Source organism: Calidifontimicrobium sp. SYSU G02091 (assembly GCF_022631395.1).
In the GTDB taxonomy this organism is placed as follows: domain Bacteria; phylum Pseudomonadota; class Gammaproteobacteria; order Burkholderiales; family Burkholderiaceae_C; genus Calidifontimicrobium; species Calidifontimicrobium sediminis.
The window spans coordinates 1-42,757 of record NZ_JALBGB010000029.1 but is presented as its reverse complement, the minus strand read 5'-3'; the positions used below and the strand labels follow the sequence as shown (position 1 = coordinate 42,757).

The following is a 42,757-nucleotide window of genomic DNA, read 5'->3' as shown; positions in this document are numbered from 1 at the left end:
CGCCGCGTGCGGCCCGCACCGAGCCGAGGGCCGACGCCGCCGCGCGTGCGCGCGCGGCCGCGCCGTCGCGCGACGCCCCAGCCGCAGCCGCACCGGCGGCCGCAGTGGCCACCGGTGTCGTGCAGCTGGCGATCAGCCCGTGGGGCGAGGTCGAGGTCGACGGCCGCAGCGTCGGCACGGCGCCGCCGCTGACGCGGCTGACGTTGACCGAAGGCAAGCACACGATCACGGTACGCAACGCCGACTTCGAGCCGCAGACCTTCACCGTCGACGTCCAGGCCGACAAGCCGGCGCAGGTCAAGCACCGCTTCGGACTCTGAACGACCCGCATGAAGCACCGCCTCGTCCCGATCGCTGCCGTCGTCGCCGCCGCGCTGCTGGCGGCCGGTTGCGCCGCGCCGACGCCGCCCGCCCCTTCGGGACTGGCCGAGCTGATGGAGCGCCCTGCCGAGCGCGCACTGTTCGAGGGCATCCGCCTGTACGACGACGCGCAGTACCCGCAGGCCGAAGCCGCGCTGCGCCGCGCGCTCGACGCGGGGCTGGCCAGCGGCCGCGACCGCGCGACGGCGCACAAGCTGCTGGCCTTCATCACCTGCACCAGCGAGCGCATCGCCGAGTGCGAAGCCGCGTTCGTCGCCGCGCGACAGGCCGACCCGGCGTTCGCGCTCAGCCGCTCCGAGCAGGGCCACCCGCTGTGGGGCCCGGTGTACCGGCGCGTGCTGCCCTGAGTGCCGGCGTCAGCGCGCGAGCGCGGCGCGCAGCGCGTCGCGGTACGCCGCGAAGGCCGGCAGGTCGTTGTGTCCGCCGCCGTGCACGCGCGCCAGCGTCGCGTGCGGCGCGACGCGCTGCAGCCGCTCGCTGTGCGCGAACGCGATCACGTCGTCGGCGTCGCCGTGGATCAGCCACACCGGTGCCGTGACGCGTGCGAGCGCTTCGTCGGTGCGCAGTGGGTAGCGCAACAGCGCCTGCGGTACCCACGGGTAGTACTCGGCGGCGAGCGCACGGCCGCTCTCGTACGGTGCGATCAGCACCAGCGCGTCGGGCTGCACCTCGGCGGCGAGCGAGGCGGCCAGCGCCGCCCCGAGCGACTGGCCGACGATCACGCGCGGGCGGCCCTCGTAGCGCGGCGCGACCGCGGCCCACGCGGCGCGCACGTCGGCGTGCAGCTGCGCCTCGCTGTCGATGCGGCCGCTGCTCTTGCCGTAGCCGCGGTAATCGGGCATGAACAGGTCGTGACCGGCGCGGCGGTAGAAGCCGACGTCGGCAAACCAGCCGTCGAGGTTGCCGGCGTTGCCGTGCAGGAAGAACACGAGGCCCGCCGGCGCCGGCAGCTGCAGGTGCAGCGCGTGCAGCCGCGCGCCGGGCACGTCGACCCAGGCCTCGTGCACGTCGGTGCCGAACGCGAAGCGGTGCGCGGCCGGCAGCGGCTGCGGCATGAAGATCAGCCGCTCCTGCGCCGCCCACAGCAGCGCAAGCACCGCGGCATAAGCGCCGGCGGCGACCGCCGCGAACCCGATCCACATCGCCGGCGGCCGCGGCTTCAAGCCGCGGCGCGCGCCGCCTGCAGCCGCGGGTGCATCACGCGGAACCACAGCGGCGGCACCGACGCGAGGAACAGGCAGCCGGCGTAGCCGGTGGGCAGTTGCGGGCCCGGCAGCGCGGCCAGCGTGGGGTATGGCTTCCACGCGTGCAGGTGGTGGTCGCTGTGGCGCTGCAGGTTGGCGATGAAGCAGTTGGTGAGCGCGTGGTCGGCGTTCCACGCGTGCTGCACGCCGAACGGCTCGCGCCGGCCGCCTTCGCCGATGCGCCGCTCGAGCCCGTAGTGCTCGACGTAGTTGATTGCCTCGAGCAGGAACACCGCGTAGGCCGCCTGCACGAGCCAGAACAGCAGCGCTGCGCCGCCGCCGAACGCGGCCAGCGCCGCGAGCAGCGCCAGCTGCGCCAGCGTGGCCCACGCGAGCGCGCTGCGGTGCCAGCCGCGCCGCAGGCGCGCGAGCTGCTGCGCCTCGAGCCGCCACGCGCTCGCAAAGCTGCCCACCAGCGTGCGCGGCAGGAAGCGCCAAAGGCTCTCGCCGTAGCGCGCAGTGGCCGGGTCGTCGCGCGTGGCCGCGCGCGGGTGGTGACCGCGGTAGTGCTCGACCATGAAGTGCGCATACAGCACGCTGCCCATCAGCAGCCAGCCGAGCGCGCGGTCGAGCCTGGACTTCGAGTGGCCGAGCTCGTGCGCGAACGTGATGCCCTGGCTGCCGGTGACCCCGCCCACGCCGAGCCCGAGCGCGACGACGGCCCACCACGAACCGCCGCCGTCGACGTGGCGCACCGCCAGCGCGACGCCGAGCGCGAGCAGCAGCGCCTGCCACAGCACGTGCGCGCGCAGCACGGCGACGAATCCGGGCGTGGCCGACGCCGCCGGCGGCGGCGACGTCCAGCGCGGCGCGGCGCGCTCGACCAGCGCGAGCACGACCTGGAAGCCGAGCGCGGCGGCCCACGCGGCCCAAGGCGTGCGCCACGCCGCCACGCCGACCGCCAGCGGCATCAGCCACGCGAGCATGAAGCGCGCGGGCGACGCGGGAGTCGAGGCCGTGGTCGTCACCGTACGATGATGCGCGCCGCGCGCGCCACGCGTCAATGCGGGCTCGCCGCGCACGGGGCGCGGCCGCCGCAGCGTCTTCGATAGCGTCTTCGATAATCGGCCGATGAATCCGCTGCTGCAGCGCCTGCACCCCTACCCGTTCGAGCGCCTGCGCGAGCTCACGCGCGACATCGTGCCGTCGCCGGCGCACCGGCCGATCAGCCTGGGCATCGGCGAGCCCAAGCACCCGACGCCGCCACTCGTCGAGTGCGCGCTGGTCGGCGCGCTGCAGGGGCTGTCGAGCTACCCGGCCACCGCCGGCACGCCGGCGCTGCGCGAAGCGATCGCCGGCTGGGTGCAGCGCCGCTACGGCGTCGCGCTCGACCCGGCGACGCAGGTGCTGCCGGTCAACGGCTCGCGCGAGGCGCTGTTCGCGTTCGCGCAGGCCGTCGTCGACGCGTCGCGGCCGGGGGCCACCGTCGTCGTGCCGAACCCGTTCTACCAGATCTACGAGGGCGCGGCGCTGCTCGCCGGCGCACAGGTGGCCTACGCGAACAGCGACCCGGCGCGCAACTTCGCCGTCGACTGGAGCGGCATCGACGAGGCGACCTGGGCGCGCACGCAACTGCTGTACGTCTGCTCGCCGGGCAACCCGACCGGCGCCGTGATGCCGCTGGTGGAATGGCAGCGGCTGTTCGAGCTGAGCGACCGCCACGGCTTCGTGATCGCCAGCGACGAGTGCTACTCGGAGATCTACTTCGGCGACGAGCCGCCGCTGGGGGCGCTGCAGGCCGCGAACGCGCTCGGGCGCGACCGCTTCGAGCGGCTGGTCGTGTTCACGAGCCTGTCCAAGCGCAGCAACGTGCCCGGGATGCGCTCGGGCTTCGTCGCCGGCGACGCCGCGCTGCTGAAGGACTTCCTGCTGTACCGCACCTACCACGGCAGCGCGATGAGCCTGCCGGTGCAGGCGGCCAGCATCGCCGCGTGGAACGACGAGGCGCACGTGCGCGACAACCGTGTGCAATACCGCCTCAAGTTCGAGCGCGTCACGCCGATGCTCGCCGACGTGCTCGACGTGAAACTGCCCGACGCCGGCTTCTACCTGTGGGCCGGCGTGCCGGGGGCCGACGACGTCGCGTTCGCCCGTGGACTGCTCGCTCAATACAATGTCGCCGTCCTTCCCGGCAGCCTGCTCGCGCGCAGCGCGCGTGGCGTCAACCCCGGCGCCGGGCGCATCCGCATGGCGCTGGTGGCGCCGCTCGACGAGTGCGTCGAAGCCGCCGAGCGCATCGTCGCCTACACCCGAGCCCATCTGACATGAGCCAAGACCTCCAGTCCGTCATCGACCGCGCCTGGGACGAGCGCGCCCACCTGCCCGCCGCCGCGACGCCCGAGCTGCGCGAGGCCGTCGAGCAGGCCATCGCCGACCTCAACGCCGGGCGGCGCCGCGTCGCCGAGCGCCAGGGCGTCGGCCGGTGGACCGTCAACCAGTGGCTGAAGAAGGCGGTGCTGCTGAGCTTTCGCCTCAACGACAACGTCGCGATGCACGCGGGCGACCTGGCCTTCTTCGACAAGGTGCCGACGAAGTTCTCGCACCTCGACGAGGCGCAGATGCGCGCCGCCGGCGTGCGCGTCGTGCCGCCGGCGGTCGCGCGCCGCGGCAGCTACCTGGCCAAGAACGTCGTGCTGATGCCCAGCTACGTCAACATCGGCGCCTACGTCGACGAGGGCACGATGGTCGACACCTGGGCCACCGTCGGCTCGTGCGCGCAGATCGGCAAGAACGTGCACCTGTCGGGCGGCGTGGGCATCGGCGGCGTGCTCGAGCCGCTGCAGGCCAACCCGACGATCATCGAGGACAACTGCTTCATCGGCGCGCGCAGCGAGATCGTCGAAGGCGTGATCGTCGAGGAGAACTCGGTGATCTCGATGGGCGTCTACATCGGCCAGAGCACCAAGATCTACGATCGCGCCACCGGCGAGGTGATCTACGGCCGCGTGCCGGCGGGCTCCGTCGTCGTCAGCGGCTCGCTGCCGTCGGCCGACGGCAAGTACAGCCTGTACTGCGCCGTCATCGTCAAGAAGGTCGACGCGCAGACGCGCGCGAAGACCAGCATCAACGAGCTGCTGCGCGCCTGAGACGCGCGACGGCCGCGAAAGGATCGCCATGAGCAGCGCCGGCAACATGGAACGCGTGCTCCGCCTGATGGCGGAGAAGAACGCGTCGGACGTGTACCTGTCGGCCAACACGCCGATCCTGATCAAGATCGCCGGCCAGATCCTGCCGGTGTCGGACCAGGTGCTGACGCCGTCGCAGCCGCGCCAGCTGCTCGCCGAGCTGCTGACGCCGCACCAGCTCGAGGAGCTCGACGACACCGGCGAGCTCAATTGCGCAATCGGCCTGCCCAAGGTCGGCAGCTTCCGGCTGTCGGCGTTCCGCCAGCGCGGCTCGATCGCCGCCGTGTTCCGCTGCATCCCGTTCCAGATCCCGTCGCTCGACTCGCTCGGCGTGCCCGAGATCCTGTCGCAGCTCGTGCTCGAGAAGCGCGGCCTGATCCTGATGGTCGGCGCCACCGGCACCGGCAAGAGCACGACGCTGGCCGCGATGCTCGAGAAGCGCAACCAGGAGATGACGGGCCACATCCTGACGATCGAGGACCCGATCGAGTTCCTGTTCACGAACAAGAAGAGCGTCGTCAACCAGCGCGAGGTCGGCCGCGACACGCAGAGCCTGCAGGTGGCGCTGAAGAACGCGCTGCGCCAGGCGCCCGACGTGATCCTGATCGGCGAGATCCGCGACCGCGAGACGATGACGTCGGCGATCTCGTACTCGCTGTCGGGCCACCTCGTGCTCGCGACGCTGCATGCGAACAACAGCTACCACGCACTCGGGCGCATCCTGTCGTTCTACCCGCCCGAGGCGCGCCCGTCGCTGCTGGCGGACCTCGCGTCGGGGCTGAAGGCCATCGTCTCGCAGCGGCTGATCCGTGCGGTGGCGGGCGGCCGCATCCCGGCCGTCGAGGTGCTGCTCAACACGCAGCTCGTCTCCGAGCTGATCGCGCAGGGCGACCTCGCCGGCGTCAAGGAAGCGATGGAGAAGTCGCTCGCCGAAGGCTCGCAGACCTTCGAGGAAGACCTCGCGAAGCTGATCGAGAAGGGCAAGATCACACGCGACGACGGGCTGGCGTTCTCCGACTCGCCGAGCAACCTGATGTGGCGGCTGCAGAACGACACCAGCGCGATCTCGCGCGTGGCACCGAAGGCCGCCGCCCCCGAGCCCGACGGGCCGTCGTTCACCGAGATCACGCTCGACGTGCGCCCCGAGGAGCCGCGCTCGATCGCCGGCATGAAGCTGCCGCCGCTGCCGCCCGAGCGGCGATGACGCACCCCGCCCGCGACCCGCACGCCGCGCTGCGGCTGGCCGAGGCGTTGATCGCGCGCCCGTCGGTCACGCCCGACGACGCCGGCTGCCAGACGCTGATCGGCGAGCGCCTGCGCGCGATTGGCTTCGTGTGCGAGACGCTGCTGCGCGGCCCCGACGACTTCCGCGTCACGAACCTGTGGGCGATCCGACGCGGTGCCCGGCCCGGCCCGACGCTCGCCTTCGCGGGGCACACCGACGTCGTGCCGCCGGGGCCGCTGGCGCAGTGGACGAGCGACCCGTTCACGCCGTCGCACCGCGGCGGCAGGCTGTACGGGCGCGGCGCCGCCGACATGAAGAGCTCGCTCGCGGCGATGGTCGTCGCCGTCGAGGACTTCGTCGCCGCGCACCCCGACCACGCCGGGCGCATCGCGTTCCTGATCACCAGCGACGAGGAGGGCCCGTCGGTCGACGGCACGGTGCGACTCGTCGAGTGGCTGCAGCAGCGCGGCGAGCGGCTCGACGCGTGCATCGTCGGCGAGCCGACCTCGGTCGAGCGGCTCGGCGACACGATCAAGAACGGCCGCCGCGGCTCGCTCAGCGGCCGGCTGCGCGTGATCGGCGTGCAGGGCCACGTCGCGTACCCGCAGCTCGCGCGCAACCCGATCCACCAGCTCGCGCCGGCGCTGGCCGAGCTGGTGGCGATCGAATGGGACCGCGGCAACGACCACTTCCCGCCGACGACGTTCCAGGTCAGCAACGTGCACGGCGGCACCGGCGCGACGAACGTCATTCCCGGCGACGTCGTCGTCGACTTCAACTTCCGCTTCAGCACCGAGTCGACGCCGCAGCAGCTGCGCGAGCGCGTGCACGGCGTGCTCGACCGCCACGGCCTGCAGTACGCGCTCGACTGGACGCTCGGCGGCGAGCCGTTCCTGACGCCGCCGGGCCCGCTCAGCGACGCGCTCACCGCGGCGATCCGCGCCGCCACCGGCGTGTCGCCCGAGCTGTCGACCACCGGCGGCACGTCCGACGGCCGCTTCATCGCGCGGATCTGCCCGCAGGTCGTCGAGTTCGGCCCCGTCAACGCGAGCATCCACAAGATCGACGAACACGTCGACGCCGCGAGCGTCGACACGCTGGCCGCGATCTACCGCGGCACGCTGGAGCGCCTGCTGGCATGACGCTGATCGACGCCGTGCGCGCCGCCAGCGCCCGCCTCGAGAAGGCGGGCGTTTGCTTTGGCCACGGCACGACCAACGCGTGGGACGAGGCCGTGTGGCTCGTGTTGTGGCGCCTGGGGCTGCCGCTCGACGACCTCGACGGCGTCGCGCAGCGCGAGCTGACGCCCGCCGAGCAGCGCGCCGTCGACGCGCTGATCGACGAGCGCATCGCCACCCGCAAGCCCGCGGCCTACCTCACCGGCGAGGCCTGGCTGCAGGGCGTGCCGTTCACGGTCGACGAGCGCGTCATCGTGCCGCGCTCGCTGATCGCCGAAGCGATCGCCGACGGCACGATCGACCCGTGGCTGAGCGCGCACACGCGCCGCGTGCTCGACCTGTGCACCGGCAACGGCAGCCTCGCGGTGCTGGCCGCGATGGCGTGGCCCGAGGTCACCGTCGACGCGGCCGACCTCAGCGCCGACGCACTCGCAGTGGCCAGGATCAACGTCGAGCGCCACGGCCTGGCCGACCGCATCGCGCTGTTCCATGGCGACGGGCTGGCCGCGGTCGGCGGCCGGCGCTACGACCTGATCCTGTGCAACCCGCCGTACGTCAACGCGCAATCGATGGCGACGCTGCCGCCCGAGTACCGCGCCGAGCCGGCACTGGCGCTGGCCGGCGGCGCCGACGGGATGGACTTCGTGCGCACGCTGCTGCGCGACGCGCCGGCGCACCTGAACGACGACGGCGTGCTCGTGCTCGAGATCGGGCACGAGCGCGCGCACTTCGAGCACGCGTTCCCGCATCTCGAACCGGTGTGGCTGCCGACCAGCGCCGGCGACGATCAGGTGCTGCTGCTCGAACGCGGCTCGCTCGTCGACGCATCGGCGTCCCACACGTAAACGCCGACCCCGCTGGTCTTCGCGTGGCGTTTGGCCTTGGCCGCGGCGTTGGCGACTTCCGCAGCCGCGCGGAACCGCCCCGGCGCGATCCGAAGCACCCCGAGCGCCAGCGTCGTGCAGGGGTGGAAGCGCACGACGCCATCGCGGTCTTCGGCCCGGATGCCCCCTGCCGCGAGGTCGTCGGGATCGAACAAATCGCGCGCGCGGGCGTTGAACTGATCGACGATCGTGCGGCAACGGGCCTGCCAGTCGCCGCTCTGGAACACGACGACGAAGTCGTCACCGCCCACGTGACCGACGAAGTCGCGGTCGGCCTCGACGTGGGTCAGCAGCACCTGGGCGAGCAGGCGGATCATCTCGTCGCCGCGCCAGTAGCCGTAGTGGTCGTTGTAGGGCTTGAAGTGGTTCAGGTCGGCGTAGGCGACGGCGAACGGTGCGCCACGCTCGAGCAGGCGTTCGACATGCTGCGTGATCGGGATGTTGCCGGGCAGGAAGGTCAGCGGGTTGGCGTGGCGCGCCGCCTCGATGCGCGCCTCGGTCACCGCACGCACGAGTTGCTCGCCGGTGCCCAGACCGCGGTAGCGCCCGCCCTCGGTCAGGATGAAGCCCTGCGACAGGTAGCGCTGGTCGGACGAGGTCAGCACCGCAATCAGGTCGTCGACCTGCGCGTGCACGTCCAGGCACAGCGGGTGCGTGTTCGCGTGCAGCATCGCCGGGCGGCGACCATACAGTTCCTTGAAGAAGGGGCGCGCATACTGCGCGATGAATTCGCTGCGCACCAGCAGTCCGCAGGGCCGGTCGGCGTCGACGATCGCCAGTGCGGGCAGGTCCGCGCGGCGTTCGAAGGCCGCGAACACCTCGTCGTGCGTCGCCGTCACGGGCAGCGCCGGGGCGTCGATCAGCAGCCGTGACGCCGACCAGCCGCGGTTGCCCACGCGCTGACGCTGCGGCAGCACGGCGATGGCGTGGTCGGCGAGCACCTGCGCCGCCTCGCATTCGATCGCCTCGCGCAGCTGCGCTGCCGGCCGTCCGAGGAAGTACCCCTGTACCAGCGGCACGCCCAGGTCGCGCACGGCGCGCAGCTCGGCAGCGGTCTCGACGCCTTCGGCCACGAGCTGCGCACCGAAAGTCTCGGCCAGCTGCTGCAGCGCGCGAAACGTCTGCACCTTGTCGCCGTTGCTGCCGACGTCGCGTGTGAAATAGCGGTCGATCTTGACGATCTCCGGCTTGATCTGCGACCACAGCCTCAGGCTGGATCGGCCGTCGCCGAAGTCGTCGAGCGCCACGCCGATGCGTGCCCGGCACAGTTGCTCGGTCGCCTCGACCAGCGCGTCGACGTCGCGCACGTGCTCGTGCTCGGTCAGCTCCACGACCAGCGCCTCGCTGGCCACGCCCTGCGTACGCAGCAGGTCGAGCATGCGGCGCAGCTGACCGTCAGCCAGCGCCGCCAGCAGCGCCGCCGCGCTGAGGTTGACCAGCAGACGCCCGCGCGCGCCCTGCGCGATCCAACCGGAAAGCGCCGCCCGCACACAGGCGAGCTCGAGCGCTTCGGTGACCCCTTCGGCGCGGGCCGCCTGGAAGAGCGCCTCGGGGCCTGGCCACCGGCATCCGGGTGGCGTGCGCACGAGCGCCTCGTGACCATAGACGCTGCCATCGCGGCTGAGCACGATCGGCTGGTAGTGCATCAGCAGAGCGCGGCGTTCGACCAGCTCGCGAACGCTGCGCACATCCTTCGTCGCCGCGGACCAGGTATTGGGGTCCATCGCCACCCTCTTTACACACCCACTTCGGATATCGATATCGGCACCCCCGAAGGCCGCTTGAGGACGCTGGGTGCGGTGCAGGCGGCGACAATCGCGCCCCGTGATCACCCTGCGCAACCTCACCCTGCGCCGCGGCACCAAGGTCGTGCTCGAGCGCGCGAACCTCGTGATCAACCCGGGCGAGAAGGTCGCGCTCGTCGGCCGCAACGGCGCGGGGAAGTCGAGCCTGTTCGCGCTGCTGGCCGGCCGGCTGCACGCCGACGCCGGCGAGTGCGAGATCCCGCCGAAGTGGCGCCTCGGCGAAGTCGCGCAGCAGATGCCCGACACCGACGACGGCGCGACCGACTTCGTGCTCGCCGGCGACCTGCCGCTCGTGCGGGCGCAGCAGCAGCTCGCCGCCGCCGAGGCCGCCGACGACGGCCACGCGATCGCACAGGCGCACCTCGCGCTCGAGGAAGCCGGTGCATTCGACGCGCGTGCCCGCGCGCAGGCGCTGCTGCTCGGGCTGGGCTTCAAGCCGGCCGAGCTCGACGCGCCGGTCGACAGTTTTTCGGGCGGCTGGCGCATGCGGCTGCAGCTCGCGCGCGCGCTGATGTGCCCGGCCGACCTGCTGCTGCTCGACGAGCCGACGAACCACCTCGACCTCGACGCGCTCGTGTGGCTCGAAAGCTGGTTGCAGCGCTTCGCCGGCACGCTCGTCGTGATCAGCCACGACCGCGAGTTCCTCGACGCCGTGACCACCGTCACCGTGCACTTGGACCACGCCGAACTGACCCGCTACGGCGGCAACTACACCGCGTTCGAGGAGATGCGCGCCGAGCGCCTCGCGCAGCAGCAGGCGGCCTATGCGAAGCAGCAGGAGCGCATCGCGCACCTGCAGCGCTTCATCGACCGCTTCAAGGCCAAGGCGACGAAGGCGCGCCAGGCGCAAAGCCGCGTGAAGGCGCTCGCGCGCATGGAGCGGCTCGCGCCGGTGCTGACCGCCAGCGACTTCGCGTTCGAGTTCCGCGAGCCGGCGAACCTGCCGAACCCGATGCTGGCGCTGAAGTCCGTCAGTTGCGGCTACGGCAGCACCGTGATCGTCAAGGACGTCGAGCGCACCGTGCTCGCCGGTCAGCGTATCGGCATCCTCGGTGCCAACGGCCAGGGCAAGTCGACGCTCGTGAAGACGATCGCGCGCGTGCTGCCGCCGCTGGCAGGCACGATCACCGAGGGCAAGGGGCTGGCGATCGGCTACTTCGCCCAGCAGGAGATGGACCTGCTGCACGCCGACGACACGCCGCTGCAGCAGATGGTGCGGCTGGCGCGCGAGGTCAGTCCGCAGGCGCGCGAGCAGGACCTGCGCAACTTCCTCGGCCAGTTCCAGTTCGGCGGCGAGATGGTCCACCAGCCGGTGGGCACGCTGTCGGGCGGCGAGAAGGCACGCCTGGTGCTGGCCACCATCGTCTGGCAGCGCCCCAACCTGCTGCTGCTCGACGAGCCGACGAACCACCTCGACCTGCAGACCCGCGAGGCGCTGAGCATCGCGCTCAACGAGTTCGACGGCACCGTGATGCTGGTCAGCCACGACCGCGCGCTGCTGCGCGAGGTGTGCGACGAGTTCTGGCTCGTCGCCGACGGCGCGGTGCAGCCGTTCGACGGCGATCTCGACGACTACCAGCGCTGGCTGCTCGAGCGCTCGCGTGCGCTGCTGCGCGGCGGCGCCGCGCCGGCGGTGCCGGCACCGGCATCGCCGCCGGCACCCGCCCCCGCCGCAGCGGCCCGTGCCCCCGCGCCCGCGCCTGCGAGCCGCCGCGACGACCGCAAGGCACAGGCGCAGGCGCGCGCGGCGCTGGCGCAGCGCACGCGGCCGCTGCGCATCGAGCTCGAGCGCATCGACCAGCGCCTCGCAGTGCTCGCGCGCGAGCGTGCCGAGGTCGAGGCGGCGCTGTCGCAGCCCGGCGTGGCCGCGGCCGACATCGCCGAGCTCGGCCGCCGGCTGAACCACGTCGCCGCCGAGGTCGCGATGCTCGAGGAGCGCTGGCTCGAGGTCGGCGCCGAGCTCGAGCAGATCACGGCCGGCGGCTGAGTCGCGCGCCCCGGCGCGCGCACGGCGCGGCATTCACGCGGCGCGCAACCGCTCGAGCAGCAGGTCGATGCGCATCTGCCACGGCGTGCGCGCATCGACCGCGCGCGTCGCCGCGTCGATCACCGGCCCGTAGGCGCAGCGCGTCGCGATCGCCACCGCGACGCCGCGCGCGCGTGCGCGCTCGAGCGCGGCCTCGACCTCGGCGTGTACGTCGCCGAAGCCGGTCGCGGCGACGACGAGGCCGTCGACGCCGTCGGTCACCAAGGCGTCGACGACGCGCCCCGACGCCCCGGCGTGGCTCGCGACGACTTCCACGCGCGGCCACGCGGCGACGTCGCGCGCGATCGCGCCCAGCCCCACCGGCGCGCAGGTCGGCACGTCGCGCCAGCGCTGCAGCGCGCCGGCGACGACGGCGCCGACGGGGCCGGCATCGCCGCTGTCGAACGCAGCGAGGCGCCAGCCGTGCACCTTGCGCACGTCGACCGCCGCGTGCACCGTGCCGGCCAGCACGGCCACGACGCCGCACCAGCCGAGCGCGGCGCCGCCGCGTGCCACCGTCACCGCGTCGAGCAGGTTCTGCGGCCCGTCGGCCTGCATCGACGTGGCCGGGCGCATCGCTGCCGTCAGCACCAGCGGCTTGGACGGCGCGAGCACGCGGTGCAGGAAGTACGCCGTTTCCTCGAGCGTGTCGGTGCCGTGCGTGACGACGACGCCGGCCACGTCGTCGCGCGCGAGGTGGTGCGCGCAGCGCTGCGCGAGGCACTGCCACACGGCGTGCGTCATGTCCTTGCTGTTGAGCTGCGCGACCTGCTCGCACTCGAGCGCGAGCCCGGCCAGCGGCGGCACCGCGGCGACGAGCCGCTCGACGCCCAGCTGCGCGGCCTGGTAGCCCACCGCCTCGTCGGCGCTCGCGGCGGTGCCGGCGATCGTGCCGCCGGTGCCCAGGATCACGACTTTTGCGGCATCACTTGGCATCGGAGCGATACATGGATAAAAATACAGTCACTGGATGGATCCACAGACCCGGTCGGCCCTGGCCGGCGCCACCACGATGATCGACGGACCCAAACTCACTGCGCGCCAGCAGCAGATCCTCGAACTGGTGCAAAGCGCGATCGAGCGCACTGGCGCGCCGCCGACGCGCGCCGAGATCGCCGCCGAGCTGGGCTTCCGCTCGGCCAACGCGGCCGAGGAACACCTGCAGGCGCTGGCCCGCAAGGGCGTCATCGAACTGGTGGGTGGCACCTCGCGGGGCATCCGCTTGAAGTCTGACACATTGCGCACGCTGGCCCAGTCGCGCGGTCGGCAGTTCGCGCTGCCGCTGCCGGGCATCGCGCAGCTGACGCTGCCGCTGGTGGGCCGCGTCGCCGCGGGCAGCCCGATCCTCGCGGCCGAGCACATCGACCGCACCTACGTCTTCGAGGCCGGGCTGTTCCCGCGCCGGCCCGACTACCTGCTGCGCGTGCGCGGCATGAGCATGCGCGACGCCGGCATCCTCGACGGCGACCTGCTCGCCGTGCAGAAGGCCAGCGAGGCCAAGAACGGCCAGATCGTCGTTGCGCGGCTCGGTGACGAGGTCACCGTCAAGCGCTTCCGCCGCACCAAGGCCGGCGTCGAGCTGATCCCCGAGAACCCCGAGTTCGAGACCCTCGTCGTGCCGGCGCGCGATGGCGACGTGCCGTTCGCGATCGAAGGCATCGCGGTGGGTCTGCTGCGCAACAACATGCTTACCTGAGCGGGCCCGCCGCAGCCGGGCGACCGAAGACCATGAGGGCGGCCCGTTCGCGCTGTACACGCCGCGCGACGGATGTCGCACTGCGAGCGGCGCGATACTCGTCGCACCCGTAAACGCGGCGCTGCCGTCACGGCCACGCATGGACGATCCGCCTTCGCCATCCCCGTCGACTGCCGTCGACCTGCCGACACTGCGCCGGTGGCTCGGCCGCTCGCGCGACGACGAGGACCTGCTCGCCGTGCGCCACGCGCGCCTGATGGCGGCCACGCTCGGCGAGCCGCCCGACGCGATCGTCGTCGGCGCGCCGTTGCCGCCGCTGTGGCACTGGCTGTACTTCCTCGAGGGGCGGCCGCCGTCCGAGCTCGGCCGCGACGGCCACCCGCGGCGCGGCGACTTCCTGCCGCCGGTGCCGCTGCCGCTGCGGATGTGGGCCGGCGGCGACGTCGAGTTCGTCGCGCCGCTGCCGCTGGGCACGACGGCGCGCAAGCGCTCGACGGTGCACGCCATCGAGCACAAGCGCGGGCGCAGCGGCGACCTCGTCTTCGTCACGGTGCGGCACGAGGTGGTCGCCGGCGAGGTGCTCGCGGTGCGCGAGCTGCACGACATCGTCTACCGGTCGCCCGCGCCGCCGGCCGCACTGCGCGCGCCGGCAGCCGCCCTGCCCGCGCCCGTGCACCGCGAGCCGTTCGCGCCCGACACGACGATGCTGTTCCGCTACTCGGCGCTGACGTTCAACGGTCACCGCATCCACTACGACGTCGACTACTGCCGCACCGTCGAGGGCTACCCGAACCTCGTCGTCCACGGCCCGCTGCTGGCCACCGTGCTCGCCGGCCTCGCGCAGCGGCTCGGGGCGCGTCCACTGCGGCGCTTTCGCTACCGCGCGCTCAACCCCGCGCTGCTCGGCGCGCCGCTCACGCTGTGCGCCGCACCCGTGGCCGACGGCCTCGCGGTGTGGGCCACGCGCGGCGACGGTGCGGTCGCAATGCACGCCAACGCAGCCTTCTGAGCGCGCCGATGTCCGCCCGCAGGGCCCCGGCCGTCACACGGACCGCGCGATGCCTGTGGGCGCTGGCGTGCACCGCGCTGCCGGCTGGCGCCGCCGAAGCCCGCACGACGGTCGAGCTGAGGCTGGCCGGCCGCGCGATGGCGGTGGACGTCTACGCGCCGGCGGGTCGTTCGGCACGCCGGTCGAGCGCGTCGTGCGGATCGGCTTTTCGGCCGGCGCACTGTCGAGCCTGCTCGCGGCGGCCACAGCGGGCGTCGTCGGCTGCGTCGGGCTCGACCCGTTCGACGGCCACTCGGCGCTCGGACTCGGCTTCGCGCCGACGCTGCACACCGAGGCGATCCTGCTGCGGGCCGTCGCGCTGCAACGTGAACGCGGTCGCCGCGCCCGGCTCCATCCGAGATCCCATCCGAGCACGGCAAGCAGGTCTTCCGGCAACGGGGGCCGAGGCCGATCCGCCGGCGGCTTGAGTGCGATGTCACCGGCCGCGACGCACCGCCGGCGCATCGAGCATCGGTACGAGGCCGTCGACATGGACGCGCCCGCACGCTCGCCGCTGAAATGCGGCCAGTAGGAGTTCCGGAGCTCGGCCCGGAACACTCAGACCGCGACCGCCTGTGGCACCCGCACCGCCGGCAGTCCGCCGAGGAACAGGTCGGCGACGATCGGCGCCAGCGCGTCGTGGTCGAGTGGGCCGTCGGGGCGCACCCACGTGAACATCCAGTTGATCATGCCGAACAGCAGCATCGTCAGCGGCTTGGCCAGGTGCGCCTGCGCAAGCTCGGGGCGCACGGCGGCCACGGTGCGGGCGATGCCGGCCACCAGCGCGCGCTCGGTGCCGAGCACGCGCTCGCGGTCGGCCGCGTCGAGGAAGCGCACGTCCTCGGTGAGCACGCGGTGCGCGTGCTGCGCGCCGGCGTAGGCCTGCACGAAGCGGCGGATCAGTTCGCGCAGCCGCGCCTCGGGCGGCAGGTGCAGCGCGTCGACGTCGTCGACGAGCGCGCGCAGCGTCGTCACGTGGCCTTCGCAGATCGACGCCAGCAGCGCTGTCTTGTCGTCGTAGTAGTGGTACAGCGTCGCCTTCGACAGGCCGCACGCGTCGGCGATGTCGTTCATCGTCGTCGCGGCATAGCCGCGGTGCGCGAACAGCTCGGCCGCGCGCGCGAGGATGGCCTCGCGCTGGTCGTCGTAGGTGGCGGCGCGGCCGCGGGCCATCGTCGGCGGTTCAGCGTTCGTCGAAGCTGAGCACGACGCGCTCGGTCAGCGGGTGCGACTGGCAGGTCAGCACGAAGCCGGCAGCGACTTCGTTCTTCTCGAGCGCGAAGTTGCGGTCCATCCGCACCCGGCCTTCGAGCAGCTTCGCGCGGCACGTGCCGCACACACCCGACGTGCACGAGAACGGCACCTCGAGCCCGGCCGCAGCGGCCGCGTCGAGGATGCTCGGCTGCTCGCGCCGGAACTCGATCTCGCGCGTCATCCCGTCGCGGATGATCACGACGCGCGAGCGCTCGGCGTCGCCGGGCTTGGCCTCGTGGACGACGGCGTCGACCTTGCCGGCCTCGGTCGGCGCGACGCCGAAGCGCTCGATGTGGACGCGCGACTCGGGCACACCGGCCTCGACGAGCGCGGCCTGCGCCTCGTCGTTCATCTGGAACGGGCCGCAGACGTAGGCGTGGTCGATCTCGGCGGCGGGCACCAGCGTGCGCAGGAACTCGGCGATCTTCGCGCGGTCGAGCAGCCCGTGGTTGATCGGCGCGTCGGTCGGCTCGTCGGAGAACACGTGCTGCAGCACCAGGCGCGTCATGTAGGCGTTCTTCAGGTCCTCGAGCTCTTCCTTGAACATCGTCGAGGCGAGCGTGCGGTTGCCGTAGATCAGCGTGAAGCGCGACTTCGGCTCGCGCGCGAGCACCGTCTTCATGATCGACAGGATCGGCGTGATGCCGCTGCCGCCGGCAATGCCCAGGTGGTGGCGCTTCGACTCGGGCTCGATCGGCACGAAGAAGCGCCCCTGCGGCGCCATCACCTGCAGCGTGTCGCCAGGCTTCAGGTGCTCGTGGATCCAGTTCGAGAACACACCGCCCCTGACGCGGCGCACGCCCACGCGCAGCTCGGCGTCGTCGACGCCGGCGCAGATCGAGTACGACCGCCGCACGTCCTGCCCGCCGATCGTCGTGCGCAGCGTCAGGTACTGGCCCTGCGTGAAGCCGAACACCTCGCGCAGCTCGGGCGGCACGTCGAACGTGACGATGACCGACTCGGGCGTGTCGGCCTCGATGCGCTTGACGCGCAGCGGGTGGAACAGCGGCGTGCTCATATCGGTTTGAAGTGTTCGAAGGGTTCGCGGCAGGCCAGGCAGCGCCACAGCGCCTTGCACGCGGTGGAGCCGAAGGCCGACAGCCGCTCGGTGTGCGTGCTGCCGCAGCGCGGGCAGGCCACCACCTCGTCGGCGGTGTGCCGCACGATGCGGATCGGCGCTTCGCCGGCGCTCGCCACGGCGCCACCCGCAGGCGGCGCGATGCCGTACTCGCGCAGCTTGCGCCGCCCTTCGTCGCTGATCCAGTCGGTGGTCCACGCCGGCGCGCGCCGCGTCGTCGCGCGCACCGGCCCGAGACCGGCGGCGACCAGCGCGTCGACGACGTTCTTTTCGATCAGCTCGGTGGCCGGGCAGCCGCTGTAGGTCGGCGTCAGCACGACCTCGAGCGCATCGCCGTGGTCGATCACGTCGCGCACGATGCCCAGGTCGCGCACCGACAGCGCCGGCACCTCGGGGTCGAGCACGGCGTCGAGCGCGCGCCACGCGGCGTCGACGCGCGAGACGACCTCGGCGCCGCACATCACCAGGCCCCGCCGGGGTAGGCGCGCTGCAGGTACTGCATCTCGGCGAGGATGTAGCCCAGGTGCTCGCTGTGCACGCCGCGGCGGCCGGTGCTGACGAACCGGCCCTCGGGCGGCATCGCGAGCGTCGCGTCGTCGAGCAGCGCGCGCATCTCGGCGAGCCACGGCTCCTTCAGCGCCGCCACGCTCGGGCCCAGGCCGCTGGCCTGCGCCGCGGCGTCGACCTCGTCGGCGTCGAACAGCTCGGCGTGGTAGGGCCACAGCTTGCCGAGCGCGGCCTCGACGCGCCGACGCGACTCGTCGGTGCCGTCGCCCAGCCGCACGAGCCAGTCGCCGGCGTGCTGCTGGTGGTAGCGCGCCTCCTTGACGGCCTTGCCGGCGATCGCGGCGAGTTCGGGCTCGCTCGAGTCCGCCAGGCGCTCCCACCACAGTTTCAGGTACGTCGAGACCATGACGTTGCGCACGACGGTGAGCGCGAAGTCGCCCGGCTTGCCGGCACCGTTGGGCAGCTCGACCAGCGTCGGGTTCAGGTAGTCGCGCTCGTCGCGCAGGAACGCGAGCTGGTCTTCGTCGTAGGTGCGCGCGTGGCCGCGCCCCTCGACCTGGCCGGCGAGCGTCAGCAGCGCGCGCGACTGGCCGATCAGGTCGAGCGCCATGTTGGTCAGCGCGATGTCCTCCTCGAGGATCGGCGCGTGGCCGCACCACTCGCCCAGGCGCTGGCCCGAAATCAGGCAGGTGTCCGCGAGCCGCAGCAGGTAGCGCACGGCCGGGGTCCAGTGGATCGTGATCGACGCGCTCATCGCCGCCTCACATGTGGTTGACTTCGTCGGGCAGCTTGTAGAAGGTCGGGTGGCGGTAGACCTTGTCTTCCATCGGGTCGAAGAACATGTCCTTGTCGCCCGGGTCGCTGGCGACGATCTGGTCGCTGCGCACGACCCAGATGCTCGAGCCTTCCTGGCGGCGCGTGTAGACGTCGCGCGCCATCTGGATCGCCATCGCCGCGTCGGCCGCGTGCAGGCTGCCGCAGTGCTTGTGGTCCAGCCCGGCGCGCGTGCGCACGAAGACTTCCCACAGCGGCCATTCGGTATCGGTGCTCATTGCAGTGACTCCTTCACGACGACGCAGCGATCACAGCAGCTTTGCCGCCAAACGTCCGAAAGCGAAGAATCGAGCGGCCGCCGCGGATCCGGCTCGGCCGGTCCGCAGGCGGCGCCCCCTCGAGGGGGAGCGCCGCAGGCGCTTCGGGGGTGGTCCATGTCATGCCGCCTTGCGCTCGCGCGCGGCCTTCTTCGCGGCGTGGGCGAGTGCCGCCTCGCGCACCCACGCGCCCTCGTCCCAGGCCTTGACGCGCGCGGCCAGGCGCTCCTTGTTGCACGGGCCGTCGCCGCCGACGACGCGCCAGAACTCGGCCCAGTCGATGGGCCCGAAGTCCCAGTGGCCGCGTTCCTCGTTCCAGCGCAGGTCGGGGTCGGGCAGCGTGACGCCGAGCACCTGCGCCTGCGGCACGGTCGCGTCGACGAACTTCTGCCGCAGGTCGTCGTTGCTGATGCGCTTGATGCCCCAGCGCATGCTCTGCGCGCTGTGCACGCTCTCGGCATCCGGCGGGCCGAACATCATCAGGCTCGGCCACCACCAGCGGTTGACGGCGTCCTGCACCATCGCGCGCTGCGCCTCGGTGCCGTCGCGCATCATCACGAGCAGCGCGTCGTAGCCCTGGCGCTGGTGGAAGCTCTCCTCGCGGCAGATGCGGATCATCGCGCGCGCATACGGCGCGTAGCTGCAGCGGCACAGCGGCACCTGGTTCATGATCGCCGCGCCGTCGACGAGCCAGCCGATGACGCCCACATCCGCCCAGGTCAGCGTCGGGTAGTTGAAGATGCTGCTGTACTTCGCGCGGCCGCTGTGCAGCGCGTCGAGCATCTGGTCGCGGCTCGTGCCCAGCGTCTCGGCGGCGGCGTAGAGATACAGGCCGTGGCCGCCCTCGTCCTGGATCTTGGCGAGCAGGATCGCCTTGCGCTTGAGCGTCGGCGCGCGCGTGACCCAGTTGCCCTCGGGCAGCATGCCGACGATCTCGCTGTGCGCGTGCTGGCTGATCTGGCGCACCAGCGTCTTGCGGTAGTGCTCGGGCATCCAGTCCTTGGCCTCGATGAAGCCGCCGTCGTCGATACGCGCGTCGAAGCGCTTCATCAGTTCGGCCTCTTCGAGCGTCGTGACCGGCTTGGCCTTCTCGGCACCCTCGACGTCCATCGCCTGCGTGTACATGACGGCTCCTTACCGTGGTCTGTCGTCGCTGGCGACCCTACCGGGGTCGCTTGTCAATCACGCGGCGCGCCTTGCCGACGAGCGTGCGCTCGATCGACTCGGGGGCGCCGACGCTGACCGTCGTGCTGACGCCGATCAGGTTCTTGATGCGGTGCTGCAATTCGTGCGCGATCGCGTCGCGCTCGGCGTTGGCGTACTGCGGCAGCAGCTCGACGAGCACCTGCAGCTCGTCGAGGTGGCCGCTGCGCGTGACGACGAGCTGGTACTGCCCCGACAGCGCGCCGTGCTGCAGCACGATCTCCTCGATCTGCGTCGGGAACACGTTGACGCCGCGGATGATCAGCATGTCGTCGCTGCGGCCGACGATCTTGCCCATGCGGCGCATGCTGCGCGCGGTAGGCGGCAACAGGCGCGTGAGGTCGCGCGTGCGGTAGCGGATCACCGGCAGCGCCTCTTTCGTCAGCGTCGTGAAGACGAGTTCGCCCTCCTGCCCGTCGGGCAGCACCTCGCCGGTGTCGGGGTCGATGATCTCGGGGTAGAAGTGGTCTTCCCAGATCACCGGCCCGTCCTTGGCTTCGATGCACTCGTTGGCCACGCCCGGGCCCATCACTTCCGACAGGCCGTAGATGTCCACCGCGTCGATGCCGGCGCGCACCTCGATGTCGTGGCGCATTGCCTCGGTCCACGGCTCGGCGCCGAAGATGCCGACCTTGAGCGAACTGGCGCGCGGGTCCAGACCCTGGCGCTCCATCTCCTCGATGATCACCTGCATGTAGCTCGGCGTGACCATGATGATGTCGGGCCGGAAGTCGGTGATCAGCTGCACCTGCTTCTCGGTCTGACCGCCCGACATCGGGATCACGGTGCAGCCCAGCCGCTCGGCGCCGTAGTGCGCGCCGAGCCCGCCGGTGAACAGACCGTAGCCGTACGCGACGTGGACGATGTCGCCCGGCCGCCCGCCCGAGGCGCGGATGCTGCGCGCGACCAGATTCGCCCAGGTGTCGATGTCGGCCTGCGTGTAGCCCACCACGGTCGGCTTGCCGGTCGTGCCGCTGCTGGCGTGGATGCGCACGACGCGCTCGCGCGGCACCGCGAACATGCCGAACGGGTAGTTGTCGCGCAGGTCCTTCTTCGTCGTGAACGGGAACTTGGCCAGGTCGGCGAGCGACTTGCAGTCCGACGGGTGCACGCCCTTCGCGTCGAACGCGGCGCGGTAGTGCGGCACGTTTTCGTAGGCGTGCGCCAGCGTCTGCTGCAGGCGGCGCAGTTGCACGGCGGCCAGTTCGTCGCGGCTGGCGGTCTCGATCGGTTCGAGATCGCCGGGGGCGGGATGCTTGACGGGCATCGGGGGTGTCTCCTGCCTTCTTCGTGTTCGGTGTCGACGGCGGTCGGTCGACGGTGGATCAGCCGTGGGCGTCGGGCACCGCGGGGCGGCCCTTCGCGGTGTACGAGCGGCCGCGGAACACCGCGATGCGCTCGCCGCGCTGGTTGCGCACCTCGGTGTCGTAGACGCCGGTGCGGCCGGCCTTCGAGATCTCGACGCAGGTGGCGGTCAGCACGTCGCCCAGGCGCGCCGGTGCGATCAGGTCGATCGAGAACCCCGACGCCACCGTCAGCTCGTTGTACGAGTTGCACGCGAACGCGAACGCCGAGTCGGCCAGCGTCGCGATCAGCCCGCCGTGGCAGATGTCGTGCCCGTTGACCATGTCTTCGCGCACCGTCATCGTCAGCACCGCGCGCCCGGGCGTCACCTCGAGCACCTGCATCCCGAGCGCCTTGGACGCGCGGTCGTTGGCGAACATGCCTTCGCGCACGTGGTCGGCGATTTGCTGCGGGGTGCGGTGCGACATCGAAACCTCGGGCAATGAAGGAGCGATCGGCCAAGCTGGGACTGCCGCGGCGATCCGCGATCAGCTCTGCTATTTTCGACCAACCGGTCGGTCAATCTTAACGATCGCCGCCCCTTGACTCAAGTCACGCATACCCGTGAAAACCCTGAGCCGTCCACCACCGCGTCGCCGCCGCGGTCTGGAGCCGCGCCTCCACCCGAGGCTGGTGCCGCCGACTACGATGCCCGCATGAAGATGCCCGACGCCCCCACCGCCCTCGCGCAACGCCTCGAGGCCCAGCGCACCGCGTTCGCTGCCGAGCCCTATCCCGCGTGGGAGGTGCGTGCCGACCGCCTGCGCCGGCTGCAGAAACTGCTGACGGCGCACGAGCCCGAGATCGCGCAGGCCATCGACGCCGACTTCGGCGGCCGCCCGCGCTTCGAGACCGACCTCGCCGAGGTCTGGCCCAGCCTCGAGGAAGTCAAGGTCGCGCTGCGCGAGGGCCGCGGCTGGATGAAGCCGCAGCGCGCGCCGGTGGCCAAGTGGTTCCTGCCGGCCGGCGCGCAGGTGCTGCCGCAGCCGCTGGGGGTCGTCGGCATCATCGTGCCGTGGAACTACCCGCTGTTCCTCGCCGTCGCGCCGATGGCCGCCGCGATCGCCGCCGGCAACCGCGTGCTGGTCAAGATGAGCGAATACACGCCGCGCTTCAGCGCGCTGTTCGCCACGCTGTGCGCCAAGGCGTTCAAACCCGACGAGGTCGACGTCGTCACCGGCGACGCGCAGGTGGCCGCGCAGTTCGCCGCGCTGCCGTTCGACCACCTGCTGTTCACCGGCTCGACGTCGGTCGGGCGCAAGGTGATGGCCGCCGCCGCGGCCAACCTGACGCCGGTCACGCTCGAACTCGGCGGCAAGTCGCCCACCGTCGTCGCGCCCGGCTACCCGCTCGCGAAGGCCGTCGAGCGCATCCTGGTGGGCAAGCTGATCAACGCCGGCCAGACCTGCATCGCGCCCGACTACGTGCTGCTGCCGCGCGACGAGGTCGACGCCTTCGTCGACGCGGCGCGCGCGTGCGCGCGCAGGCTGTACCCGCAGGGCCTGGCCGATGTGCACTACTGCAGCGTCGTCGACGCGCGCCAGTACCGGCGGCTGACGGCGGCGCTCGACGACGCACTGGCGCGCGGCGCGCGCGCCGAGCCGCTGTTTGCCGGCGTGCAGCGCGACGACGCCGGCCACCGCCTCGCGCCGCAGCTCGTGTTCGACGTGCCGCCCGACAACGCGCTGGCCACCGACGAGATCTTCGGCCCGCTGCTGCCGGTGCTGCCGTACGACGGCGTCGACGACGCGATCGCGCACGTCAACGCCGGCCCGCGCCCGCTCGCGCTGTACTGGTTCGACGACGACCGCCAGCGCACGCAGCGCGCGCTCGAGCGCACGCACGCCGGCGGCGTCACCGTCAACGACACGCTGCTGCACGTCGCGCAGTACGGGCTGCCTTTCGGCGGCGTCGGCCACTCGGGCATGGGTCACTACCACGGCCGCTGGGGCTTCGAGACCTTCAGCAAGCTCAAGCCCGTCGTGTGGCAGGCCAAGGTCAACGCGATGTCGCTGTTCCTGCCGCCGTACCGGCCACTGGCGCACAAGATGCTCAAGCTGATGAAGCGCTCCTGAGGCACCCCGCCGGCGAGGCCCCTGCGTCGCGGGGCCTGTGGCCGTGGCCGGCCCCGCGCCGGCGCGCCGGGTGTTAACCTGCCGGGCTGTTGCCGACCTGCCCGCCACGGAGACCGCCATGCCCGGCCTGCTGCCCGACGTCGACCCCGACGGCCTGCTCGAATACTCGGTCGTCTACACCGACCGCGCGCTGAACCACATGTCGCGCAAGTTCGGCGGCGTGATGCGCGACATCGCCGCGATCCTCGAGGGGGTCTACGGCGCGCACGCCACCGCGGTGATCCCCGGCAGCGGCACCTTCGGCATGGAGGCGGTGGCACGCCAGTTCGCCACCGGCAAGACCTGCCTCGTGATCCGCAACGGCTGGTTCAGCTACCGCTGGACGCAGATCTTCGAGATGGGGCGCATCCCGTCGCGCGAGATCGTCCTCAAGGCGCACCGCACCGAGCCCGGCGCGCAGGCGCCGTGGGCGCCGGCGCCGCTCGACGAGGTGGTCGCCACGATCCGCCGCGAGCGTCCGGCGATGGTGTTCGCGCCGCACGTCGAGACCGCCGCCGGGATGATCCTGCCCGACGCCTACCTGCGCGCGGTGGCCGACGCCGTGCACGAGGTGGGCGGCCTGTTCGTGCTCGACTGCATCGCCTCGGGTGCGATGTGGGTCGACATGCGCGCCACCGGCGTCGACCTGCTCGTCAGCGCGCCGCAGAAGGGCTGGACCGGCTCGCCGGGCTGCGCGTTCGTGATGCTGTCGCAGCGCGCGCGCGCGGCCATCGAGGACACGACCAGCACCAGCTTCGCCTGCGACCTGAAGAAGTGGCTCGCGATGATGGACACCTACAAGGCCGGCAGCTTCGGCTATCACACGACGATGCCCACCGACGCGCTCGCGCGCACGCGCGACGCGATGGCCGAGACGAAGGCGCTGGGCTTCGAGCTGCTGCGCGCGCGGCAGCTCGAGCTCGGCCAGCGTGTGCGCGCGCTGCTCGAGGGGCACGGTTTGCGCAGCGTCGCCGCCGCCGGCTTCCAGGCACCGGGCGTCGTCGTCAGCTATACCGACGACCCCGACTTCGCCAGCGCGAAGGCCTTCATCGCGCTCGGCCTGCAGACCGCCGCCGGCGTGCCGTTGCAGTGCGACGAGGGGCCGGACTTCCGCACCTTCCGCATCGGCCTGTTCGGTCTCGACAAGCTGATGCACGTCGACCGCACGGTGGGCTACCTCGAAACAGCGCTGATGCAGGCGCTCGCGGCGCGCGCGCCGCGCAAGGCGGCCTGATCGGCCGGGCGACGACGCGCCGCCCCAAAGCAAACGGGCCGCACCTTCACCGGTGCGGCCCGTTCATCGTCTGGCGCGGCTGGCAGGATTCGAACCCACGACCCCTTGGTTCGTAGCCAAGTACTCTATCCAACTGAGCTACAGCCGCTGAAGCCTCACAGTATAGCACGCCGCAGCAGCGCGTTCAGTCGATGGCCGCCGCGGCGGCGTCGCACGCGGCCGCGCGGTCCTCGTCCCCCTGCGCGCGGGCCACGCGCGCGAGCGCGCGCCAAGCCCGCCGCCGCGCGACGGCGTCGAGCCCCAGCGCGCGCGCGGCCTGCTCGAGCGGCGCGCGCGCCTTGCCCCACAGCTGCCGCTCGGCGAACGCGACGCCCACGGCCGCGACGACAGCCGGCTCCTGCGCGTGCGCGCCCAGCGCCGCCTCCAGCCGCGGCAGCCAGTCGGTGCCGATGCCGTCGACGGCGTGCAGCAGCGCCAGCGCGACCTGCTCGCGCTCGTCGGCGCCGAGCTCGCCGAGCCGCTCCCACAGCGGGCGCAGCCAGCTGCGCGCGAGCGCCGCGTCGCCGAATGCCGCCGCGCGGCGTGCGGCGCGCGCGGCGACGTAGGCGTCTTGCTGGTCGGCGCTGTCGAGCTGCTGCCACACACGCTGCACCTGGTCGACGTCGTGCGTGTCGTCGAGCGCCATCAGCGCCAGCGAGCGCAGCAGCCCGCGCGCGGCCAGCGTCGAGAAGCCCTGGTGCTTGGCCAGCAGCCGCGCAGTGCGCAGCGCCTCAAGCGACTGCCCGGCCAGGCGCTGCGCCTGCAGCCGCAGCCGCAGCGCCTGCGTGCGCCGCGCGACGCCGGCGGGCAACTCGCCGAGCAGCTCGAGCGCGCGCGGCGCGTCGAGGTCCTCGACGGCCCACTCGGCAGCCAGCAGCTGCGCGCCGTCGTCGGCCGCGCGCGCGGCGCCGGCGCGGCGCAGCGCGCGCGCGCGCTGCATCTGTTCGTCGCGCTGGCGCCGGTCCTGCAGGCGGTGCAGGCTGATCGCCGACAGCAGGTGTGCGAGCACCTGCAGCTCGTGGTCGGGCTCGCCGCGCGGACGCGCGAGGTCGATCGCCAGCGCCTTCTGCGCGGCCTTGTGCGCGCGCGTGTAGCGCGCGGCGAACAGCTCGGCCAGCGCCTCGCGCAGCGCGGCCTGCGCGGCGCGCTCGTGGCGCAGCGCGCGCCACTCGCGCGCGCGCGCGGGCAGGCTCACGAGCGAGCTCACCGCCTGCAGCACCGTCACCAGCAGCACGACGAAGGCCAGCAGCGAGAACACGAACAGGTTCAGCGACATCTCGAGCCGCCAGCCGTCCCAGTACAGGCTCACCAGGCCGTCGTTGCGCCCGAGCAGCAGCGCGGCCACCACGGCCGCGGTGAACAGCAGCACCAGCCAGACGACGGCGCGCATCAGCGCAGCAGGGCCGCGAGTGCGGCCAGCGTCTCGTCGGGGCGCGGCAGCTCGACCTCGCGCGCCTGCTGCTCGGCCTGGCGCAGCGTGTCGCGCGCGACCTGCACGCGCCGCGACTGCGGGTCGAACTTCCGCTCGATCATCGCCGCGGCCGCGTGCAGGTCGGTCTGCGCGAGGTCGAACTGGCGCGCCAGCAGCGCCAGCCGTGCGCTGAGCAGGCGCAGCTTGAGCGTCTCGCGCACGAAGTAGGCCTGCTCGGGTGTCAGCAGCATCGCAGCGGGGTCTTCGATGCGCGTGATGCGCAGCACCGACTTGGCCTCGGCCCACACGCGCAGCGCGACGTCGCGCGTGACGGCCGGCACCCGCTCGAGCCAGCCGGCTGCGGAAGCCGGTGCGTCGGGCGCCGACGCGGCCGCTGCGGCGGGCGCGGCCGGCTCGGCACGCGGCGGCGTCGCCGCCGGCGCGCGGCGTGGCTCGACGAGCGCGACCAGCGGCAGCTCGTCGACCTGGCGCAGCACCTCGTCGACGCGTGCGGCCAGCGTCGCGATGTCGGGCGTGCGCACGGCGCCCAAGCGCTGCAGGTCGCGCGCCAGCGCCGTGCGCACGCGTTGCACGCGCGCCGAGTCGATCTGTGCGAGCCGCTCGTCGGCCTGGCGCAGTGCCACCACCACCGGCTCGGGGCTGCCGAGCAGCGTCGCGTGGCGCATCGCCAGCCGCAGCGCCGAGTCGACGTCGGCGACGACCTTGTCGTCGCGAGAGCGCGCCAGCGACTGCAGCAGCTGCTCGACCTGCGAGCGCTGCAGCGCCGCCTCCGACACGCGCGCGTCGAGCAGCGCGACGCGCGCGGCGGCATCGCGGGCGGCGTCCCGCGCCTCGTTGGCGAGCACCCGCGCTTCGGTCACCGCGGTCTCGGTGGCCTGCTGGCGGCGCACGAGCTCCTGCTCGAGCAGCCCGACACGCTGCTGCGCACTCCAGCCGAGGTAGGCCCCACTGGCACCGAGCAGCAGCACGGCGACCGCGGCGATCCATAGCGCGCGCGGCACGCCGGGAGCCGGCCGTGCGGACGCTGGCGCCGCCGCGGGCGACGCACCGGGCGGGTCGGCGGGCGGCACGGGCGCGGCCGGCTCGGGCGAGGCGTCGTTGGGACTCACGTTGCGGGCATTCTATGCAGCGCCCTTGGGGCGACCCCCTCAACGCTGCGCGGGCCGCGATGCACGTGCGCGGCGATGCTCAATCGGCGACGCGGCGGCGGAACACGAGGCGCTCGGGCGTCGAGGCCGCGGCGTCGAACGCGTAGCCGTCGCCGTCGAAACCCGCGAGCGCGGCCGGCGTGTCGATGCGGTGCGTGATCGCGTAGCGCGCCATCGCCCCGCGCGCACGCTTGGCGAAGAAGCTGATCACCTTGTAATGCCCGCCCTTCCAGTCCTCGAACACGCAGTCGACGACGCGCGCCTTCAGCGCCGGGCGCAGCGCGGCCTTCGCGTACTCCTGCGACGCCAGGTTGACGACCACCGGCGACTTCTCGCCCTTCAGGCGCGCGTTCAGATGCGCGGCCAGCGTGTCGCCCCAGAAGCCGTACAGGTCCTCGGCGGCGTCGGTGTGCAGCCTGGTGCCCATCTCGAGGCGGTACGGCTGCATCAGGTCGAGCGGGCGCAGTGCGCCGTACAGCCCCGACAGGATCACGAGGTGGTCCTGCGCCCATTCGAGGTCGGCGAGCGTCAGCGTCTTCGCGTCGAGCCCGTCGTAGACGTCGCCAGCGAACGCGAGCACCGCCGGCTTGCTGTTCTTCGGCGTGAAGGTCTTGCGCCACGCGGCGTAGCGCGCGACGTTGAGCTGCGCGAGCGCGTCCGACAGCGACATCAGCGACGCGATCTCGGCCGGCGTCTTCGTCTTCAGCACGTCGATCAGCGCCGCCGAGCGCGCGACGAACTGCGGCTTCGTCGCGCGCGCGAGCACCTCGGGCGGGGTGGGCGTGTCGTAGTCGAGCGTCTTCGCGGGGGACAGCAGGTACAGCATCGTCAGTCGGTCACTGAGTCGTCTTGGCGGCTGCCCGCCGCCGGCAGTGCGCCGAGCGCCTCGCGCCACGTGCGGTGCGGGATGTGGTGGGTCAGGCGGTGGATCGCGCAGTCGACGAGCGCCGGGTGCACCTCGTGGCCGACGCCGCGCGCGATGTCGAGCGTCGCGTCGCCGTGCAGCACGCCCAGGTGCTCGAGCGTGCGGCGCGCCTCGGCCACCGGGTGCCGCGCGTCGGCGTCGCCGTGCAGGAAGTGCAGCGTCGTCAGCGCCGGTGCCTGCGCCGGCAGCGCGGCGTAGCCGCCTCCGAACGCGATCACGCGCCCGGCGATGCCGTCGTCGGCGCTCGCGGCCTCGAGCGCCATCGTCGCGCCCTCGCCGAAGCCCACCAGCGCGGTGGACTGCGGCGTCGCGCCCAAGCGCTGCTGCGCGTCGCGCACCCAGCGCACCAGGCGCGGCAGCGCAGCGGCCACGCGCGCGACGAGGTCCTCGGCCGGCCCGTCGGCGGGCAGCAGGTCCTGCGGCAGCAGCAGCGCCGCGTACGCGAACTCGCGGCGCAGCGCGCGCGCCAGCGGCAGCATCGCCGCCGCGTCCTGGCCACGGCCGTGCAGCAGCACCATCAGCTGCTCGGGGCGGCCGGCGGGCAGGAACTCGATGTCGTCGGTCATGGCAGAGCGCCAGATTGTCGCCGAGCCCTTTTGGGCCCACGATCCCGGACGGCAGCTCAGCGGAAGTCGCGGCCCCTTGCCGCGAGCCAGTGCAGCAGCGCCGTGTGGTCGACGAGCTTCTTGGCCACCAAGTGTGTCACCTCGCCTTCCTTCTGGCACACGCCATAGACGGTGAGCAGCGGCTGGCCATGGCGGCGTTCACCACTCGATGACCACCGACACCGGCTTGTGGTCGCTCGGCCGGCTCTCGCGGCGTGACTGAGGGTTGCCCACGACGCCAAGCTGCCAGGCCTCATGCTCGACTCGGCAGCTGCCGGAGCGCACCGCGTAGGCGCCAACGCCGCTCCAGATGCCGGGCGAGACGACGATGTGGTCGATGAGTTCCTCGACGATGGCACCGCCTTCCAGCGGGTCGGCGAACACCGTCGTCGCCGCCTGGGCCAGCACCGGCGGGTCCATCGCGTGCTTGAAATAGGTATTGGGCTCGAGGAACGAGCCCACCAGCTCGTCGAGGATGTTGCGCACGAGGAACTCGCGCTCCATCAGGTCGTGGAATGGTCCATCGTTGAAGTCGCCCGCCACCACGACGTTGCCGAGCTCGGGGCCTGCCGCGACGATGCTCGCGAGCACCTTGCGCAGACGCGCCACTTCGGCTGAAAGCTTCTGCCGCGAGCCCAGCGCGTCCAGCACGGGCGCGGGGTTGCTTGCGCGGTTGTTCCACTGCCGGCGAGTCTTGAGCGTCGAGAACTTGGACTTCGTGTGCACACCCACGAGAACGAGCGCCTGACCGGCGGCCAGCTCACCGCGCAGCATCAGCGGGTGGCGGTCCATGTTGTGGGGGCGGCGTTCGCATTCGGCGACTGAGCCCCACGGGTAGTACGGGATGTCGCGCCACAGCTGCGCAGCGCTCGTCCCGGGCGGTAGCCACACCCGAAATCGGTCAGCGACGGAGCGCCTGACGAGTGCGTAGACGGCCTGGTTGCTGCGATTCGAGCGGTGAACGACGTAGGCGCCGTCGAGGAACGAGTCCACGAACAGTTGCATCTGCTCCGCAAGCGGCGGGCCTTCCTGCACGAAGAGCACATCGGCGTCGACGGCCCGAATCCCCTCGGCGATGCGCCGACACAGCGCGTGCACATCCCCTATCGGCGCCAGGCGGATACTGCCCCGCGCCGAACCGCCGAAGCACTTCGGAATCTGCGGTGCAGCGCGCCACTGTGCGTCGGGCAGCGCCCCGAACAGCGCCAGCATCCACTCGATGTTGTACGTGGCGACCTTGAGCTGACCCATCGACTCCCCCCTGGCAGAAGGCAAGTGCACAACATTGGGTCTGCGTCGTCAACAGGGCAAAGGGATGACCTGAAGACTGTGGTCAGCACTGACACGTTCACGTCACCGACACGCAACGGTTACGCAGCAGAAGGCACCGCGTTCTGCACAGGACCAGTGAGTTGCCCTGCCCATGACTGGAGGTGTGCCGGCCTCCTGCACGCACGCTCGTGTCGCACCGAGCGGCATGGGGCTGCACCGATGGCTGGCCAGATGCTGACGCCCGCGTGGCCGCTTGCAGCGCCTTGCGCCGGCGCAGCTCGGCCACGCGCAGCTCGAACTCGGTGACCTCGACGGCCAGCAAGACCTTCGCCTGCTCCACGCGGTCGGTGCCCAGCGACAGCCAGACCTGGCCGCCTTGCTGCTCGGGAAAGCCGTCGAGCACGTCCGCCGGCACCTTGCGCTTGAAGTAGAGCATGCGCCCGCGCCGGAACATGTATCGCGGCAACGGGCCGCTCGCACTGGAAAGGTGGCGCTTGGCCTCGGGTGCGGCGCCCGGGCTGCGGGGCGTGCCGGGTGTGGGCGCTGTGAGCGGCTCGTCCTGTGGTGATGGAGCGAGCGGCGGTTGCTCGCCGGGGCGGGAGTGTCGAAGGTCGTGTGCCATGAAGGTGTGCGCTGCCAAAGGGGTCGACAACGACCCTGCGGCGCAGCGCCTTCGGCGTGCGGGGGTGGTGCGGTGGAGCGCGGCCCCCTGCTACCCGAATTGCTACACCGAAGGGCCTTCGGGGTAGCACCGACGCATCACGGTATGGGTAGCAGAGAAACGAAAAAGCCGTTGCAAATCAGAGACTTGCAACGGCTTACCTTGACTTTGGCGGAGCGGACGGGGCTCGAACCCGCGACCCCCGGCGTGACAGGCCGGTATTCTAACCAACTGAACTACCGCTCCGCGCGGTGCCGGCGTTCCAGGTTGCCCTGCAAGTGCCGGCGAACTTGGCGTCCCCTAGGGGATTCGAACCCCTGTTACAACCGTGAAAGGGTCGTGTCCTAGGCCTCTAGACGAAGGGGACTTGTCCTTCACTGCCTGAACTGCGCGCCACCCCGAGCCTAGCTTTGGTGGAGGTAAGCGGGATCGAACCGCTGACCTCTTGCATGCCATGCAAGCGCTCTCCCAGCTGAGCTATACCCCCGGCGCTGTTCAAGCAAGACGCGCATTATAGGCAGAACTTCAGACGTGCTGCAAACGTGCGAGCACCTCTTCGCGCCGGAACAACGCGAGCACCGCATCGATCGACGGTGTCTGCGCGCGGCCGCACACCAGCAGGCGCAGCGGGATCGCGACTTGCGGCATCTTGAGCTTGAACTCGCTGAGCGTGGCCTTGATCGCGTCGCCGATGCCCGGCGCCGTCCACTCGGCGTCGGCCAGCCGGTCGCGCAGCGCCCGCAGCGCCGGACGCACGGCGTCGGTCAGGTGCTTCGCCAGTTCGTCGGCCGGTGGCGTCGGGTGCGCGAAGTACATGCCGAGCCACTCGGCGATCTCGACCGTCGTCGCGCAGCGGTCCTTGAACAGTCCGATCGCGCGCGGCAGGTCGAGTGGCGCCAGATTGCTGAAGCCCAGCCGCGCGAGCTGCTGCGCCACCAGCGGCGCGAGCGCGTCGTCGGCCATCATCTTGATGTGCTGCGCGTTGACCCAGCGCAGCTTGGCCTCGTCGAACTGGCCGGCGCTCTTGCCGAGGTGGTCGAGGTCGAACCAAGCGACGAGCTGCTCGCGCGTGAAGATCTCGTCGTCGCCGTGGCTCCAGCCCAGCCGCGCGAGGTAGTTGACGACGGCGTCGGCGAGGTAGCCCTCGTCGCGGTAGTGCGTCACCGGCTTGGCGCCGTGGCGCTTGCTCATCTTCTCGCCCTGCTCGTTGAGCACGGTGGGCAGATGCGCATACACCGGCGGCTCGTGGCCGAGCGCGCGGAAGATGTGGATCTGCCGCGGCGTGTTGTTGACGTGGTCGTCGCCGCGGATCACGTGCGTGATGCGCATGTCGATGTCGTCGACGACGACGCAGAAGTTGTAGGTCGGCGCTCCGATCGCGTCGGGCGCGCTGCCCTCGGGCGCGGGGCGGGCGATCACGAGGTCGTCGAGCTCGTCGTTGTGGAACGTCACGCGGCCCTTGACCTTGTCGTCCCATGAGACGACGCCGCCCTGCGGCGTCTTGAAGCGGATCACCGGACGCACGCCCGGCGGCACCGGCGGCAGCGTCTTGCCGGGCTCGGGGCGCCACGTGCCGTCGTAGCGCGGCTTGAGCTTGGCCGCCATCTGGCGCTCGCGCAGCGCGTCGAGCTCCTCGGGCGTCATGTAGCAGCGGTACGCGTGGCCGCTGGCGAGCAGCTGCGCGACGACCTCGCGGTAGCGGTCCATGCGCTGCATCTGGTAGTAGGGCCCCTCGTCGGGGTCGAGGCCGAGCCAGCGCATGCCTTCGAGGATGACGTCGACGGCCTGCTGTGTCGAGCGCTCGACGTCGGTGTCCTCGATGCGCAGGATGAAGGTGCCGCCGTTGGCGCGCGCGAACGCCCACGGGTACAGCGCCGAGCGGATGTTGCCGAGGTGGATGAAGCCGGTCGGGCTCGGTGCGAAGCGGGTGCGCACCGACGGGTTGCGGGTGGTCGTCATGTCGGAATCGTGGCCAGGCCGCGGGCGAGGTCGGCCTTCAGGTCGTCGACGTCTTCGAGCCCGACGGCCACGCGGATCATGCCCTGCCCGATGCCGGCAGCCTGTCGCTGCGCCTCGGTCAGCCGTCCGTGCGAGGTGCTCGCCGGGTGCGTGATCGTCGTCTTCGTGTCGCCGAGGTTGGCGGTGATCGAGCAGATGCGCGTCGCGTCGATGACGGCGAACGCGTGGCGGCGCGCGCTGGCTGCGTCGTCGCCGCGCACGACGAACGACAGCACCGGCCCGCCGACGCCGCCTTGCTGCACCATCGCGAGCGCGTGCTGCGGGTGCGACGGCAGCCCCGGGTGGTAGACGCGCTCGACCTGCGGCTGCTGCTGCAGCCACTTAGCGAGCTCGAGCGCGCGCGCGCTTTGCGCGTGCATGCGGATCGCAAGCGTCTCGAGGCCCTTGAGCACGACCCACGCGTTGAACGGGCTGAGGCTCATGCCGGCGCTGCGCATCACCGGCACGAACCTGTCGCGCACGACCGCCTCGCTCGCGCACACCGCGCCGGCGACGACGCGGCCCTGCCCGTCGAGGTACTTGGTGCCGCTGTGCACGATCAGGTCGGCGCCGAACTCGTGCGGGCGCTGCAGCGCCGGCGAGCAGAAGCAGTTGTCGACCGCGAGCAGCGCGCCGTGCGCGTGCGCGATCTCGGCCAGCGCGGCGATGTCGCACACCTCGGTCAGCGGGTTGCTCGGCGTCTCGGCGAACAGCAGCTTCGTGTTCGGCCGCATCGCCGCACGCCAGGCGGCCACGTCGGTCTGCGAGACGAACGTCGTCTCGACGCCGAACTTGCCGAAGTCCTGCAGCAGCCGGATCGTCGAGCCGAACACGCTTTGCGAGCAGACGACGTGGTCGCCGGCCTTCAGCAGCCCCATCACGAGCAGCAGGATCGCCGCCATGCCGCTGGCGGTACCGATGCACGCCTCGGTGCCTTCGAGCGCCGCGAGGCGCCGCTCCATCATCGCCACCGTCGGGTTGCCGAAGCGGCTGTAGACGAAGGCCTCCTCCTCGTTCGCGAAGCGCGCCGCCGCGGTGGCGGCATCGGGGTGCACGAACGAGCTGGTGAGGAACAGCGCCTCGCTGTTCTCGCCCCACGGCGTGCGCGGCAGGCCCTCGCGCACCGCGAGCGTGTCGCGGTGGACGTCGGGCGGCAGGTCGACGCGCGGAATACCCGGCTTCGTCATGCGCCCGACTCCACGCCGTTGTTCTGCAGCGCGAGCCGCGTTCGCCCGGGCGGGTCGTCGTCGTCGCCCTGCGCGAGGCGCTGCTCGCGCATCGCGGCGAAGTCGTCGGCCGAGACGTCGCCGGTGATGTAGTGGCCGTCGAAGCACGAGGCCTCGAAGCCGTCGAGCCTGGGGTTGAGCGCACGCACGACGCGCTGCATCGGCTCGAGGTCCTGGTAGATCAGCGCATCGGCGCCGATGAACTGGCGGATCTCCTCGACGCTGCGTCCGTGCGCAATCAGCTCCTCGGCGGTGGGCATGTCGATGCCGTAGACGTTCGGGTAGCGCACCGGCGGCGCGGCCGAGGCGAGGTAGACCTTCTTCGCGCCGGCCTCGCGCGCCATCTGCACGATTTCGCGGCTCGTCGTGCCGCGCACGATCGAGTCGTCGACGAGCAGCACGTTGCGGCCGCGGAACTCCATGCCGATCGCGTTGAGCTTCTGGCGCACGCTCTTCTTGCGCACCGCCTGCCCCGGCATGATGAAGGTGCGCCCGACGTAGCGGTTCTTCACGAAGCCTTCGCGGTACGGCTTGCCGATCTTCTGCGCCAGCTGCATCGCGCTCGGGCGGCTGCTCTCGGGGATCGGGATCACGACGTCGATCGCGCTCGGCGGCATCGTCGAGATCACGCGCTGCGCGAGCGTCTCGCCCATGTTCAGCCGCGCGTGGTAGACCGAGATGCCGTCGAGCACCGAGTCGGGCCGCGCGAGGTAGACGAACTCGAACAGGCACGGGTACAGCTGCGGACGCTCGGCGCACTGGCGCGCGTGCACGCGGCCCTCGAGGTCGACGAAGATCGCCTCGCCGGGCGCGACGTCGCGCACGAAGCGGTGGCCGGTGCCCTCGATCGCGACCGACTCGCTGGCCACCATCACCTCGCGCCCGTCGGGCGTCTCGCCCTCGCCGAACGCGAGCGGGCGGATGCCGAACGGGTCGCGGAACGCGAGCAGCCCGTGGCCGGCGATCAGTGCGACGACCGCATACGAGCCCTTGACGCGGCGGTGCACCGCCGCCACCGCATCGAACACGATGTCGGGCGTCAGCGGCCGGTCGCCCGCCGCGCGCCCGAGCTCGTGCGCGACGACGTTGATCAGCACCTCGGTGTCGCTCTCGGTGTTGATGTGGCGGCGGTCGACGGCGAACAGCTCGCGCTTGAGCGCCGCGGCGTTGGTCAGGTTGCCGTTGTGCACGAGCACGATGCCGAACGGCGCGTTGACGTAGAACGGCTGCGCCTCTTCCTCGCTGTAGGCGTTGCCGGCGGTCGGGTAGCGCACCTGGCCGAGACCCACGGTGCCCGGCAGCGCGCGCATGTTGCGCGTGCGGAACACGTCACGCACCATGCCGCGCGCCTTGTGCATGAAGCACTTCGTGCCCTGCATCGTGACGATGCCGGCGGCGTCCTGGCCGCGGTGCTGCAGCAGCAGCAGCGCGTCGTAGATCAGCTGGTTGACGGGCGAGCGCGAGATGACGCCGACGATGCCGCACATGGTCGATTCCTCGTTGCGATGATCGGCGCGCCTCAAACGCGCAGGTGTCCTGCGACTTCGCCGGGCAGCACCGGCTTGAGACCGCGCAGCACGGCCGTGAGCCACTGCGCGCCGACCGAGTCGCGCCAGTCGGGGGCCTCGCGCGCCGGCGTCAGCGTCACGACGGTGGCCAGCGCGAGCAGCACCAGCAGGCCGCGCAGCAGCCCGAAGCCGCCACCGAGCGTGCGGTCGGCCACACTCAGCGGCGTCGCATGGATCAGCAGCCGCACGAGCTGCGCCGCCAGCGCCCACACGACGAGCGCGGCGACGAAGACGACGACGAACGCCGCCGCGTGGTTGACGCCCGATCCCGCGACACCGACCGGCACGTGGGGTGCGACCTGCGGCGTGAACGCCTGCGCGGCGACGTAGGCCGCGACCCAGCCGAGCAGCGACAGCACCTCGAACACGAGACCCCGCCAGAGTCCGACCGCGACGGACAGCAGCACGACGGCGAGCAGCGCCCAGTCGACCCAGCCGATCGAAGCGAGCGTGGCGGCCATCACAGCGTCAGCACGGCGGCGGGCAGGCCCGCCGCCTTGAGCTTCGCCGCCGCCTTGTCGGCCTCGTCGCGTGTGGCGAGCGGGCCGACGCGCACCCGCGTGCGCGGGCCACCGGCGGTCTCGACGACCTGCGTGTAGGTCTTCAGTCCGAGCTGCTCGACGCGCTCGCGCGTCTTCTGCGCGGTGGCCCGGTCGGCGAAGGCACCGACCTGCACGACGTAGCGCGCCTCGGCCGCCGGCTTCGCCGCGGCGGCAGCGGTGGCCGCAGGCGCGGGTGCGGGCGGTGCCGCGGGGTTCGCCGCCGCGGCCGGTGCGGCGGCCACCGGCCGCGGCTCGGACGGCGAGCGAGCGCGCTGCGCATCGGCGCTCGACGGCGTCGAGGCGACGGGCGTCGGCACCGACGCAGCGGACTCGGCGACGGCCGCCGATGCGGCCGGGCGCTCGGCCGGCGGCGCAGCGGGCGCCGCCGCGGTCGGGGCCGCCTCGGGCGCTGCGGGCGCCACCTGCCCCGACGCCCGCGTGCCGCCCGTGGCGGCCGGCGGCATCGCCAGCGGCGGCACCGCGTCCTTGCGGGGAATGTCGATCTTGACGTCGACCGGAATCGGACGCGGCTGCGTCTCGAACAGCAGCGGAAAGCCGATGATGCCGATGCCCAGCAGCACGACGGCGCCGATCAGGCGCTGGCGCGCACGCGCCCGCGCGCGCTGCACCAGCTCGGCAGGGTTGGCGGACGCCTCGGCGGCGTCGTGGCGCTTGCGAAACGGGAACAGAGCCATGCAGGCGGCCGGTAGACGACGGACGGGCGACGACGCGCTCGGACGGCCGCCCTGGCCGGGGTGCCCCGCGGCGTCAGCCAAGGTGCTTGGCGCCCAGACGCGGCAAGCCTTGCTGCAGCACGCCGCCCACGGTGTAGAACGATCCGAACACCAAAATTCTATCAGCGGGGTCTGCCGCGGCGACCGCGGCGCCAAGCGCCTGCGCCGGGCTCGCATGCATCGCGACGGGCACGTCGCGGCCGGCGCTGGCGGCGCGCACGGCCGCGCCGAGTTCGGTGGCCGTCGCGGCACGCGGCGTCGGCAGGTCGGTGACGTGCCAGGCATCGATCAGGGGTGCGACGCGGGCGAGCAGCCCCGGCAGGTCCTTGTCGCGCATCGCGCCGAACACGGCGTGCGTGCGCGGGTAGAAGCCCATCTGGTCGAGGTTGACCACCAGCGCCGCGACCGACTGCGGGTTGTGTGCGACGTCGAGCACCAGCACCGGCTGCCCCGGCACGATCTGGAAGCGCCCGGACAGCTCGACGGTGGCCAGCCCCTGCCGCACTGCCTGCGCCGTGACCGGCAGCGCCGGCCGCAGCGCCTCCAGCACGGCGAGCACGCCAGCGGCGTTGATCAGCTGGTTCGCGCCGCGCAGCGCCGGGTAGGCGAGCGCGTTGTAGCGCATCGAGCGCCCGCGCCACGACCACTGCTGGCGGTCGGCCGCGTGCGCGAAGTCGCGTCCGACGAGCCACAGGTCGGCATCGATCTCGCGCGCATGGTCGACGACGCTTTGCGGCGGCAGCGGATCGCTGACGATGGCCGGCCGTCCGGTGCGCATCACGTGCGCCTTCTCGCGGCCGATGCTCTCGCGATCGGGGCCGAGGTATTCCATGTGGTCGAGGTCGATGCTGGTGATCAGCGCGCAGTCGGCGTCGATCGCGTTCACGGCGTCGAGCCGGCCGCCGAGGCCGACCTCGAGGATCACGAGGTCCAGCGGCTGCGCGGCGAGCAGGCGCAGGATCGCCAGCGTCGTGAACTCGAAGTACGTCAGCGGCACGCCGTCGCGCGCGGCCTCGACGGCTTCGAAGTGCGGCACGAGCGCGTCGGCGGCCACCGGCGCACCGCCCACGCGGCAGCGCTCCTCGAAGTGCACCAGGTGCGGCTTGACGTACAGGCCCACGCGGTAGCCAGCGGCCAGCGCGATCGACTCGAGCATCGCGCACGACGAGCCCTTGCCATTGGTGCCCGCCACCGTGACCACCGGGGCGCGGAAACGCAGGCCCAGCCGCTCGCGCACCGCGAGCACGCGGTCGAGCGTCATGTCGATCGTCTTCGGGTGCAGGCGCTCGCAGTGCGCCAGCCACTGGTCCAGCGTGGTCGGTGTCGTCACGTCGCGCATCCGCCGGCGTCAGCCGGCGGCCCAAGGAAAGGGCCGGCAACGCCGGCCCGCCGGGATCCCCGCGAAGCCTTCGGTTAGGCGACCGCGTCGGCGCTTTGCCGCTGCAGCAGCGCGAGCAGCCGTGCGACCGTCGGGCGCAGCTGGCGGCGGTCGACGATCATGTCGAGCGCGCCCTTCTCGAGCAGGAACTCGCTGCGCTGGAAGCCCTCGGGCAGCTTCTCGCGCACCGTGTTCTCGATGACGCGCGGGCCGGCGAAGCCGATCAGCGCCTTCGGCTCCGCGATCACGACATCGCCGACGAACGCGAAGCTCGCCGACACGCCGCCCATCGTCGGGTCGGTCAGCACCGCGATGTACGGCAGCTTCGCCTTCGCGAGCCGCGTCAGCGCGGCGTTGGTCTTGGCCATCTGCATGAGACTCAGCAGGCCCTCCTGCATGCGCGCGCCGCCGGTGGCGGTGAAGCAGACGAACGGCACCTTCTGTTCGATCGCGGTGTTGACGCCGCGCACGAAGCGCTCGCCGACGACCGAGCCCATCGAGCCGCCCATGAAGTCGAACTCGAAGCACGCCGCCACCAGCGGCACGCTCATCACCGCGCCGCCCATCACGACGAGGGCGTCGGTCTCGCCGGTGGCCTCGAGCGCGTCCTTCAGCCGGTCCGGGTACTTCTTGCTGTCCTTGAACTTCAGCGCGTCGACCGGCAGCACCTCCTGGCCGATCTCGTAACGCCCCTCGGCGTCGAGGAAAGCGTCGAGCCGCGCGCGCGCGCCGATGCGGTGGTGGTGGTTGCACTTCGGACAGACGTTGAGGTTGCGCTCGAGGTCCGTCTTGTAGAGCACCGACTCGCACGACGGGCACTTGATCCACAGCCCCTCGGGCACCGAGCGGCGCTCGGCCGGGTCGGTGGGCTGGATCTTCGGCGGCAACAGTTTCTCGAGCCAGCTCATGCGGGACGTCCTTTCACAGTGAGTCGAGCGCCGCGCGGATCTCGGCGACGAAGCCGCGCGCAGCGTCGGCGACCCGCTCGCGCGGCGCGGCTTCGAGGATCTGCACCAGACGCGAGCCGATGACGACCGCGTCGGCGACGGCGCCGACGGCGCGCGCCGATTGTGCATCGCGGATGCCGAAGCCCACCCCCACCGGCACGCTCACGTGCGCGCGGATACGCGGCAGCATCGCCGCCACCGATTCGGTGTCGAGGTGGCCGGCGCCGGTCACGCCCTTGAGCGACACGTAGTACACGTAGCCGCTGGCGATGCGGCCGACCTCGGCGATGCGCTCGTCGGTCGACGTCGGCGCGAGCAGGAAGATCGGGTCGAGCCCGTGCGCCTTGAGCGTCGCGGCGAAGGCCTGCGCCTCCTCGGGCGGGTAGTCGACGACGAGCACGCCGTCGACGCCGGCTGCCTTCGCGTCGGCGACGAAGCGGTCGATGCCGTAGCGCTCGATCGGGTTGGCGTAGCCCATCAGCACGAGGGGCGTGACCTGGTCGCGCTCGCGGAACGCGCGCACGTAGCCGAGGACCTGGCTCATGCCGATGCCGTGCGCGAGCGCGCGCTCGGCCGCCTTCTGGATCACCGGGCCGTCGGCCATCGGGTCGGAAAACGGCACGCCGAGCTCGATCACGTCGGCACCGGCGTCGGCGAGCGCGTGCAGCACGTCGACGGTCGCATCGGGGTACGGGTCGCCGGCGGTGACGAACGGGATCAGCGCCTTGCGGCGCTGCGCCTTGAGGCGCTCGAACGTGGCGGCGATGCGATGACTCATCGCGGCCTCCGCCGGGCCGCCCCAAGGAGGCCGCGCGCCCCCTCGGGGGGCAGCGAACGAAGTGAGCTTGGGGGCTTCATTGCTTGACCGCCTGGCCGCGGCACGACGGCCGGCAGTAGAACTCGGCGCCGGACAGGTCGGCGACGGTGCCGATGTCCTTGTCGCCGCGCCCCGACAGGTTCACGAGCAGCGCCTGGTCGGTGCGCATCTGCGGCGCGAGCTGCATCGCGTAGGCGACGGCGTGGCTCGACTCGAGCGCCGGGATGATGCCCTCGGTGCGGCACAGCCGGTGAAAGGCGGCGAGCGCCTCGGCGTCGGTGACGCCGACGTACTCGGCGCGGCCGATGTCCTTCAGGTACGCGTGCTCGGGGCCGACGCCGGGGTAGTCGAGGCCGGCGCTGATGCTGTGCGTCTCGGTGATCTGGCCATTGGCGTCCTGCAGCAGGTAGGTGCGGTTGCCGTGCAGCACGCCCGGCGTGCCGGCCGACAGGCTCGCCGCGTGCTTGCCGGTGGCCAGCCCCTGCCCCGCCGCCTCGACGCCGATCAGCCGCACGCCTTCGTGCGGGATGTACGGATAGAAGATGCCCATCGCATTGCTGCCGCCGCCGACGCAGGCGATCACGGCATCCGGCTGGCGGCCGATCAGTTCGGGCATCTGCTCGAGGCACTCGTCGCCGATGACGCGCTGGAAGTCGCGCACCATCATCGGGTACGGGTGCGGGCCGGCGACGGTGCCGATGATGTAGAAGGTGTTCTCGACGTTCGTGACCCAGTCGCGCAGCGCCTCGTTGAGCGCGTCCTTCAGCGTCTTCGAGCCCGATTCCACCGGCACGACCTTCGCGCCGAGCAGGTGCATGCGGTAGACGTTGGGGCTCTGGCGCTTGACGTCCTCGGCGCCCATGTAGACGACGCACTCCATGCCGTAGCGCGCGCAGACGGTGGCGGTGGCGACGCCGTGCTGGCCGGCGCCGGTCTCGGCGATCACGCGCGGCTTGCCCATGCGCCGGGCGAGCAGCGCCTGGCCGATCGTGTTGTTGACCTTGTGCGCGCCGGTGTGGTTGAGGTCCTCGCGCTTGAGGTAGATCTGCGCGCCGCCGAGCTCGCGGCTCAGGCGCGCGGCATGGTAGACGGGGCTCGGGCGGCCGACGAAGTGCTTCAGCTCGCTCTTGAACTCGGCGACGAACTCGGGGTCGGCGCGGTACTTCGCGTAGGCGGCCTTCAGCTCGGCGAGCGCGTGGATCAGCGTCTCGGCGACGAAGGTGCCGCCGTAGGGGCCGAAGTGCCCGCGCGCGTCGGGCTGGTCGTAACTCAACATGTCGGGTGTGCTCGGGTCGCGGCGGCGAGGCGTTCGTCGGCCTCGCGCACCGCCTGGCAGAACCGGCGCATCAGCGCGGCATCCTTGATGCCCTTGCCGCTCTCGACGCCGGAGCTCACGTCAACGGCCCAGGGCCGCACGCGCAGCACGCCATCGGTCACGTTGGCAGGATTCAACCCACCAGACAAAACGACCGGACAGGGCACGCCGGGGGGAATCGAGGACCAATCGAACACCTTTCCGCCGCCGCCGTAGCCGTCGACGTGGGCGTCGAGCAGCAGGCCGCTGGCGCTCGGGAAACGGGCCGCGAAGTCTAGCAAATCGAACCCCGGCGCCATGCGTGCCGCGCGCAGGTACGGCCGCGCGGGCGCCTCGCAGTCGGTGCGCGTCTCGTCGCCGTGGAACTGCAGCAGCGCGTGCGGCACGGCGGCCAGCGCCGCGGCGATCTCGCCCGCACTCGCGTTGACGAACAGCAGCACCGGCGTCACGAACGGGGGCAGCCGGCGCGCCAAGGCCCCGGCGCGCGCGGCGTCGACCGCGCGCGGGCTCTTCGGGTAGAACACGAAGCCGACGGCGTCGGCACCGGCGTCGACGGCGGCATCGACGTCGGCCTCGCGCGTCAGGCCGCAGATCTTGATGCGGGTGCGGCGCGGCGCTGCCGCCGCTTCAGGGGATCCAGTCGAACGCGGGCACGGCGGCGGGCAGTCCATGCCGCGCATCGTAGTACGGGCCGACGAAGTACAGCCCGTCGGGCGCGAAGGTCGGCGCGGCGACCTCGCGCCGGCGCGATGCGAGCACGTCGCCGATCCACGCCGGCGGGTGCCGCCCCTGCCCGACCGCGATGAGGCAGCCCATGATGTTGCGCACCATGTGGTGCAGGAACGCGCTGGCGTCGAAGTCGAAGCGCCAGTAGGCGCCGCGGCGGGTGATCGTGATCGCGCGCAACTCCTTGACCGGGCTCGCCGCCTGGCACGCTGCGGCACGGAACGCGCTGAAGTCGTGCGTGCCGACGAGCAGCGCCGCGGCAGCGCGCATCGCGTCGCCGTCGAGCGGGCGGAACACCCAGCCGGCGAGCCCCGCCTCGAGCGCCGGGCGCACCGGCGACTCGAGCACGAGGTAGGCGTAACGGCGGCCACGCGCGCTGTTGCGCGCGTGGAAGTCGGCGCCGACCGGCTGGCACCACTGCACCGCGATGTCGGGCGGCAGGAAGCGGTTGGTGCCACGCACCCACGAGAACGGCTCGCGCTCGACCGGCGCGTCGACGTGGACGACCTGGTTCAGCGCATGCACACCGGCATCGGTGCGCCCGGCGCACACGGTGGTGACGGGCGCGTCGGCGAACGCCGACAGCGCCTGTTCCAAATGGTCCTGCACGGTGCAGCCGTCGGGCTGGCTCTGCCAGCCGTGGTAGGCGCTGCCGCGGTACGAGATGCCGAGCGCGAGGCGCTGCGTCATGCTCGGCCTCCCCGTCGCGCCGCCATCGTCAAGCGCAAAGCCCTGCGCAGGCAGGGCTTGCGGTCCTGCCAGGCCCCGGCCCGGGCGCTTGCATGCGCCCGGGCGTTCGCCAGGCGCGAAGCCCTGCGCAGGCAGAGCTTCTGGTCCTGGCTGGCCCCGGCCCGGGCGCTTGCATGCGCCCGGGCGTTCGCCAGGCGCGAAGCCCTGCGCAGGCAGAGCTTCTGGTCCTGGCTGGCCCCGGCCCGGGCGCTTGCATGCGCCCGGGCGTTCGCCAGGCGCGAAGCCCTGCGCAGGCAG

Annotated in this window: 42 protein-coding genes and 4 tRNA genes; 13 read left to right on the top strand and 33 right to left on the bottom strand. The window is 72.1% G+C overall.

Annotated elements, in window-relative coordinates:
• Both MOJ79_RS15420 and MOJ79_RS15415 read left to right on the top strand, forming a co-directional pair.
• Positions 1-320 (top strand): PEGA domain-containing protein (locus tag MOJ79_RS15420; protein WP_241924954.1); only part of this gene is annotated, 320 nt, incomplete at its 5' end.
• Positions 321-329: 9 nt separating this feature from the next.
• Positions 330-728: a TssQ family T6SS-associated lipoprotein gene (locus MOJ79_RS15415; protein WP_241924953.1), complete on the top strand. Its 399-nt coding sequence runs from the start codon at positions 330-332 to the stop codon at positions 726-728.
• Positions 729-737: 9 nt separating this feature from the next.
• Here the strand turns inward: MOJ79_RS15415 and MOJ79_RS15410 are convergent, their stop codons facing one another.
• A complete protein-coding gene (locus tag MOJ79_RS15410; RefSeq protein WP_241924952.1) occupies positions 738-1,523 on the bottom strand; it encodes an alpha/beta hydrolase in 786 nt (261 codons plus the stop codon).
• 17 nt (positions 1,524-1,540) lie between these two features.
• A complete protein-coding gene (locus MOJ79_RS15405; protein ID WP_241924951.1) occupies positions 1,541-2,593 on the bottom strand; it encodes an alkane 1-monooxygenase in 1,053 nt (350 codons plus the stop codon).
• 103 nt (positions 2,594-2,696) lie between these two features.
• Between MOJ79_RS15405 and dapC the strand changes: the two genes are divergently transcribed.
• Genes dapC through prmB form a run of 5 tightly spaced genes read left to right on the top strand, consistent with a single transcriptional unit; the run spans position 2,697 to position 7,998 of the window.
• Positions 2,697-3,893 carry a succinyldiaminopimelate transaminase gene (gene dapC / locus MOJ79_RS15400; RefSeq protein ID WP_241924950.1) on the top strand — a complete coding sequence of 399 codons (1,197 nt, stop codon included), beginning with the start codon at positions 2,697-2,699 and terminating at the stop codon, positions 3,891-3,893.
• Complete coding sequence (gene dapD, locus MOJ79_RS15395) at positions 3,890-4,711, top strand: 2,3,4,5-tetrahydropyridine-2,6-dicarboxylate N-succinyltransferase (protein ID WP_119292251.1); 822 nt, start codon at positions 3,890-3,892, stop codon at positions 4,709-4,711. Before dapC ends, dapD begins: the two co-directional genes overlap by 4 nt.
• A 46-nt stretch (positions 4,712-4,757) precedes the next feature.
• Positions 4,758-5,954, top strand: coding sequence for a PilT/PilU family type 4a pilus ATPase (locus MOJ79_RS15390; protein WP_119292264.1), 1,197 nt, complete (start codon positions 4,758-4,760; stop codon positions 5,952-5,954).
• Positions 5,951-7,117 (top strand): succinyl-diaminopimelate desuccinylase, encoded by a 1,167-nt coding sequence (dapE, locus tag MOJ79_RS15385; protein WP_241924949.1) that lies wholly within the window; start codon positions 5,951-5,953, stop codon positions 7,115-7,117. Before MOJ79_RS15390 ends, dapE begins: the two co-directional genes overlap by 4 nt.
• Positions 7,114-7,998 (top strand): 50S ribosomal protein L3 N(5)-glutamine methyltransferase, encoded by an 885-nt coding sequence (prmB, locus tag MOJ79_RS15380; protein WP_241924948.1) that lies wholly within the window; start codon positions 7,114-7,116, stop codon positions 7,996-7,998. Before dapE ends, prmB begins: the two co-directional genes overlap by 4 nt.
• Here prmB and MOJ79_RS15375 read toward each other — a convergent pair.
• Complete coding sequence (locus tag MOJ79_RS15375; RefSeq protein WP_241924947.1) at positions 7,941-9,761, bottom strand: GGDEF domain-containing protein; 1,821 nt, start codon at positions 9,759-9,761, stop codon at positions 7,941-7,943. The genes prmB and MOJ79_RS15375 overlap by 58 nt on opposite strands.
• A 100-nt stretch (positions 9,762-9,861) precedes the next feature.
• On the opposite strand from MOJ79_RS15375, the gene MOJ79_RS15370 reads away from it, so the two are divergent.
• Positions 9,862-11,829 carry an ABC-F family ATP-binding cassette domain-containing protein gene (locus tag MOJ79_RS15370; protein WP_241924946.1) on the top strand — a complete coding sequence of 656 codons (1,968 nt, stop codon included), beginning with the start codon at positions 9,862-9,864 and terminating at the stop codon, positions 11,827-11,829.
• Positions 11,830-11,862: 33 nt separating this feature from the next.
• On the opposite strand, the gene MOJ79_RS15365 is transcribed toward MOJ79_RS15370, so the two are convergent.
• The gene (locus MOJ79_RS15365) at positions 11,863-12,804 is read right to left on the bottom strand and encodes an asparaginase (RefSeq protein WP_241924945.1); all 942 of its coding nucleotides are present in this window, start codon (positions 12,802-12,804) and stop codon (positions 11,863-11,865) included.
• 76 nt (positions 12,805-12,880) lie between these two features.
• Between MOJ79_RS15365 and lexA the strand changes: the two genes are divergently transcribed.
• The 3 genes from lexA (at position 12,881) to MOJ79_RS15350 (ending at position 15,144) form a co-directional block, all read left to right on the top strand.
• A complete protein-coding gene (gene lexA, locus MOJ79_RS15360) occupies positions 12,881-13,564 on the top strand; it encodes a transcriptional repressor LexA (protein WP_241924944.1) in 684 nt (227 codons plus the stop codon).
• Between the two features lie 139 nt (positions 13,565-13,703).
• Positions 13,704-14,573, top strand: coding sequence for an acyl-CoA dehydrogenase (locus tag MOJ79_RS15355; protein WP_241924943.1), 870 nt, complete (start codon positions 13,704-13,706; stop codon positions 14,571-14,573).
• Between the two features lie 67 nt (positions 14,574-14,640).
• On the top strand, positions 14,641-15,144 hold the full coding sequence (locus tag MOJ79_RS15350; protein WP_241924942.1) for a hypothetical protein: 504 nt from the start codon (positions 14,641-14,643) through the stop codon (positions 15,142-15,144).
• Between the two features lie 26 nt (positions 15,145-15,170).
• On the opposite strand, the gene MOJ79_RS15345 is transcribed toward MOJ79_RS15350, so the two are convergent.
• From MOJ79_RS15345 to paaI, 8 genes are all read right to left on the bottom strand, one after another.
• Entirely contained in the window at positions 15,171-15,785 is a 615-nt protein-coding gene (locus MOJ79_RS15345; protein WP_241924941.1) for a TetR/AcrR family transcriptional regulator, read from the bottom strand.
• A 10-nt stretch (positions 15,786-15,795) separates the two neighbouring features.
• Positions 15,796-16,884 (bottom strand): 1,2-phenylacetyl-CoA epoxidase subunit PaaE, encoded by a 1,089-nt coding sequence (gene paaE, locus MOJ79_RS15340; RefSeq protein ID WP_241924940.1) that lies wholly within the window; start codon positions 16,882-16,884, stop codon positions 15,796-15,798.
• Entirely contained in the window at positions 16,881-17,405 is a 525-nt protein-coding gene (gene paaD, locus MOJ79_RS15335; protein ID WP_241924939.1) for a 1,2-phenylacetyl-CoA epoxidase subunit PaaD, read from the bottom strand. The genes paaE and paaD overlap by 4 nt, the downstream gene beginning before the upstream one ends.
• Positions 17,405-18,205, bottom strand: coding sequence for a 1,2-phenylacetyl-CoA epoxidase subunit PaaC (paaC, locus tag MOJ79_RS15330; protein ID WP_241924938.1), 801 nt, complete (start codon positions 18,203-18,205; stop codon positions 17,405-17,407). Before paaC ends, paaD begins: the two co-directional genes overlap by 1 nt.
• A 7-nt stretch (positions 18,206-18,212) precedes the next feature.
• The gene (gene paaB / locus MOJ79_RS15325) at positions 18,213-18,503 is read right to left on the bottom strand and encodes a 1,2-phenylacetyl-CoA epoxidase subunit PaaB (RefSeq protein ID WP_119291147.1); all 291 of its coding nucleotides are present in this window, start codon (positions 18,501-18,503) and stop codon (positions 18,213-18,215) included.
• A gap of 159 nt (positions 18,504-18,662) precedes the next feature.
• Positions 18,663-19,667 carry a 1,2-phenylacetyl-CoA epoxidase subunit PaaA gene (gene paaA / locus MOJ79_RS15320; protein WP_241924937.1) on the bottom strand — a complete coding sequence of 335 codons (1,005 nt, stop codon included), beginning with the start codon at positions 19,665-19,667 and terminating at the stop codon, positions 18,663-18,665.
• Positions 19,668-19,704: 37 nt separating this feature from the next.
• Complete coding sequence (paaK, locus tag MOJ79_RS15315) at positions 19,705-21,012, bottom strand: phenylacetate--CoA ligase PaaK (protein ID WP_241924936.1); 1,308 nt, start codon at positions 21,010-21,012, stop codon at positions 19,705-19,707.
• 58 nt (positions 21,013-21,070) lie between these two features.
• Positions 21,071-21,517: a hydroxyphenylacetyl-CoA thioesterase PaaI gene (paaI, locus tag MOJ79_RS15310; RefSeq protein ID WP_241924935.1), complete on the bottom strand. Its 447-nt coding sequence runs from the start codon at positions 21,515-21,517 to the stop codon at positions 21,071-21,073.
• 234 nt (positions 21,518-21,751) lie between these two features.
• Between paaI and MOJ79_RS15305 the strand changes: the two genes are divergently transcribed.
• Positions 21,752-23,164 carry a coniferyl aldehyde dehydrogenase gene (locus MOJ79_RS15305; protein WP_442863133.1) on the top strand — a complete coding sequence of 471 codons (1,413 nt, stop codon included), beginning with the start codon at positions 21,752-21,754 and terminating at the stop codon, positions 23,162-23,164.
• 118 nt (positions 23,165-23,282) lie between these two features.
• Positions 23,283-24,437 (top strand): aminotransferase class V-fold PLP-dependent enzyme, encoded by a 1,155-nt coding sequence (locus MOJ79_RS15300; RefSeq protein ID WP_241924933.1) that lies wholly within the window; start codon positions 23,283-23,285, stop codon positions 24,435-24,437.
• 71 nt (positions 24,438-24,508) lie between these two features.
• Here MOJ79_RS15300 and MOJ79_RS15295 read toward each other — a convergent pair.
• From MOJ79_RS15295 to truA, 21 genes are all read right to left on the bottom strand, one after another.
• Positions 24,509-24,585 (bottom strand) — tRNA-Arg (locus tag MOJ79_RS15295).
• A gap of 36 nt (positions 24,586-24,621) precedes the next feature.
• Positions 24,622-25,866: a heme biosynthesis HemY N-terminal domain-containing protein gene (locus MOJ79_RS15290; RefSeq protein WP_241924932.1), complete on the bottom strand. Its 1,245-nt coding sequence runs from the start codon at positions 25,864-25,866 to the stop codon at positions 24,622-24,624.
• Positions 25,866-27,017, bottom strand: coding sequence for a uroporphyrinogen-III C-methyltransferase (locus MOJ79_RS19130; protein ID WP_241924931.1), 1,152 nt, complete (start codon positions 27,015-27,017; stop codon positions 25,866-25,868). The genes MOJ79_RS15290 and MOJ79_RS19130 overlap by 1 nt, the downstream gene beginning before the upstream one ends.
• A 79-nt stretch (positions 27,018-27,096) precedes the next feature.
• Positions 27,097-27,882, bottom strand: a complete 786-nt coding sequence (gene yaaA / locus MOJ79_RS15280; RefSeq protein ID WP_241924930.1) for a peroxide stress protein YaaA — start codon at positions 27,880-27,882, stop codon at positions 27,097-27,099.
• A gap of 2 nt (positions 27,883-27,884) precedes the next feature.
• Positions 27,885-28,547 carry an esterase gene (gene ypfH, locus MOJ79_RS15275; protein ID WP_241924929.1) on the bottom strand — a complete coding sequence of 221 codons (663 nt, stop codon included), beginning with the start codon at positions 28,545-28,547 and terminating at the stop codon, positions 27,885-27,887.
• Between the two features lie 198 nt (positions 28,548-28,745).
• Positions 28,746-29,837, bottom strand: coding sequence for an endonuclease/exonuclease/phosphatase family protein (locus MOJ79_RS15270; protein WP_241924928.1), 1,092 nt, complete (start codon positions 29,835-29,837; stop codon positions 28,746-28,748).
• A 97-nt stretch (positions 29,838-29,934) separates the two neighbouring features.
• Entirely contained in the window at positions 29,935-30,312 is a 378-nt protein-coding gene (locus tag MOJ79_RS15265; RefSeq protein ID WP_336606331.1) for a DUF6538 domain-containing protein, read from the bottom strand.
• Between the two features lie 376 nt (positions 30,313-30,688).
• A tRNA-Asp gene (locus MOJ79_RS15260) sits at positions 30,689-30,765 on the bottom strand.
• A gap of 45 nt (positions 30,766-30,810) precedes the next feature.
• Positions 30,811-30,886: transfer RNA gene (locus MOJ79_RS15255), tRNA-Glu, on the bottom strand.
• A 44-nt stretch (positions 30,887-30,930) separates the two neighbouring features.
• A tRNA-Ala gene (locus MOJ79_RS15250) sits at positions 30,931-31,006 on the bottom strand.
• Positions 31,007-31,044: 38 nt separating this feature from the next.
• Complete coding sequence (gene gltX, locus MOJ79_RS15245) at positions 31,045-32,478, bottom strand: glutamate--tRNA ligase (RefSeq protein ID WP_241924926.1); 1,434 nt, start codon at positions 32,476-32,478, stop codon at positions 31,045-31,047.
• A complete protein-coding gene (locus tag MOJ79_RS15240; RefSeq protein WP_241924925.1) occupies positions 32,475-33,704 on the bottom strand; it encodes an O-succinylhomoserine sulfhydrylase in 1,230 nt (409 codons plus the stop codon). The genes gltX and MOJ79_RS15240 overlap by 4 nt, the downstream gene beginning before the upstream one ends.
• Positions 33,701-35,230, bottom strand: coding sequence for an amidophosphoribosyltransferase (purF, locus tag MOJ79_RS15235; RefSeq protein WP_241924924.1), 1,530 nt, complete (start codon positions 35,228-35,230; stop codon positions 33,701-33,703). Before purF ends, MOJ79_RS15240 begins: the two co-directional genes overlap by 4 nt.
• A 32-nt stretch (positions 35,231-35,262) precedes the next feature.
• On the bottom strand, positions 35,263-35,772 hold the full coding sequence (locus tag MOJ79_RS15230; RefSeq protein ID WP_241924923.1) for a CvpA family protein: 510 nt from the start codon (positions 35,770-35,772) through the stop codon (positions 35,263-35,265).
• Entirely contained in the window at positions 35,772-36,548 is a 777-nt protein-coding gene (locus MOJ79_RS15225) for an SPOR domain-containing protein (protein ID WP_241924922.1), read from the bottom strand. The genes MOJ79_RS15230 and MOJ79_RS15225 overlap by 1 nt, the downstream gene beginning before the upstream one ends.
• Positions 36,549-36,621: 73 nt before the next feature.
• Positions 36,622-37,926, bottom strand: a complete 1,305-nt coding sequence (gene folC, locus MOJ79_RS15220) for a bifunctional tetrahydrofolate synthase/dihydrofolate synthase (protein WP_241924921.1) — start codon at positions 37,924-37,926, stop codon at positions 36,622-36,624.
• A gap of 74 nt (positions 37,927-38,000) precedes the next feature.
• Complete coding sequence (gene accD, locus MOJ79_RS15215) at positions 38,001-38,873, bottom strand: acetyl-CoA carboxylase, carboxyltransferase subunit beta (protein ID WP_119286774.1); 873 nt, start codon at positions 38,871-38,873, stop codon at positions 38,001-38,003.
• Between the two features lie 13 nt (positions 38,874-38,886).
• Positions 38,887-39,690, bottom strand: coding sequence for a tryptophan synthase subunit alpha (trpA, locus tag MOJ79_RS15210; protein WP_241924920.1), 804 nt, complete (start codon positions 39,688-39,690; stop codon positions 38,887-38,889).
• 76 nt (positions 39,691-39,766) lie between these two features.
• Complete coding sequence (gene trpB / locus MOJ79_RS15205) at positions 39,767-41,005, bottom strand: tryptophan synthase subunit beta (RefSeq protein WP_241924919.1); 1,239 nt, start codon at positions 41,003-41,005, stop codon at positions 39,767-39,769.
• Positions 40,999-41,715, bottom strand: a complete 717-nt coding sequence (locus MOJ79_RS15200) for a phosphoribosylanthranilate isomerase (protein WP_241924918.1) — start codon at positions 41,713-41,715, stop codon at positions 40,999-41,001. Before MOJ79_RS15200 ends, trpB begins: the two co-directional genes overlap by 7 nt.
• Positions 41,672-42,460, bottom strand: coding sequence for a tRNA pseudouridine(38-40) synthase TruA (gene truA, locus MOJ79_RS15195; RefSeq protein ID WP_241924917.1), 789 nt, complete (start codon positions 42,458-42,460; stop codon positions 41,672-41,674). Before truA ends, MOJ79_RS15200 begins: the two co-directional genes overlap by 44 nt.
• Positions 42,461-42,757 lie beyond the last annotated feature (297 nt).

Excerpts from the sequence above, each read along its gene's own strand:
- gltX (WP_241924926.1), bottom strand. The coding sequence starts at position 32,478 with ATGACGACCACCCGCAACCCGTCGGTGCGCACCCGCTTCGCACCGAGC.
- MOJ79_RS15270 (WP_241924928.1), bottom strand. The coding sequence starts at position 29,837 with ATGGGTCAGCTCAAGGTCGCCACGTACAACATCGAGTGGATGCTGGCG.
- ypfH (WP_241924929.1), bottom strand. The coding sequence starts at position 28,547 with ATGACCGACGACATCGAGTTCCTGCCCGCCGGCCGCCCCGAGCAGCTG.
- folC (WP_241924921.1), bottom strand. The coding sequence starts at position 37,926 with ATGCGCGACGTGACGACACCGACCACGCTGGACCAGTGGCTGGCGCAC.
- dapC (WP_241924950.1), top strand. The coding sequence starts at position 2,697 with ATGAATCCGCTGCTGCAGCGCCTGCACCCCTACCCGTTCGAGCGCCTG.
- MOJ79_RS15345 (WP_241924941.1), bottom strand. The coding sequence starts at position 15,785 with ATGGCCCGCGGCCGCGCCGCCACCTACGACGACCAGCGCGAGGCCATC.
- MOJ79_RS15305 (WP_442863133.1), top strand. The coding sequence starts at position 21,752 with ATGCCCGACGCCCCCACCGCCCTCGCGCAACGCCTCGAGGCCCAGCGC.
- MOJ79_RS15265 (WP_336606331.1), bottom strand. The coding sequence starts at position 30,312 with ATGTTCCGGCGCGGGCGCATGCTCTACTTCAAGCGCAAGGTGCCGGCG.
- trpA (WP_241924920.1), bottom strand. The coding sequence starts at position 39,690 with ATGAGTCATCGCATCGCCGCCACGTTCGAGCGCCTCAAGGCGCAGCGC.
- paaA (WP_241924937.1), bottom strand. The coding sequence starts at position 19,667 with ATGTACACGCAGGCGATGGACGTCGAGGGTGCCGAGAAGGCCAAGCCG.
- MOJ79_RS15415 (WP_241924953.1), top strand. The coding sequence starts at position 330 with ATGAAGCACCGCCTCGTCCCGATCGCTGCCGTCGTCGCCGCCGCGCTG.
- MOJ79_RS15200 (WP_241924918.1), bottom strand. The coding sequence starts at position 41,715 with ATGGACTGCCCGCCGCCGTGCCCGCGTTCGACTGGATCCCCTGAAGCG.
- MOJ79_RS15410 (WP_241924952.1), bottom strand. The coding sequence starts at position 1,523 with ATGTGGATCGGGTTCGCGGCGGTCGCCGCCGGCGCTTATGCCGCGGTG.
- truA (WP_241924917.1), bottom strand. The coding sequence starts at position 42,460 with ATGACGCAGCGCCTCGCGCTCGGCATCTCGTACCGCGGCAGCGCCTAC.
- MOJ79_RS15240 (WP_241924925.1), bottom strand. The coding sequence starts at position 33,704 with ATGACGAAGCCGGGTATTCCGCGCGTCGACCTGCCGCCCGACGTCCAC.
- paaC (WP_241924938.1), bottom strand. The coding sequence starts at position 18,205 with ATGAGCGCGTCGATCACGATCCACTGGACCCCGGCCGTGCGCTACCTG.
- paaI (WP_241924935.1), bottom strand. The coding sequence starts at position 21,517 with ATGTCGCACCGCACCCCGCAGCAAATCGCCGACCACGTGCGCGAAGGC.
- trpB (WP_241924919.1), bottom strand. The coding sequence starts at position 41,005 with ATGTTGAGTTACGACCAGCCCGACGCGCGCGGGCACTTCGGCCCCTAC.
- dapD (WP_119292251.1), top strand. The coding sequence starts at position 3,890 with ATGAGCCAAGACCTCCAGTCCGTCATCGACCGCGCCTGGGACGAGCGC.
- yaaA (WP_241924930.1), bottom strand. The coding sequence starts at position 27,882 with ATGCTGTACCTGCTGTCCCCCGCGAAGACGCTCGACTACGACACGCCC.
- paaB (WP_119291147.1), bottom strand. The coding sequence starts at position 18,503 with ATGAGCACCGATACCGAATGGCCGCTGTGGGAAGTCTTCGTGCGCACG.
- MOJ79_RS15300 (WP_241924933.1), top strand. The coding sequence starts at position 23,283 with ATGCCCGGCCTGCTGCCCGACGTCGACCCCGACGGCCTGCTCGAATAC.
- purF (WP_241924924.1), bottom strand. The coding sequence starts at position 35,230 with ATGTGCGGCATCGTCGGCGTCATCTCGCGCTCGCCCGTCAACCAGCTG.
- MOJ79_RS15225 (WP_241924922.1), bottom strand. The coding sequence starts at position 36,548 with ATGGCTCTGTTCCCGTTTCGCAAGCGCCACGACGCCGCCGAGGCGTCC.
- MOJ79_RS15375 (WP_241924947.1), bottom strand. The coding sequence starts at position 9,761 with ATGGACCCCAATACCTGGTCCGCGGCGACGAAGGATGTGCGCAGCGTT.
- accD (WP_119286774.1), bottom strand. The coding sequence starts at position 38,873 with ATGAGCTGGCTCGAGAAACTGTTGCCGCCGAAGATCCAGCCCACCGAC.
- MOJ79_RS15365 (WP_241924945.1), bottom strand. The coding sequence starts at position 12,804 with ATGCCAAGTGATGCCGCAAAAGTCGTGATCCTGGGCACCGGCGGCACG.
- MOJ79_RS15230 (WP_241924923.1), bottom strand. The coding sequence starts at position 35,772 with ATGGCCGCCACGCTCGCTTCGATCGGCTGGGTCGACTGGGCGCTGCTC.
- MOJ79_RS15290 (WP_241924932.1), bottom strand. The coding sequence starts at position 25,866 with ATGCGCGCCGTCGTCTGGCTGGTGCTGCTGTTCACCGCGGCCGTGGTG.
- dapE (WP_241924949.1), top strand. The coding sequence starts at position 5,951 with ATGACGCACCCCGCCCGCGACCCGCACGCCGCGCTGCGGCTGGCCGAG.
- paaK (WP_241924936.1), bottom strand. The coding sequence starts at position 21,012 with ATGCCCGTCAAGCATCCCGCCCCCGGCGATCTCGAACCGATCGAGACC.
- paaE (WP_241924940.1), bottom strand. The coding sequence starts at position 16,884 with ATGAGCACGCCGCTGTTCCACCCGCTGCGCGTCAAGCGCATCGAGGCC.
- paaD (WP_241924939.1), bottom strand. The coding sequence starts at position 17,405 with ATGTGCGGCGCCGAGGTCGTCTCGCGCGTCGACGCCGCGTGGCGCGCG.
- prmB (WP_241924948.1), top strand. The coding sequence starts at position 7,114 with ATGACGCTGATCGACGCCGTGCGCGCCGCCAGCGCCCGCCTCGAGAAG.
- MOJ79_RS15390 (WP_119292264.1), top strand. The coding sequence starts at position 4,758 with ATGGAACGCGTGCTCCGCCTGATGGCGGAGAAGAACGCGTCGGACGTG.
- lexA (WP_241924944.1), top strand. The coding sequence starts at position 12,881 with ATGATCGACGGACCCAAACTCACTGCGCGCCAGCAGCAGATCCTCGAA.
- MOJ79_RS15355 (WP_241924943.1), top strand. The coding sequence starts at position 13,704 with ATGGACGATCCGCCTTCGCCATCCCCGTCGACTGCCGTCGACCTGCCG.